General features: G+C 51.1%; 57 protein-coding genes and 1 tRNA gene (2 of these 58 cut by a window edge). 24 read left to right on the top strand and 34 right to left on the bottom strand.

Annotated elements, in window-relative coordinates:
* The 3 genes from GWC94_RS05995 to GWC94_RS06005 all read left to right on the top strand — a co-directional run.
* On the top strand, positions 1 to 2,682 hold the 3' portion of the coding sequence (locus GWC94_RS05995; RefSeq protein ID WP_161834120.1) for an efflux RND transporter permease subunit. The gene continues 486 nt to the left of window position 1, outside the view; 2,682 of the gene's 3,168 nt are visible here — the last part of the coding sequence; the start codon falls outside the window, past its left edge; its stop codon occupies positions 2,680 to 2,682.
* Between the two features lie 130 nt (positions 2,683 to 2,812).
* Positions 2,813 to 3,217 (top strand): hypothetical protein, encoded by a 405-nt coding sequence (locus tag GWC94_RS06000; protein ID WP_161834121.1) that lies wholly within the window; start codon positions 2,813 to 2,815, stop codon positions 3,215 to 3,217.
* A gap of 147 nt (positions 3,218 to 3,364) precedes the next feature.
* Entirely contained in the window at positions 3,365 to 3,766 is a 402-nt protein-coding gene (locus GWC94_RS06005) for a hypothetical protein (RefSeq protein WP_161834122.1), read from the top strand.
* 54 nt (positions 3,767 to 3,820) lie between these two features.
* On the opposite strand, the gene GWC94_RS06010 is transcribed toward GWC94_RS06005, so the two are convergent.
* The 7 genes from GWC94_RS06010 to pdhA form a co-directional block, all read right to left on the bottom strand.
* Complete coding sequence (locus GWC94_RS06010) at positions 3,821 to 5,035, bottom strand: exo-beta-N-acetylmuramidase NamZ family protein (protein WP_161834123.1); 1,215 nt, start codon at positions 5,033 to 5,035, stop codon at positions 3,821 to 3,823.
* Positions 5,036 to 5,097: 62 nt separating this feature from the next.
* Positions 5,098 to 5,790 carry an SIR2 family NAD-dependent protein deacylase gene (locus GWC94_RS06015; RefSeq protein ID WP_161834124.1) on the bottom strand — a complete coding sequence of 231 codons (693 nt, stop codon included), beginning with the start codon at positions 5,788 to 5,790 and terminating at the stop codon, positions 5,098 to 5,100.
* A 44-nt stretch (positions 5,791 to 5,834) separates the two neighbouring features.
* Positions 5,835 to 6,248, bottom strand: coding sequence for an EVE domain-containing protein (locus GWC94_RS06020; protein WP_161834125.1), 414 nt, complete (start codon positions 6,246 to 6,248; stop codon positions 5,835 to 5,837).
* A gap of 87 nt (positions 6,249 to 6,335) precedes the next feature.
* On the bottom strand, positions 6,336 to 7,055 hold the full coding sequence (locus GWC94_RS06025) for a (Fe-S)-binding protein (protein WP_161834126.1): 720 nt from the start codon (positions 7,053 to 7,055) through the stop codon (positions 6,336 to 6,338).
* Between the two features lie 9 nt (positions 7,056 to 7,064).
* Positions 7,065 to 7,544: a 6,7-dimethyl-8-ribityllumazine synthase gene (gene ribH / locus GWC94_RS06030; RefSeq protein ID WP_161834127.1), complete on the bottom strand. Its 480-nt coding sequence runs from the start codon at positions 7,542 to 7,544 to the stop codon at positions 7,065 to 7,067.
* Between the two features lie 2 nt (positions 7,545 to 7,546).
* Positions 7,547 to 8,215: a tetratricopeptide repeat protein gene (locus tag GWC94_RS06035; protein WP_161834128.1), complete on the bottom strand. Its 669-nt coding sequence runs from the start codon at positions 8,213 to 8,215 to the stop codon at positions 7,547 to 7,549.
* Between the two features lie 49 nt (positions 8,216 to 8,264).
* Positions 8,265 to 9,260: a pyruvate dehydrogenase (acetyl-transferring) E1 component subunit alpha gene (gene pdhA, locus GWC94_RS06040; protein ID WP_161834129.1), complete on the bottom strand. Its 996-nt coding sequence runs from the start codon at positions 9,258 to 9,260 to the stop codon at positions 8,265 to 8,267.
* 137 nt (positions 9,261 to 9,397) lie between these two features.
* On the opposite strand from pdhA, the gene GWC94_RS06045 reads away from it, so the two are divergent.
* Positions 9,398 to 10,630 (top strand): thioredoxin family protein, encoded by a 1,233-nt coding sequence (locus GWC94_RS06045; protein ID WP_161834130.1) that lies wholly within the window; start codon positions 9,398 to 9,400, stop codon positions 10,628 to 10,630.
* Positions 10,631 to 10,732: 102 nt separating this feature from the next.
* Here GWC94_RS06045 and pruA read toward each other — a convergent pair whose 3' ends face one another.
* A complete protein-coding gene (pruA, locus tag GWC94_RS06050) occupies positions 10,733 to 12,364 on the bottom strand; it encodes an L-glutamate gamma-semialdehyde dehydrogenase (protein WP_161834131.1) in 1,632 nt (543 codons plus the stop codon).
* Positions 12,365 to 12,464: 100 nt separating this feature from the next.
* Here pruA and GWC94_RS06055 point away from each other — a divergent pair, with 100 nt between their 5' ends.
* The 3 genes from GWC94_RS06055 to lepA all read left to right on the top strand — a co-directional run bounded on the left by GWC94_RS06055 (position 12,465) and on the right by lepA (position 16,393).
* On the top strand, positions 12,465 to 13,625 hold the full coding sequence (locus GWC94_RS06055; protein ID WP_161834132.1) for a putative sugar nucleotidyl transferase: 1,161 nt from the start codon (positions 12,465 to 12,467) through the stop codon (positions 13,623 to 13,625).
* A 14-nt stretch (positions 13,626 to 13,639) separates the two neighbouring features.
* Complete coding sequence (gene tpiA, locus GWC94_RS06060; protein WP_161834133.1) at positions 13,640 to 14,401, top strand: triose-phosphate isomerase; 762 nt, start codon at positions 13,640 to 13,642, stop codon at positions 14,399 to 14,401.
* A 207-nt stretch (positions 14,402 to 14,608) separates the two neighbouring features.
* Complete coding sequence (lepA, locus tag GWC94_RS06065) at positions 14,609 to 16,393, top strand: translation elongation factor 4 (RefSeq protein WP_161834134.1); 1,785 nt, start codon at positions 14,609 to 14,611, stop codon at positions 16,391 to 16,393.
* Between the two features lie 53 nt (positions 16,394 to 16,446).
* Here the strand turns inward: lepA and GWC94_RS06070 are convergent, their stop codons facing one another.
* The 9 genes from GWC94_RS06070 to GWC94_RS06110 form a co-directional block, all read right to left on the bottom strand.
* Positions 16,447 to 17,370, bottom strand: coding sequence for a hypothetical protein (locus tag GWC94_RS06070; RefSeq protein WP_161834135.1), 924 nt, complete (start codon positions 17,368 to 17,370; stop codon positions 16,447 to 16,449).
* Positions 17,371 to 17,421: 51 nt separating this feature from the next.
* A complete protein-coding gene (locus tag GWC94_RS06075) occupies positions 17,422 to 17,985 on the bottom strand; it encodes a D-glycero-alpha-D-manno-heptose-1,7-bisphosphate 7-phosphatase (RefSeq protein ID WP_161834136.1) in 564 nt (187 codons plus the stop codon).
* Between the two features lie 158 nt (positions 17,986 to 18,143).
* The gene (locus GWC94_RS06080) at positions 18,144 to 18,836 is read right to left on the bottom strand and encodes a nucleotidyltransferase family protein (RefSeq protein ID WP_161834137.1); all 693 of its coding nucleotides are present in this window, start codon (positions 18,834 to 18,836) and stop codon (positions 18,144 to 18,146) included.
* A complete protein-coding gene (locus GWC94_RS06085) occupies positions 18,836 to 19,411 on the bottom strand; it encodes a D-sedoheptulose-7-phosphate isomerase (protein ID WP_161834138.1) in 576 nt (191 codons plus the stop codon). The genes GWC94_RS06080 and GWC94_RS06085 overlap by 1 nt, the downstream gene beginning before the upstream one ends.
* A 27-nt stretch (positions 19,412 to 19,438) precedes the next feature.
* Complete coding sequence (locus GWC94_RS06090) at positions 19,439 to 20,464, bottom strand: GHMP family kinase ATP-binding protein (RefSeq protein WP_161834139.1); 1,026 nt, start codon at positions 20,462 to 20,464, stop codon at positions 19,439 to 19,441.
* 62 nt (positions 20,465 to 20,526) lie between these two features.
* Positions 20,527 to 21,666 carry a glycosyltransferase gene (locus GWC94_RS06095; RefSeq protein WP_161834140.1) on the bottom strand — a complete coding sequence of 380 codons (1,140 nt, stop codon included), beginning with the start codon at positions 21,664 to 21,666 and terminating at the stop codon, positions 20,527 to 20,529.
* 63 nt (positions 21,667 to 21,729) lie between these two features.
* The gene (locus GWC94_RS06100; RefSeq protein WP_161834141.1) at positions 21,730 to 22,671 is read right to left on the bottom strand and encodes a glycosyltransferase family 2 protein; all 942 of its coding nucleotides are present in this window, start codon (positions 22,669 to 22,671) and stop codon (positions 21,730 to 21,732) included.
* Positions 22,672 to 22,677: 6 nt separating this feature from the next.
* A complete protein-coding gene (locus GWC94_RS06105; RefSeq protein ID WP_161834142.1) occupies positions 22,678 to 23,190 on the bottom strand; it encodes a DUF4199 domain-containing protein in 513 nt (170 codons plus the stop codon).
* A 4-nt stretch (positions 23,191 to 23,194) separates the two neighbouring features.
* Complete coding sequence (locus GWC94_RS06110) at positions 23,195 to 24,466, bottom strand: dihydroorotase (RefSeq protein ID WP_161834143.1); 1,272 nt, start codon at positions 24,464 to 24,466, stop codon at positions 23,195 to 23,197.
* A gap of 354 nt (positions 24,467 to 24,820) precedes the next feature.
* On the opposite strand from GWC94_RS06110, the gene GWC94_RS06115 reads away from it, so the two are divergent.
* A tRNA-Pro gene (locus GWC94_RS06115) sits at positions 24,821 to 24,894 on the top strand.
* 438 nt (positions 24,895 to 25,332) lie between these two features.
* Here the strand turns inward: GWC94_RS06115 and GWC94_RS06120 are convergent.
* Together GWC94_RS06120 and GWC94_RS06125 are read right to left on the bottom strand one after the other, a co-directional pair.
* Positions 25,333 to 25,746: an arsenate reductase ArsC gene (locus GWC94_RS06120; protein WP_161834144.1), complete on the bottom strand. Its 414-nt coding sequence runs from the start codon at positions 25,744 to 25,746 to the stop codon at positions 25,333 to 25,335.
* A gap of 145 nt (positions 25,747 to 25,891) precedes the next feature.
* A complete protein-coding gene (locus GWC94_RS06125) occupies positions 25,892 to 26,086 on the bottom strand; it encodes a hypothetical protein (protein ID WP_161834145.1) in 195 nt (64 codons plus the stop codon).
* Between the two features lie 172 nt (positions 26,087 to 26,258).
* Here GWC94_RS06125 and GWC94_RS06130 point away from each other — a divergent pair, with 172 nt between their 5' ends.
* A complete protein-coding gene (locus tag GWC94_RS06130) occupies positions 26,259 to 27,827 on the top strand; it encodes a carboxylesterase/lipase family protein (protein WP_161834146.1) in 1,569 nt (522 codons plus the stop codon).
* On the opposite strand, the gene GWC94_RS06135 is transcribed toward GWC94_RS06130, so the two are convergent.
* Positions 27,828 to 27,998, bottom strand: coding sequence for a hypothetical protein (locus GWC94_RS06135; RefSeq protein ID WP_161834147.1), 171 nt, complete (start codon positions 27,996 to 27,998; stop codon positions 27,828 to 27,830). It abuts the gene before it with no gap.
* A 72-nt stretch (positions 27,999 to 28,070) separates the two neighbouring features.
* Positions 28,071 to 29,600, bottom strand: coding sequence for an FAD-dependent oxidoreductase (locus GWC94_RS06140; protein ID WP_161834148.1), 1,530 nt, complete (start codon positions 29,598 to 29,600; stop codon positions 28,071 to 28,073).
* 84 nt (positions 29,601 to 29,684) lie between these two features.
* Here GWC94_RS06140 and GWC94_RS06145 point away from each other — a divergent pair, with 84 nt between their 5' ends.
* The 3 genes from GWC94_RS06145 to GWC94_RS06155 are packed head-to-tail and all read left to right on the top strand — an operon-like array spanning position 29,685 to position 30,906.
* The gene (locus GWC94_RS06145; RefSeq protein WP_161834149.1) at positions 29,685 to 30,068 is read left to right on the top strand and encodes a cupin domain-containing protein; all 384 of its coding nucleotides are present in this window, start codon (positions 29,685 to 29,687) and stop codon (positions 30,066 to 30,068) included.
* 18 nt (positions 30,069 to 30,086) lie between these two features.
* Complete coding sequence (locus GWC94_RS06150; protein ID WP_161834150.1) at positions 30,087 to 30,302, top strand: DUF6496 domain-containing protein; 216 nt, start codon at positions 30,087 to 30,089, stop codon at positions 30,300 to 30,302.
* A 4-nt stretch (positions 30,303 to 30,306) separates the two neighbouring features.
* On the top strand, positions 30,307 to 30,906 hold the full coding sequence (locus tag GWC94_RS06155; protein WP_161834151.1) for a C40 family peptidase: 600 nt from the start codon (positions 30,307 to 30,309) through the stop codon (positions 30,904 to 30,906).
* A gap of 77 nt (positions 30,907 to 30,983) precedes the next feature.
* On the opposite strand, the gene GWC94_RS06160 is transcribed toward GWC94_RS06155, so the two are convergent.
* A complete protein-coding gene (locus GWC94_RS06160; RefSeq protein WP_161834152.1) occupies positions 30,984 to 31,400 on the bottom strand; it encodes a nucleoside-diphosphate kinase in 417 nt (138 codons plus the stop codon).
* 120 nt (positions 31,401 to 31,520) lie between these two features.
* Here GWC94_RS06160 and GWC94_RS06165 point away from each other — a divergent pair, with 120 nt between their 5' ends.
* A complete protein-coding gene (locus GWC94_RS06165; protein WP_161834153.1) occupies positions 31,521 to 32,528 on the top strand; it encodes a DHH family phosphoesterase in 1,008 nt (335 codons plus the stop codon).
* A 3-nt stretch (positions 32,529 to 32,531) separates the two neighbouring features.
* Complete coding sequence (locus GWC94_RS06170) at positions 32,532 to 33,455, top strand: FKBP-type peptidyl-prolyl cis-trans isomerase (protein WP_161834154.1); 924 nt, start codon at positions 32,532 to 32,534, stop codon at positions 33,453 to 33,455.
* 222 nt (positions 33,456 to 33,677) lie between these two features.
* Here the strand turns inward: GWC94_RS06170 and folP are convergent, their stop codons facing one another.
* Positions 33,678 to 34,505 (bottom strand): dihydropteroate synthase, encoded by an 828-nt coding sequence (folP, locus tag GWC94_RS06175; RefSeq protein ID WP_161834155.1) that lies wholly within the window; start codon positions 34,503 to 34,505, stop codon positions 33,678 to 33,680.
* 84 nt (positions 34,506 to 34,589) lie between these two features.
* Here folP and GWC94_RS06180 point away from each other — a divergent pair, with 84 nt between their 5' ends.
* The 3 genes from GWC94_RS06180 to GWC94_RS06190 all read left to right on the top strand — a co-directional run bounded on the left by GWC94_RS06180 (position 34,590) and on the right by GWC94_RS06190 (position 37,420).
* Positions 34,590 to 35,135, top strand: a complete 546-nt coding sequence (locus GWC94_RS06180) for a DUF1599 domain-containing protein (RefSeq protein WP_161834156.1) — start codon at positions 34,590 to 34,592, stop codon at positions 35,133 to 35,135.
* Positions 35,136 to 35,141: 6 nt separating this feature from the next.
* Positions 35,142 to 36,248, top strand: coding sequence for a BT_3928 family protein (locus GWC94_RS06185; protein ID WP_161834157.1), 1,107 nt, complete (start codon positions 35,142 to 35,144; stop codon positions 36,246 to 36,248).
* A 125-nt stretch (positions 36,249 to 36,373) separates the two neighbouring features.
* Entirely contained in the window at positions 36,374 to 37,420 is a 1,047-nt protein-coding gene (locus GWC94_RS06190; protein WP_161834158.1) for an ABC transporter permease, read from the top strand.
* A 69-nt stretch (positions 37,421 to 37,489) separates the two neighbouring features.
* Here GWC94_RS06190 and GWC94_RS06195 read toward each other — a convergent pair whose 3' ends face one another.
* From GWC94_RS06195 to GWC94_RS06225, 7 genes are all read right to left on the bottom strand, one after another.
* Positions 37,490 to 40,621, bottom strand: a complete 3,132-nt coding sequence (locus tag GWC94_RS06195) for an efflux RND transporter permease subunit (RefSeq protein ID WP_161834159.1) — start codon at positions 40,619 to 40,621, stop codon at positions 37,490 to 37,492.
* Between the two features lie 36 nt (positions 40,622 to 40,657).
* On the bottom strand, positions 40,658 to 41,758 hold the full coding sequence (locus GWC94_RS06200) for an efflux RND transporter periplasmic adaptor subunit (RefSeq protein ID WP_161834160.1): 1,101 nt from the start codon (positions 41,756 to 41,758) through the stop codon (positions 40,658 to 40,660).
* Positions 41,759 to 41,770: 12 nt separating this feature from the next.
* A complete protein-coding gene (locus GWC94_RS06205; protein ID WP_161834161.1) occupies positions 41,771 to 43,078 on the bottom strand; it encodes a TolC family protein in 1,308 nt (435 codons plus the stop codon).
* Between the two features lie 162 nt (positions 43,079 to 43,240).
* A complete protein-coding gene (locus tag GWC94_RS06210; protein WP_161834162.1) occupies positions 43,241 to 43,630 on the bottom strand; it encodes a hypothetical protein in 390 nt (129 codons plus the stop codon).
* 299 nt (positions 43,631 to 43,929) lie between these two features.
* Entirely contained in the window at positions 43,930 to 47,013 is a 3,084-nt protein-coding gene (gene secDF / locus GWC94_RS06215) for a protein translocase subunit SecDF (protein ID WP_161834163.1), read from the bottom strand.
* 202 nt (positions 47,014 to 47,215) lie between these two features.
* Positions 47,216 to 47,677: an FKBP-type peptidyl-prolyl cis-trans isomerase gene (locus GWC94_RS06220; protein WP_161834164.1), complete on the bottom strand. Its 462-nt coding sequence runs from the start codon at positions 47,675 to 47,677 to the stop codon at positions 47,216 to 47,218.
* A 51-nt stretch (positions 47,678 to 47,728) separates the two neighbouring features.
* Entirely contained in the window at positions 47,729 to 48,049 is a 321-nt protein-coding gene (locus GWC94_RS06225) for a hypothetical protein (protein WP_161834165.1), read from the bottom strand.
* 83 nt (positions 48,050 to 48,132) lie between these two features.
* Between GWC94_RS06225 and GWC94_RS06230 the strand changes: the two genes are divergently transcribed.
* Entirely contained in the window at positions 48,133 to 48,807 is a 675-nt protein-coding gene (locus tag GWC94_RS06230; protein WP_161834166.1) for a lysoplasmalogenase, read from the top strand.
* A gap of 56 nt (positions 48,808 to 48,863) precedes the next feature.
* Positions 48,864 to 49,574 (top strand): lysoplasmalogenase family protein, encoded by a 711-nt coding sequence (locus GWC94_RS06235; RefSeq protein ID WP_161834167.1) that lies wholly within the window; start codon positions 48,864 to 48,866, stop codon positions 49,572 to 49,574.
* A 255-nt stretch (positions 49,575 to 49,829) separates the two neighbouring features.
* Here the strand turns inward: GWC94_RS06235 and groL are convergent, their stop codons facing one another.
* The 4 genes from groL to GWC94_RS06255 form a co-directional block, all read right to left on the bottom strand.
* On the bottom strand, positions 49,830 to 51,467 hold the full coding sequence (gene groL, locus GWC94_RS06240) for a chaperonin GroEL (protein WP_161834168.1): 1,638 nt from the start codon (positions 51,465 to 51,467) through the stop codon (positions 49,830 to 49,832).
* 124 nt (positions 51,468 to 51,591) lie between these two features.
* Positions 51,592 to 51,873 (bottom strand): co-chaperone GroES, encoded by a 282-nt coding sequence (locus GWC94_RS06245; protein WP_161834169.1) that lies wholly within the window; start codon positions 51,871 to 51,873, stop codon positions 51,592 to 51,594.
* A 312-nt stretch (positions 51,874 to 52,185) separates the two neighbouring features.
* Entirely contained in the window at positions 52,186 to 53,022 is an 837-nt protein-coding gene (locus GWC94_RS06250) for a ferritin-like domain-containing protein (RefSeq protein WP_161834170.1), read from the bottom strand.
* A gap of 36 nt (positions 53,023 to 53,058) precedes the next feature.
* A complete protein-coding gene (locus tag GWC94_RS06255) occupies positions 53,059 to 53,754 on the bottom strand; it encodes a ferritin-like domain-containing protein (protein WP_161834171.1) in 696 nt (231 codons plus the stop codon).
* Between the two features lie 439 nt (positions 53,755 to 54,193).
* Between GWC94_RS06255 and nusB the strand changes: the two genes are divergently transcribed.
* The 5 genes from nusB to GWC94_RS06280 all read left to right on the top strand — a co-directional run.
* Entirely contained in the window at positions 54,194 to 55,117 is a 924-nt protein-coding gene (gene nusB, locus GWC94_RS06260; protein ID WP_161834172.1) for a transcription antitermination factor NusB, read from the top strand.
* A complete protein-coding gene (locus tag GWC94_RS06265) occupies positions 55,114 to 55,548 on the top strand; it encodes a DUF1573 domain-containing protein (RefSeq protein WP_161834173.1) in 435 nt (144 codons plus the stop codon). Before nusB ends, GWC94_RS06265 begins: the two co-directional genes overlap by 4 nt.
* A 29-nt stretch (positions 55,549 to 55,577) precedes the next feature.
* On the top strand, positions 55,578 to 55,910 hold the full coding sequence (yajC, locus tag GWC94_RS06270; protein ID WP_161834174.1) for a preprotein translocase subunit YajC: 333 nt from the start codon (positions 55,578 to 55,580) through the stop codon (positions 55,908 to 55,910).
* Positions 55,911 to 56,019: 109 nt separating this feature from the next.
* Positions 56,020 to 56,619: a dephospho-CoA kinase gene (gene coaE / locus GWC94_RS06275; protein ID WP_161834175.1), complete on the top strand. Its 600-nt coding sequence runs from the start codon at positions 56,020 to 56,022 to the stop codon at positions 56,617 to 56,619.
* Positions 56,620 to 56,655: 36 nt separating this feature from the next.
* Positions 56,656 to 56,760: the start of a cupin domain-containing protein gene (locus GWC94_RS06280; protein ID WP_161834176.1), read on the top strand. The gene runs 255 nt beyond the window's last position; only the first 105 of its 360 coding nucleotides appear in the window; its start codon is at positions 56,656 to 56,658; the stop codon falls past the right edge of the window.

The following is a 56,760-nucleotide window of genomic DNA, read 5'->3' on the forward strand; positions in this document are numbered from 1 at the left end:
GTACGCGACGCATTGCTGCGTGTGGCGGGCGTGGGCGATATCTTTACCCGCGCCGACGATTTCAGTATGCGCATCTGGCTGCAGGTAGACAAACTGGCGCAGCTTGGCATTACAGCCAATGAAGTGGTGGCCTCCCTGCAGGAGCAGAACCTGCAGATAGCCGCCGGCTCTGTGGGTGCGCCTCCGCAGAACAGTGTGCAGGCCTTTGAATACACGGTGTTTACCAACAGCCGTCTCAGCACCGAAGAGCAGTTTGGCAACGTGATCGTCCGCACCAGGCCGGCAGACGGATCGGTGGTGCACCTGCGCGATGTGGCAAGGATACAGCTGGGTAAATTCAGCTATGCCAGTAACTCCTTTGTGGATGGCAAACGCGCTTCTTACCTGCTGGTGTACCAGGCGCCGGGAAGCAATGCACTGGAAACCGCGAAAGGGGTATACCAGGCGATGGCGAACCTGAAGAAATCGTTTCCCAAGGACATTGATTACGTAGTGCCTTTCGAGACCGTTTCCGTGGTGGAAGTATCCATCGAGGAAGTGATCCATACCCTGCTGGAAGCCCTGCTGCTGGTGGTGCTCGTGGTATTCCTGTTCCTGCAGAACTGGCGGGCCACGCTGATCCCCGTGCTGGCCATACCCGTATCGATCATCGGCACTTTTGCTTTTTTTGTGCCGCTTGGGTTTACGATCAACACATTGACCATGTTCGGTTTTGTACTGGCCATCGGTATCGTGGTGGACGACGCCATCGTGGTGGTGGAAGCGGTACAGCATTATATCGATCATGAAAAATTATCGGCAAAAGATGCCACTTCAAAAGCGATGAAGGATATATCCGGACCCGTGGTGGCCATCGCGCTCATACTTGCGGCGGTATTCGTGCCGGTTGGGTTTATACCGGGTATCGTGGGCCGACTGTACCAGCAGTTTGCCATCACCATTGCAATCTCGGTGCTGATCTCCGCATTCGTGGCCTTGTCGCTTACGCCCGCGCTCTGCTCCCTCATGCTCAAACCTGCGCACCAGAAAGGCCAGCCCAGGGGACTGGATAAATTCTTCTTCGGATTCAACCACTGGTTCGCAAAACTAACGGGGCGCTACTCGCGCACGGTGACCAGGTGTGTAAAGGGAGCCAAGTACGTAATGGTACTGCTGGTATGCCTGATCGTGGGAACCGGTCTGCTGTTCAAAAGCAAACCGACAGGTTTTATTCCGACAGAAGATGAGGGCCGTTTATTTGTTACCTATGAACTTCCCGAAGCATCCTCCACAACAAGAAGCCTGGAAGTGCTGCATGCGATCATGAAAAATATGTCGGAAACGGAAGGCATCGCGCATTACGCGGCGCTGGGCAGTTTTAATATTCTTACGGGCGCCACCAAGTCTAACAGCGGTACGGTGTTTACACAGCTGAAGCCCTGGGACCAGCGTAAAGACAAATCCCTGCAGCTTGCCTCGCTGATGGCCTCCATCCAGAAAAAAATGGCTGCGATCAAAGGCGCGAATATCCTTGTGATATCGCCGCCTGCCATACCCGGTCTGGGCCAGAGCGGAGGGTTTACTTTTGAGCTGGAACAGCGGGAAAGCACAGACGATATCAAACAGTTTGAACGTGTGGTCAACAATTTTGTTGCGGAGGCGAACAAACGTCCGGAGATAGGCCGTGCGGTATCGTTCTTTACGGCAAAAACACCGGCGTACAAAGTGGATGTGGACAGGGAAAAATGTAAAAAGCTGGGCGTATCCATTTCCGATGTGTACGGCACCATGCAAACCTATCTTGGCAGCCGCTATATCAACGACTTTACCATTTACGGAAGGAACTTCCGCGTGGTGGCGCAGGCAGACACCCTCTTCCGCGGCGATATCCGAAACCTGGAACAATACTATGTACGCAACCAGACCGGTACATTGCTGCCGCTGAGTGCGGTCATTACCTATAAAACCATTGAAAGCGCTCCGCTGATCACGCATTATAACCTGTTCAGGTCTGCAGAGATCACCGGCAGCCCCAAAGACGGCTTCAGCAGCGGCCAGGCGATACAGGCGCTCAGGGAAACCGCAGAGAAAGTGTTGCCCGCCGGATACGGTTATGAATTCTCCGGTCTCAGCCGCGAAGAGATCGCGGCGGGTTCCAGCACGGTGTATATATTCTCCCTGTCGATCGTATTTGTCTTCCTGTTCCTGGCGGCTTTGTACGAAAGCTGGTCGGTGCCTTTCTCGGTGCTGATGGCTGTGCCCACCGGCGCATTCGGGGCCATACTTACGCTTAGTTTCCTGCCTTCGCTGACGAATAATGTGTATGCGCAGATCGGTCTGGTAACGCTGATCGGTCTTGCGGCCAAGAACGCAATCCTGATCGTGGAATTTGCCAAGGAAAGGGTAGACAAGGGTATGGATATCGTACCGGCAACCATCGATGCGGTGAAGCTGCGTTTGCGTCCGATCATCATGACCTCACTTGCATTTATACTCGGCGTATTGCCGCTTGCCTTTGCCAAAGGCGCGGGCGGGGTGGCGCGTTCTACCATCGGCTGGACGGTATTTGGCGGTATGCTTGGGGCAACCTTGCTGGCGATCTTCCTGGTACCCGTTTTGTTCGTGGTGATCACCAGACTGGCATACGGTAAAAAAGAACTGGCCAGGCTGCGTGCCGAAGCGGTTGATAAACTGGGGGAATAAGGTCCCCGGCACGGGGTTGGCAAAGCCCGTATCGCACCGGCGATACGGGCTTTTGTTTGTCCGGCCACAACAAAAAAAATAGTTCCGGCAACGCGGAACCACAAAAACGTGTCTACAGCAAAACGACGCTATGAAAAATCTGTTTTTTGCAATGCTGGCAATCACCCTCACCGGGGTTGCCTGCTCCAAGAAAGTGGATACGCCGGAAGACGACGTAGTTGGCAAATGGCAATGGACCATGTCTGTGGGCGGTTTTTCGGGGCACGATACCATCCGTCCGCCAGCCAATACATCGGTATTCCTTTTGCTGGATTCCGAAGGCGAATACAAGAAAATCTCGAACGGACAGTCCAGCGCCGAAGGAGAATATTCTGTCGTTGGCATCAACAGTGTTTTTGATAATGAGGAAGAGTCGGCGATCAGGTTCGATAACAGCGTTGGCAGCGAAAAGATCATCGGCTGGGATAGCGGGAAACTTATTTTAGTTGACAATCACACAGGTGCCTATGCAACCATCTATACTCGTGTACACTGATTACCAAAGCCGGGGACGCTGCAAACCCGCCAGAAAACATATCCGCAAATGGCCCCCGTTGGGTTCTTTAACAGTTTGTTAGTACGCACAGACGGAAAAAAGGGGGTGGTGGCAACAAAGTTGTATAGGATATGTAAAAATGACACTATGAAAAAACTGGTTTTTGCAATGCTGGTTATCACGTTTGTCGGTACTGCGTGCTCCAAAGATGCTGATAAACCAAACGATGTGGTGGGTAAATGGCAGTGGACCATGTCTGTGGGCGGTATGACAGGTAAAGACACCCTTCGCCCGCCGGCCAATACCACGGTATATCTTTTCCTCAACGCCAACGGCTCTTACCAGAAAACTTCGAACGGGCAGCAGAGCGCTGAAGGTTACTATTCGATTGTGAGTGTGAAAAGTATCTTCAGCGGACAAATGCAGTCATCGATCAAGTTCGATAACAGCGTGGGCGATGAAAGACTTATCGGCTGGGACAATGGCAGGCTGATCCTGACAGACAACCACACCGAACCTTATGCCGCTATCTATACGCGGGTAAACTAAGTAAAAAAAAGCCTCAGGTCCGCGTGTGCAAACCTGAGGCTTTTTTATGTCGCATTATTGATACAACAAATATTTTTTGCGCATCTCTTTGTACTGGCTGAGCCCCGGCTCCCAGCTTTTCCTGATCTCCGCTTCACTTACACCATCGATGATCTGCTGGCGGAAATTGCCTACGCCGATCAGTTTTTCAATCGTACCCATTTCCCTGCTCAGTTTGGAATCGAAAAATTTTTCTTTATGCGGATGGTTCCTGTAAAGTTCAATGATCCATTGCAGGTTGATCTGTTTCTTTTTCCGCAGTTGCGAAACATCGTAGCTCCTGAGATCGAGACCATAACAAACCTGGTCTTTGAACAAGGGGGTTTCTGCCATGCCCTTGATGCCGGTGGGGGTATAGGAAAACGCGTAAACGCCTTTCAGTTCCGGACTGCCGATCACGGTGAAGGGGAAGTAGGTGCCGCGCCCGTGGTTCAGGTAAATACCTTCAAACAAACAGGTGGAAGGGTACAGCAGTACCGCCTGCTGCGTATTCAGGTTGGGAGAGGGTTTTACCGGAAGGGTATAGGGCATATCGTGTTTGTAATTGGCAACCGGTATGACCCGGACAGGGCATGTTACTTTATTGGCCAGCCAGCCCTCGCCATTGGCCATCTGCGCAAACTCGCCGATTGTTAATCCATGCGATACCGGGATAGGGAACATACCGATCCCCGATTTGTATTTCATATCGAGCACCGGCCCGTCGATCAGGTAACCATTCGGATTGGGTCTGTCCAGTATCAGCAGTTCCTTGTTGCTCTCGTAACAGGCTTCCATGAGTCTTGCCAGCGCATTGATATTGGTATAGAACCGGCAGCCTACATCCTGCAGGTCGTAGATCATCACGTCCACATCGGCAAGGTCTTCCTTGGTGGGTTTGTTCTTGGGTCCGTACAACGAGATCACGGGAATACCGGTAACCGGATCGGTTTCATCCGCAACTTTGGCTCCGGCGCTTGCATTGCCCCGGAAACCATGCTCCGGTCCAAACACTTTTACGATGTGTACGCCAAGCTTCTGCAGGCTGTCTACCAGGTGCTTGCCACCGATCACCGTGGTGGGATTGGCAAGAATGGCCACCCTTTTACCTTTCAGCAAAGGCAGGTATTTTTCGGTCTGGTCTGCCCCTGTGCGGATCTGTTTGTTGCTGGCTTTGTTTTTTTGTGCGTTGCCCAATGTGCAGGTAAAAAGCAACAGGCAGGCAATGGTGTGGGTCAGGATCGGTTTCATGCAATAAATATACAGGAGAAAACAATGACAAAACCTCCCTAACCGGCTGCAGCAGAACCGTTCTATACCAGGGCTGATAAGTAATTGCTGAGTACCGATATGCCTTCCGCGGCGCCCATTTCTATTTTGGTAAGGTTCGCAACCGAAGGTATGGCCGGCAGGTTCTTGTCGAGGATGAACTTCGGTGCCTGCACCGGTGCATAGTGCAGCAATCCCGCAGCAGGGTACACTGCCAGCGAAGTGCCGATCACCACGAAAATATCGGCGGAGGATGTGATGGCTGCAGCGGTTTCTATCAGTGGCACCGGCTCATCAAACCATACGATATCGGGTCTTAACTGGTAACCGTCGGGCGCCAGGTCGCCGGGTTTGATATCATCGTAAACGGGGTAATTTTTCCGGGGATCGTTTAGGCTGCGCATTTTCAAGATCTCGCCGTGCAGGTGCAGCACCCGGCTGCTTCCGCCGCGTTCGTGCAGGTCGTCTATATTCTGGGTGATGATGTGTACATTGAAATCTTTTTCCAGCGCCGCCAGACCAATATGCGCTGCGTTGGGTTCTGCCTCGCGTACGTTCTTCCGGCGCATATTGTAAAAATCAAGCACCAGCGCCGGGTTCCTGGCCCAGCCGCGCGGACTGGCAACTTCGTATACATCATATCCTTCCCATAACCCGTCGCTGTCGCGAAATGTTTTCAGCCCGCTCTCGGCGCTGATACCCGCGCCCGTTAGCACCACCAGTTTTTTCTTTTCCATCGGGAGTTGGATAATTGAATGGTTGAGAGGGACAGGGGATTGGGTCAGCTTTTCTCGCCCGCCATCTCCATAATGATCTTCCATTCTTCCGGTTTAACGGTCTGAACGGAGAGGCGGCCAAGTCGGACAAGGTCCATATTGGCCAGGCGTTTGTCGGCTTTTACCTGCGCAAGGGTTACGGCCTGCCGGACCTTTTTATGCGGTTTGAAATCAACCACCACCCAGTTGGTATCGTCGGTGGTGGGGTCCTGGTAAGCTTCTTTTACCACTTTGGCAATACCCACTATCTCGGTGCCTTCGTTGCTATGGTACCAGAGGGCCAGGTCGCCCTTCTTCATTGACCGCAGGTTGTTGCGCGCGGCATAGTTGCGTACTCCATCCCAGAAAGTCTGGCCATCTTTTACAAATTGATCCCAGCTGTATTTGAATGGTTCGGATTTGATCAGCCAGTAAGCCATAGGCATTTATTAAGAATGAATGATCGGTATGTGCCGCATGCACAGGTTGTATTGTTTAGTCAGTGCCTGCCCGTCAGCGATGGTGCATTAGCGTTCTCCCGCCAGTACATCCGCCAGGTGCAGCAGTTTCAGTCCTTTGCCTTTGAATTTATTGCAGCCGTCTATATGCATCAGGCAGCTCATATCGGTGCTGATCAGGTATTCGGCGCCGGTGTCTGCTGCATTGGTGATCTTCTGCTCGCCCATGGCAATACTGATCGGTTCAAATTTAACCGCAAATGTGCCACCAAAACCGCAGCAGGTTTCCACATCGTTCATTTCCACCAGTTCCAGTCCTTTTACCTTGCTTAACAGCAACCGTGGCTCTTGTTTGATACCGCATTCACGCAGGGCCGCGCAACTGTCGTGGTACGTGGCTTTACCGTGAAAACTGGCACCCAGATCGGTTACGTTCAGTTTTTTCACCAGGAATTCCGAGAACTCAAAGATCCGTTCCGACACTTTTTTGTGCGATATGGTGTCGGCGCTGTTCTCAAACACTTTTGCATAATAATTACGCACAAATCCCACGCAGCTGGCACTGGGCGCCACGATATAATCCGATCCGGAAAAATCTTTCAGGAACTTGCTGCAGACATCTTTTGCCTCGCCCCAGAAACCGGCGTTGAATGCCGGCTGGCCGCAGCAGGTCTGGTTGGTGTTATAGGTAACCTTACATCCTGCTTTTTCAAGTACCCTTGCCATATTGAAGGCAACATTGGGATACAGCTGGTCTACAAAACAGGGAACGAATAACTGAACGGTCATGGGAGGGAACTATTTGATTTTCCTGTTCAAAGCTATCATTTTCATCGCAGTGATCGCCGCTTCTTCGCCTTTGTGTCCGTGCACACCGCCGATCCTTTCTTTTGCCTGCTGTTCGTTATCCACCGTAAGCACGCCGAAAATAACGGGTGAATCGATGCTGAGGTTGAGTTGCATCACGCCATCGGTAACGCCCTTGCAAACATAATCGAAATGCGGCGTGTCGCCTTTGATCACGGCGCCCAGCGTAATGTACGCATCGGGTGTCTGCGCACTGTAGGCATAATGGTGTTTCACCGCAAACGGCAATTCAAAAGCGCCGGGAACCACCAGGGTTTTGGATGCGATGCCATTGGCGGCCAGTATTTTTTTGGCGCCTGCCTCCAGTTTGTTTACGATAGCGGCGTTCCATTCCGTTTTGACTATTACAACAAAGGCATCCTTTAGGGAAGGGATGCCTTTGTCGAGCGTGTTATTGCCTTTGGTGGCCATGCTTAGTTCTTTTCTATGCTCAAACGATAAATGTATTTGTCGGCCTGAAGACCTTTGTCTGTCTGCGGGTATTTGTCTTTCAGTTCTTTGTACAGTTCCAGCGCCTGCTGTGTATTGCCCGAGGTTTCGGCCAGCAGTCCGGCGCGGAAAAGGTATTCGGCCGAATTAGCTTCATCATCTTCAAAAGCAGCGGCTGCTTTTTTGTAACTGGCTATCGCATCTTCTTTTTTATTGAGTTCCGAATAGGCGTCTCCCAGGCAGCCATAGGCCATCAGCTGGATCTGTTTTGCATCTGTGGAGAAATCTTTCAGGTACTTCACTGCATTGTTGAAATCGCCCAGTTTCAGGTAGCTTACGCCTGCATAGTAATGCGCCAGCTCTGCCGCCCTGGTACCGCCGTAATTACTGATCACATACAGTACGCCCCTGTTCTGTCCGTCGCCGTTCAGCACCAGGCGCGAAGAATCCATGGCAAAATATTGCTCGGCCTTGAATATCGCTTCGGCCGCTTTTTCTTCTTTGGGTTTTACGATATACTGCTTATACGCATACCAGCCGCCACCGCCAACGATGACAACAGCCAGTACGATCAGCAAAGGTTTCTGGAACCTGGCCCAGAATCCCTGGATCCTTTCCACCGCCTCATTGGTTTCTACATGCTTCTCGCTCATATTTGTATTTTATAAAATGTTTGGTGATTGGTTGCCTGCAAACACAGGATTAATCTACATCGAAAGGATAGTTCTGATCGAGGTATACGTCTTTCAGCAACTCACTTTCATCCGGCCATGGACTTTCCTCTGCAAAGGTCACGCTGGCGTCTACCACGCCGCCGATCTTGTCGTCGATCGCTTTCAGCTCGTCTTCTGTGGCGAATTTATTTTCGAGGATGGTACTCTTCACACGGGAGATGGGGTCCTGTTCTTTGTATTCATCCACTTCTTCTTTGGAGCGGTATTTCTGCGGGTCGGAAATGGAATGGCCTTTATACCGGTAGGTCTTGAATTCGAGCAGGGTTGGGCCTTCGCCTTCGCGTGCACGTTTTACCGCGCGGGCTACCGCTTCGTGGATGTTCTCTGGGATCATGCCATCCACCATATCCGCAGGCATATCGTATGCATCGGCCAGTTTGTAAATATCCACCACGTTGCTGGTCCGCTTTACGGAAGTGCCCATGGCGTAGTTGTTGTTCTCGCAGATAAAGATCACCGGCAGCTTCCAGAGCATGGCCAGGTTAAAGGTCTCGTGCAGGATACCCTGGCGCGCGGCGCCGTCGCCAAAGAAACAAAGCACCACGTTCTGCGTGCCCTTGTATTTCTCCGCAAATGCCAGGCCCGCACCTGTGCCGATCTGTGCACCTACGATACCATGTCCGCCAAAGAACCGGTGCTCAGCACTGAAAAAGTGCATGCTGCCGCCCTTGCCCTTTGAGCAGCCTGTGGCTTTTCCGTACAGTTCCGCCATACAGGAGTTGGCCGACATGCCCTTTGCCAGTCCCAGACCGTGGTCGCGGTAGGCCGTGATAAACGGGTCGTCGGGGTTGGTGGCGGTCATACATCCGGCGGCAATGGCTTCCTGGCCGATATAGGCATGGAAAAAGCCGCGGATCTTACCCGCCATCTTATACATTTCTTCTGCTTTCAGTTCAAACTGGCGGATAAGCTGCATCAGCTCGTACCAGTAGAGATAAGTTTCTTTGGAAAATTTAGTGGGCACTCATCAGAATTTTAGAGGGGCAAATATAGGAACAGATGAACAGACGAACAAGGGACAGATAATATTGCCGGCCAGGCAGGTGCTGCCGGTGGATTACGCCCGGAAATCAGTACCTTGAAGAGATTAAAATCATATGTATGAAAAAAATTATATTACTACTGGTATTTGCGCCGCTTTTTCTTGCTGCGCAGGAAGGCATGAAGTTCGAGCATGGCCTGAGCTGGAAGGAGATCCAGGCAAAAGCGAAAGCCGAGAACAAGTATATCTTCATGGACTGCTTTACCACCTGGTGCGGCCCCTGCACCTATATGACGGAGAATATCTTCCCAACCAAGGAGGCCGGTGCGTTTTTTAACGCTAATTTCATTAATGTAAAAGTGCAGTTCGACACCACCAAGAACGATAATGAAGAGGTGAAAAAATGGTTTCCCGATATGGAGGCCATCAATGCCAGGTACAAGATACGGGCATATCCTACCTACCTGATGTTCAACCCCAATGGCGAAGCAGTACACCGTGCCGTTGGCTCTTCACCGGTTGAGGTGTTCGTTGAAAAGGGCAAAGACGCGATGGATCCCGCCAAGCAGTATTATCCCAAACTGAAAAAATACGAGGAAGGAGACAGGAGTGCCGAATTTCTGAAAAGCTTTGCCCTGATAGCCCAGGGAGCGTACGACCTGCAGACCGCCAACACTGCGGCGACCGAGTATATCGCCACGCTTACGGATGTGTATACAAAGGACAATCTTGAGTTTATCAGCAAATTCACTTCCTCTTCCAAAGACCAGGGCTTTGCATTAATGCTGAACAATGCCGGTAAGGTAAATGCGGTATTAGGTCCGGATAAGGCGGAGCAAAAGGTAATGGCTATTCTGCTGATGGAAAAGGTATACCCTGCACTGTCAAAAGGACTGAGAGCGAAGAAAGAACCCAACTGGGATTCTGTGCAGACGGTTCTTGCCGCTTATCCGGGATACCGGGAAGAGGCGCTGGCCAAAGGGAAAATCGTATATTACCAGAATGCCAAGGACTGGTCGGGTTTCCAGGCTACGATCGTTGCCTACATGGAGAAATACGGCGCCAAGGCATCGCCTGCGGAACTGAACAATTATGCATGGACCGTTTTTGAGAACTGCAAAGACATGAGTTGTGTGGCCCAGGCAATGGAATGGAGCAAACGTTCTTTCCGTGATAAGCCGGAGCCGATGTATATGGATACCTACGCCAATATTCTCCATAAAATGGGCCGTACCCAGGAAGCGATTGCCGTTCAGGAAAAAGCGGTCGTGCTGGCAGACGATAAATCCCGGAAAACTTACCAGGACACCCTGGAGAAAATGAAAAAGGGAGAGAAGACCTGGGTGGATTAGCGAGACTGAAAACAGAAGCCAAAACCAAACTAAAAGAAGCGAATGATTTCGCTCCTTTTAGTTTGAAAAGTATGGTTGATCTGATTCGGCTGCCCGTTTCAGTTAGGCTTCGCGCAGAAAGGGATAGCGGTAATCTGTTGGCGGATGGTAGGTTTCTTTTACCGTACGTGCACTCAGCCAGCGGTACAGGTTCAGCATACTGCCTGCCTTATCATTGGTTCCCGATGCCCTTGCACCGCCAAAAGGCTGTTGCCCTACCACGGCGCCGGTGGGTTTATCATTGATATAAAAATTGCCGGCAGCATTCCTTAATACATTCGTTGCCAGTTCGATAGCATTTCTGTCGAGCGACAGTACCGAACCGGTCAATGCATAGGGCGAGGTTTCGTTGACCAGTTCCAGGGTTTGCTCAAATTTATCGGCATCGTACACATAGAGCGTAAGCACGGGGCCAAAGATCTCCTCGCACATGGTTGTGTACTTCGGATCTTTTGTTTCGATTACCGTTGGCTCAATGAAATAACCCTGTTTTTTGCTGTAGTTACCACCCACCAGGATACTGGCTTTCCTGTCTTTTTTAGCGCCATCGATATACCTGGCGATGCTGTTGAATGATTTTTCATCGATCACGGCATTTACAAAATTGCCAAAGTCTTCCACAGTGCCCATTTTCATCGTCCTGATCTCGGCCACCAGTTTTGCTTTTACCGCGGCAGCGATATTGCTCGGAATATATGCCCTCGAGGCCGCGGAACATTTCTGTCCCTGGAATTCAAAAGCGCCGCGTGCCAGCGCCGTAACCACGGTATCCACATCAGCGCTTTTGTGTGCGATCACAAAATCCTTACCGCCGGTTTCGCCAACGATGCGCGGATAGGAACGGTAGCGCGATACGTTCTCGCCGATTGTCTTCCACATGTTGTTGAACACGCCGGTTGAACCGGTAAAATGCACACCCGCAAAATCGCGGTGCGAGAAACAAACTTTTCCGAGGGTAGGACCGTCTACATAGATCAGGTTGATCACCCCGGCGGGCAGACCCGCTTCTTCCAGTATTTTCATGAACACCTGGGCAGAATACACCTGTGTGTTGGCCGGCTTCCAAACCACCACATTACCGCACATGGCCGCCGATGTGGGCAGGTTGCCGCCGATGGCTGTGAAATTGAACGGCGTGATCGCCAGCACAAAACCTTCCAGCGGCCGCCATTCCATGCGGTTATGGATACCCGTGGAAGAGATGGGCTGCTGTTTGTATATCTCACTCAGGAAATGAACATTGAAGCGGAGAAAATCGATCAGTTCGCAGGCGCTGTCTATCTCGGCCTGGTAGGCGTTCTTGCTTTGTCCCAGCATGGTGGCCGCATTCATCTGGAAACGGTATTTGGTAGCCAGCAGATCGGCCGCTTTCAGGAAAATATGCGCCCTTCCTTCCCAACTCATCGCCGCCCAGGCTTCTTTTGCCTTCAGCGCGGCATCGATGGCCTGTTTCACATGTTTTTCTTCGCCTGCATGAAAATGCCCGAGCGTATGGCTGATCTCGTGCGGCGGATGTATCGCCACCCGTTTGCCTGTCTTAACCGTTTTTCCGCCGATATACATAGGGATATCGAGCGGCTTTTTTTTGGCGGCGGCCAGCGCATTTTTCAGGGAAGTTTTTTCCGGCGTACCCGGTGCATAAGAAAGTACCGGCTCGTTGGCAGGAAGCGGGTAGGAGAAATAACCAAGACTCATAATGATTGAATTGAGGCTGCAAAGTTAATTGGCAATTGCCAATTGCCGATGCCAATTTTCGTTTGCCGCCGACCCGGCAATTCCTCGTAGGTTTGTATCTATGGCAATCGTACTTTTTGACAATGCAAAACGCAAACGCCTGTACCCGTTCACATTGACCCGTGCGGTGGCGGGTATCCGTTTCGGGATATACACGATTGCAGAGAGATGGGAGCGGCTGAGCGGCGGGCAGGTATTCATTCATACGGAAGAATACCTGCAGACACAATATGCTGCACCTGCTGCCGGCGAACATACCTGGATCGATGCCTCGGTGATCGTTACCGAAACGCTGCTGGAAACGATTCGCTCGCTGGAAGCCGGGCAGGGTATCGCAGACGATAACGGCATCATCGCAGGAAAGGGCAGCATCGATGCCGGGTTGTTTGATCCGGCGGATGGCCAGACATTTTTCACAGAGATCAGTCATGTGATCGGGATCAAACGCCTCGAATATCCCTGGCAGCTGATGCAGTGGAACGATGATATGATCCGGTTTGACCATGCACTGGTCTCGGCCGGCCGGGTATCGCAAACCATTCCTGATACCGTGAACACGATAGCACCCGGAGATATTTTTATAGAACCGGGCGCCCGGTTGAATTTCTGCACCATCAATGCATCAACAGGCCCGGTGTATATTGGCAAAAACGCGGAGATCATGGAAGGCGCTTCCATCCGCGGCCCTTTTTCGCTTGGCGAAAACAGCGTGGTGAAAATGAACAGCCGGATCTACGGCGCCACAACGCTTGGCCCCAATTGCCTGGGTGGGGGTGAAATCAAGAACAGCGTGGTCATGGGCAACAGCAATAAAGCACACGATGGCTATCTCGGCGATGCGGTGGTGGGCGAATGGTGCAATTTTGGCGCGGGAAGCACCAACAGTAATATCAAGAATACCGCCGGCCAGGTAAAGGTGTGGTCCATATCGGAGCAGGCATTTATCGGCGCCGGACAAAAATGCGGCGCCATCGTGGGCGACTACTCGCGCATAGCCATCAACGCGGCCATCAATACCGGCAGCATGATCGGGATCTGCTCCAATGTATTCGGAGAGGGATTGCTGCCTGTATGCATCCATCATTTCAGCTGGGGGGTGAAAGGCAATACCTATACGCTGGAGAAAGCCCTGCAGGATATCGATAACTGGAAAAAATTAAAGGAACAGCAGCTGGGAGACGAAGAAGAAAACATGCTTCGCTATATATTTGCGAACCTTTAAACAAGCAAGCAACCATGAGACAACAAATAGCCGCCGCCAACTGGAAAATGAACCTGACCCTCGAACAGGGCGAAAAACTGCTCGATGAGATACTGGGAAAGATGGGTAACCTGGCGGCCAACCGGCAGGCTGTATTTGCCGTGCCCTTTCCTTACCTGGCCATGGCCAGACAGAAAACGGGAGTACGGGCGCAGGTATCTGTTGCAGCCCAGAACTGTTCCAATAAAAAAAGCGGCGCTTATACGGGCGAAGTCTCCGTGGATATGCTTAACTCACTCCAGGTAAGCTACGTGGTACTCGGGCATTCCGAGCGAAGGGAATATTTCCAGGAATCCAACCAGCTGCTGGCGGAGAAACTGGATATATGCCTGGCCGGCAACCTCAAACCCATTTTCTGCTGCGGCGAATCACTGCTGATCCGCGAAGCCAATACACAGAATGAATTCGTGGGACGCCAGCTGGAAGAATCCCTGTTTCACCTTACGGCAGAACAGTTACAACAGGTTGTCATCGCCTACGAACCCATCTGGGCCATCGGCACCGGTAAAACCGCGAGCAGCGAACAGGCACAGGAAATGCATGCCTTTATCCGCGCCCGACTGGCGCAGCAATACGGCGCCGGACTGGCAAATGAAATCAGCATTCTCTACGGCGGAAGCGTGAAAGCCTCCAATGCGGCGGAACTATTCGGCCAGCCCGATGTAGACGGCGGCCTTGTTGGCGGCGCTTCACTGATCGCCGACGAATTCACCGCGATCATCAAAGCACTGAGGTAAGGAAGGAGGGATGGCCGATTTTGTGATTGCCGATTGCCGAATGAAGAAGACAGGCTGCTTCATTCGGCAATCGGCAATCCAGAAATCTCCCAATCGCCAGGGGAAGCATTGAACTGCGGTAAATAATTCATCGTTCTCTATCTTTTCAATCGGCAATCGGCCATCGCAAAATCATAAAATCCGCCATCACCGCCTTATCTTTGCGGCATGAAGCATATCCGGAATTTTTGTATCATTGCGCATATCGACCATGGAAAGAGCACATTGGCTGACAGGCTGTTAGAGCATACGAAGACCATCGGTTCGCGCGATATGATGGACCAGGTGCTGGACGATATGGACCTGGAGCGGGAGAAGGGGATCACCATCAAGAGTCATGCAATACAGATCAACCATACCTATAAAGGCGAACAGTACGTACTGAACCTGATCGACACTCCCGGGCATGTGGACTTCAGTTATGAAGTAAGCCGGGCGCTGGCGGCCTGTGAGGGTGCCCTGCTGCTGGTGGATGCCTCTCAGGGAATTCAGGCGCAGACAATCAGTAACCTATACCTCGCAATTGATAATGATCTTGAGATCATACCCGTGATCAACAAGATCGATATGGATGGAGCCAAGATACCCGAGGTAACCGACCAGATCATCGACCTGATCGGCTGCAAACAGGAGGATATCCTGCTGGCCAGCGGAAGATCGGGCATTGGTATCGACGAAATACTGGTCGCCATCGTGGAAAGGATACCGGCGCCTGAAGGCAACCCGGAAGCGCCGCTGCAGGCCCTGATATTCGACAGCGTCTTCAACAGTTTCAGGGGCATTATCGTTTATTACCGCATCATCAACGGCGTGCTGAAAAAAGGAGACAAGATCCGTTTTGCCGCATCGGGACAGGATTATTTTGCAGATGAAGTGGGTGTATTGAAACTGAGCATGACGCCCAAAGACGAAGTGAGGGCCGGCGATGTGGGTTATATCATTACCGGTATCAAAAATGCCAAGGAGGTAAAAGTGGGCGACACCATCACCCTAGCCGCCAACCCCGGTGAAGCGATACACGGTTTTGAGGAAGTGAAACCGATGGTGTTTGCGGGGATATTTCCGGTGAATACGGATGAATTTGAGGAACTGCGCGACTGTATGGACAAATTGCAGCTGAATGATGCCTCGCTGACATTTGAACTGGAGACCTCCCAGGCCCTTGGTTTTGGTTTCCGTTGCGGCTTCCTTGGTTTGCTGCACATGGAGATCATACAGGAAAGACTGGAACGCGAGTTCAACCAGACCGTGATCACCACCGTGCCCAATGTAAGTTTCAATGCATATACCACGAGAGGCGAAAAGATCATTGTGAACAACCCGACGGAAATGCCCGATCCGGTGAAGATCGACAGGATCGAGGAACCTTATATCAAAGCACAGATCATCACATTGCCTGAGTATATCGGCAACATCATGACGCTTTGCCTGGGCAAGCGCGGTATACTCATCAACCAGAGCTACCTCACCCAGACACGCGTGGAACTGATCTTCGAGATGCCGCTGACAGAGATCGTATTTGATTTTTATGATAAACTGAAGAGTTCCACACGCGGTTATGCATCGTTCGACTATTCACCGATAGGCTCGCGCGATGCGGATATCGTGAAAATGGATATCCTGCTCAACAACGAAAAAGTGGATGCACTCAGTGCCCTGATACACCGCAGCCGTGCACAGGATTTCGGAAGAAAACTTTGTGAAAAACTGAAAGAGCTGCTGCCCAGACAACAGTTCCAGATAGCCATACAGGCCGCCATCGGCGCCAAGATCATCGCCCGCGAAAACATCAGCGCCATGCGTAAGGATGTAACTGCAAAATGTTACGGTGGTGATATCAGCCGTAAACGCAAACTCCTCGAAAAGCAGAAAGAGGGCAAGAAACGTATGCGCCAGATAGGAAACGTAGAAGTTCCGCAGGAAGCGTTTCTGGCGGTGTTGAAGCTCGACTGATTCTGGATTGGGGAATTTTGAAATTTGCTCCGTTCAATTCCAAATTATTCTGCTCAGCTTCCTTTTGTTTTCTTCTTTATCTGCAGTAATTCCGGGTTTTCCTTGGGAGTGGGTATCTGCTGGGGATTGATTCCCGGACGCGGATCCATTTCCCTGATAACAGGCACATGCACCCATTTGCCACTGGTCCACCGAAAACCTTCAAAACTCCCGAAAGGAACCAGCGTGTTCTTGTTTTTCGGATCCGCCGATTCGCTGGTCAGGTGCGCGAACACGATCATGTCCATTTCCGGATCATAGTTCAAAGTGGCATTGGCTTCTTTTTTGAATTCGAGGCAGAAACGGTAGGCGGGCTGCGGAGGTTTGGTATCATCAACGGCATAGGTAAAATACCTGCCGCCGAACTGCGGTTTCCCATTCGTGTCAAATGTCAGCACCTCGATCCATTTCTTCGTACTGCGTGCGTCGTTTTCATCGTAGCCCAGCAGGGTATAGTATTTCCGGTTGTTGAAAGTCTTTTCAATGATCCTGTAATACACCGCGCCGATCCAGTGTTCATTGTCCCTTACCGAATCCACCGGACTCTCTGTAAAAGCAGAATAATCGAACAGAGGACTCAGCTTTAAAGTCCCGTCTTTTGTATTGTACTGGATAGCGCCTTTTTGCCGGTAATAGGTAAAATCTTTCATCACCTGCCAGGTAATAATGCGGAAGCTGCTGTCGGGCGCATACAGTATCGATACATTCTGCAGCGAATCAAATGCGTAATAAAAGGAGCGGGGTGTTTTCAGCGCCTGTACCAGTGCGCGTGTAAAAAAACTGTCGGCGCGGAAACGGCCGATCTCGTCGTCGGCGTTGAGGATATCGGCCGCATAACCGCGCATATGCGCTTCCATCAGCTGCATACTGCCGGCGGGTGTCTGTGTATTGCCCCGTAGCAGAGAGATCGCTAATAACAGTGTTAACAGGTATTTCATGCTGCACAAATATCTTTCATGCAACCGAAACTGCATAGCCCCGGCGTTTTTTTAAGATTTTGTTATCCTGCAGGCCGCTGCAAATTCATATAAACTGTTAAAGCGGAGATCGATCAGCGGATCGGGATAGGGTGTATTGGGATGTGTGGTTGCCACAAACACCGTATGCATGCCTGCGTTCCGGCCAAATGCCATATCGCTGGTACGGTTTCCCACGATAATGCTTTTTGAAAAATCGATGTCCGGAAAATCCAGTTTGGCCTGGTGTGCCATGCCGGGATTGGGTTTCCGGTTGGGCGAATCATCTGAGAGATCCGAACAGAAATAAATGCGGTCGATCCTTCCGTTTGCGGCAACGATCTCTGCCGTCATATTCGTATGGATACCCGTAAGGTCTTCCAGACTCATCAGCCCGCGGCCAACGCCTTTCTGGTTGGTTACGATCAGGATCCGGCTAAAAATGCCGGTAAGCATGGTTACCGCCTCCAGCGTGGTGTCGTAAAAACGGAACTCCTCCCAGCTGCGGATATAATCGTTGTCCTTGTCGTGGTTCAATACGCCGTCGCGGTCTAAAAAAAGTGTCCAGGATGAGTTGATAGTTGCGAGATCGAGCATAGCGGAAGTCAAAATTCAAAAATCAAAAGTAAAAAATCAAAAGGAATGGTTGTAAAGTTTAATTGCTCAATTGTTCAACTCTTAGCCAAATAGCAATTAGCCGTACAGCCATTTAACAATTAAACAATTCGGTTTACCCTTTAACCTTTTTAACCAGCTCATAACTCCAGCTGCGCCCTCTCATAATCTTCCGGAATGCCGATATCAATAAAATAGGCATCCTGGGGAAGACCGTACATATTTCTTTGCCCGTGCAGGGCCTGGAGATAGTCGGTCTCGAAAGAGAACTTTTCGGGTAATGATTCTGCAAGAAAAGAACTGCGGTTCAATACATACACGCCGCCATTGATAAAACCGCTTTCGATAAAACGCTTTTCTTCGAATGACGCGATACGGTTATCCGGATTCAGTAATACGGAACCATATCGGTCAAAATGCCTCATGGGTTTCAGTGCAAGCGTGCAGTCGGCATTCCTGTCCAAATGAAAATCTATCTGTTCCTGTATGGAAATTTTGAAGATGCTGTCGCCATTTAATGCCATTACCTGTTCTTCTTTTGCAAAACCGCATGCATACCGTATGGCTCCACCTGTGCCCAGCGGTTCTGTTTCGATCACCAGCCGGTAGCTGTTCTCCGGAAGATAGCCCGCTAAAAAATCTGTAAATGCCTCTGACCGGTAACCCAGTGAAAAAATGAACTGACTGATACCCTGCTGTCGCAAATGATCGATCACAAAGGCAATAAAAGGTCGGCCCTGTACGGGTGCCATGCATTTTGGCAGATCAGGAACCGCTGAACGCAGCCGCGTACCCAGTCCGCCGGCGAGTATGATGGCTTCGGTTACCCGCATCAGCCAAACAGGTTGGCTTCCACGAATTCGCAAAGAATATGGCCGATCAGGATATGGCTCTCCTGTATTCTTGGGGTATCGGAAGAAGGTACGTTGAAGAGATAGTCGCTGTTGTCTTTCATTTTACCGCCGGTGGCGCCGGTGAGCCCGACAGTGATCACCCCCATTTTTTTTGCGGTGTCAAAAGCCTGCAGGATATTTTTAGAATTACCGGAAGTGCTTAGCCCGATCAGTACATCGCCCTCCTGGCAGGTGCCTTCCACGATCCTGGCATAGATCACATCATAACTGTAATCGTTGGCCACGGCGGTGAGATAGGAGGTGTTGCAATGCAGCGCTTCCGAGGGCAGCGCTTTCCTGTCTTTATAAAACCTGCCTGAAAATTCCGCTGCCAGGTGCTGCGCGTCTGCCGCACTGCCGCCGTTGCCGCAGAACAACACTTTCTTCCCGTTGCGAAAAGCTGTCGTCACGATGCCTATCACGGTCTCGATCTTCTCCAGCATGGCGGTATCGGCCAGCAACTGCTGTTTTACCTGTATGGATGCACTGATGTTCTCTTTTATTTTTGGATTCATATGCTGTGTTTGGAAAGCAAAGATAAATTATTGAACGGTCCATGTGGTTAATCCGTGCTGCGTGAACTGGAAGGGACTTACCCAGCCGCCAAAAGAACAAAGCGTGCTGATCACTTGGTAGCGGGTATTGCCGGGACAATAAAACGTCATAAAACCACCGCCGCCGGCACCGCTGATCTTACCGCCTGTAGCGCCTGACGCCATGGCCGCATCGTAGATTGCGTCGATCTGCGCGTTGGAAATATTGTGCGCCATGTTCTTTTTCTGACGGAATCCGAAGTCGAGTATTTCGCCGATCCTGTCGAGTTTTCCCACCAGCAGCGCCTCTTTCATCATTCTTGCCTGTTCCTTCAGCTGGTGCATGGCTTCAATGCTGCGGGTATTGTTTTCTCGTACGTTTTTCTGCTGTTCTGTAATGATAGCGGCCGATTCGCGGGTGGTGGCGGTAAAATAGAGTACCATGTTATTCTCCAGCTCGTTCAGGTATTCCTGGCGTATCCGCAGCGGGTTAACGATCACTTTATCGTCTGCATAAAACTCCATAAAATTGAAGCCGCCGAAAGTTGCCGCGTACTGGTCCTGCCTGCCGCCGGCCAGTTTCAGGTCGTTGCGCTCTATGTCGTATGCATAGTGCGCCGTATCGTAATCACCCAGCGGCAATTTCAGCATTTCTGCAAATGCGCCGATGATGGCCACGCAGAGCGTGGATGAAGTACCGAGCCCGCTCCCCGCCGGGGCATCTACAAAGGTCGAAAGCCTGAATCCGCGGGTTGTCAGCGCGTGGTCTTTGCTGATGCGGTTATATACGCCTTTCAGCAGATCCAGTTTGCCGTCTATCGGCACCTGTTCTGCGATATCGTATTCCTGTATCTCCTGTTTGTCGATGGAACAAAAGCTGAGCTTCCCGTTATCTGTGAGCTCGATAGAAGCATGTGCATGCAGTGATAAGGTGGCGTTCAGTATCGCCCCGCCGAATTCATCGCTGTAAGGACTCACATCTGTTCCGCCTCCTGCAAGGCCTATCCGTAAAGGTGCTTTGCTTCTATAGATCATAATAGGTGTTGTGTTGGCGCCGAAAAGAAAATACGGTTGACGGTTTTCTTCGCAGAAACGGGCTACTGCCTGTTGGGTTCGCCCGCCAGTTCGCGGATGGTATCCGAAAGCACCGACCAGCTGTATTTCTTTTTTTCTTCGCGAAGATGCGGCAAAAACCGTTGTTCGCCTAATTCGTAAAGCCGAAGGATTCCGTCTGCAATGGCGGCCGGTTCGGGTTCGGTAACGATGCCCACTTTTTTGTCGGGCACCAGGTCGGGCAGTCCACCCACATTGGTTACCAGCATGGGTTTTTCAAAATGATAGGCGAGGGGGGTAACGCCGCTCTGGGTGGCATTCCGGTAGGGTTGTATCACAAAATCTGCAGCGCTGAGGTAATACCTGACTTCGCTGTCTGCAATAAAATCTGTCCGCAGAATCAGTTGCGGCGCAATGCCCAGCCGGCTGATCAGCTCATCATACTCTTTTCTGTCTTCATAAAACTCTCCCGCCACCAGCAGCTTAATACCTGCCTGCCTGATGGCGGGATCCTGCATGGCTGTGAGCAGCAGGTCAAGACCTTTGTATTTTCGGATAAAACCAAAGAACAGGACGATGCGCTCTTCTGCCGGAAGTCCCAATTGCTGCCTGGCCACCTGTTTGTCCACCGCTTCCCCGAAATTATCGTACAGAGGATGCACCACCTGTTTTACGGGTTTGTCTGTGAATAAGGCAAGGTCTTTCCTTACTTTTTCACTCATGGTCACAAATGCGTGTACAGGCTGTACAAAATAGCGTGTGAAGACGGTGTCTCCCGGTCGTTTTTCATGCGGTATCACGTTATCTGCAATGCAGATCAGCCGGCTGAACCGGTTCTTTCTGATGCGTCGCAGGATCGTTCCCAGGCAAGGACCCATCAGGGGCAGCCAGTACCTGATCACCACCAGGTCCGGACGAAGTTCTCGCAGTTCATTCCCGGTTTTGAACCAGTTAAACGGGTTTATCGAATTGATGCAGACCTTTATGTGGATACCCGCCGGCGCCGGTTCGGTGGAATACTGTGTTGTTCCCGGGAACAGGAACCCGGGGTACTGGAGCGAAAATGTGTAGATAACCGTTTCATACCCTTCTGCTGCAAACTGTTTTGCCAGCCGCTCGTCAAAAGAAGCCAGTCCGCCGCGCAGCGGCCAGGCGGGGCCTATGATCACTACTTTTTTTGCCATGGCGGGAAGCCGGAATGCAAACCCCGGTTCTCTTTTTGAATTTTCAATGTTGGATATTGCCTGTTAAAGTCCGGATTTCTTTTCGATATGGTAGAAATTTCTTTCCGGAGAACTCCTGGTTACCAGTTCGGCAACAAAACCGGTGAGGAATAGCTGCATACCGATGATCATCGTGGTGAGTGCGATATAGAAACTGGGGCGGTTGGTAAGACTGAATTCTATGCTGATGAATTTGGCGATCACCAGGTACAGCCAGGACCCAAGACCGATCAGGAAAAACAAAGTACCCAGTAAGCCGAAGAACTGCATGGGACGTTTGCCGAATTTTCCCAGGAACATAATCGTTGCCAGGTCAAGGAAACCGTTGATGAAGCGCGACCAGCCGAATTTGGTTACACCGTATTTGCGGGGACGGTGTTCCACCACTTTTTCGCCGATCTTCCTGAACCCGCTCCATTTGGCGAGAATAGGGATATAACGGTGCATTTCGCCATACACTTCAATACTCTTCACCAGTTTTTTGCGGTAGGATTTCAATCCGCAGTTAAAATCATGCAGCCGAATGCCCGAACTTCTTCTGGCAACAGCATTGAACAGTTTGGACGGAATGTTTTTCGTGAGTGCATTATCGTAGCGCTTCTGTTTCCAGCCGCTTACCATATCGTACCCTTCTTCCACGATCATGCGGCGCAGTTCGGGCACCTCATCGGGAGAGTCCTGCATATCCGCATCCATGGTAATCACCACATCACCCTGAGCGGCTTTGAATCCCTCGTTCAGCGCTGCGGATTTGCCATAGTTGCGCTGGAATTTAATACCCTTAAAATGCGGGTTCTCCCGGCCTTTGCGTTCAATAAATTCCCAGCTGTCATCGGTGCTGCCATCGTCTACCATGATCACTTCGTAAGAATACCCGTGTTGTGTAACCACGGATTCGATCCAGCTACACAGCTCGGGTAAAGACTCTTCTTCGTTGATCAGCGGTACTACGATCGAAAGATCCATATCAGTTTACTGCTCTTGTAAGGGGTTAGGGTTTTTCTTTGCTACTGCCGCGCCGATCAGTGAGGCGATACATCCCATCAGTGCGGAACCGATCAGGATGGCTGCAATGGCGAAAGGAATAAAGAACCTGCGTGTCATATCAAGCGCCTGCGTGATCTGTTCTTCCGTCATCTTGCCGCCCTGCTCCATATTCTTGCGTGCCTCGTCGAGACTGATATCGATCATTTCGGGATAGATGAATTTAAAGGCGATGATGGTATATACCGCCATGATGGCCGCGCAGCCTGCCGCCACTTTAAAGCCGTGTGCAAATACGTTACCAAAAGTAACATTGGCGTTCTTCTGCTTGGCATACTGGATATCTGACCAGATGATACCGCCAAAAAAGATCAGGTAGCCAATCCAGGCCAGGGCCTTGTTCTGCATCTGACCGGTGAAAAACATGATCAGACCAAAAATGATCGAGATCAAAGCGATGATCACCGCTTTCATCCATACAGGCGTAATTTTCTGTTCCATGAGCTTATATAGTTTGGTTTACAATCAAATGCCCTTTGTGTACGATGCCCGCCACTGTGCCATTCAATTCTTTTCCAAAGAAAGCGGAATTTGACGATTTACTCCGCGATTGCTGTTGCTGTAACAAGGTAGTTCCTTTCCGGCTGAAAAAACTCAGTTCTGCGGGTGCCCCTTCGGCAATGACTGCATCCGGCAGGCCGAAAATAGCGCGTGCGTTGAGCGAGAACAGCTTTACCATCGCTTCCGCAGACAGCTCCGGCAGCACATGGTTCACGGCGGCAAAGACCGTTTCCAGTCCGCCCATTCCGTTTTTGGCATATTCAAATTCGCAGTGCTTGTGATCCCAGTCGTACGGAAAATGATGCGAGGCAATGCAATCCACCGTACCATCCACCACGGCTTTGCGCAGGGCCAGCATATCGGCCCGGCTTCTCAGGGGCGGGCTTACCTTGAGGTTGGTATCATACTCCGCCAGGTCTTCATCGCAGAAGAAAAGGTGGTAGGGGGTGACACTGCAGGTGACCTGCAGTCCTTCTTTTTTCGCCGCCCGTACCAGTTCCGCACTGGCTGCAAGTGAAACACCCGTGATATGCAGCCTGGATTGTGTATACCGTAAAAGGTCGATATCTCTCCTGAGGCTGATCTCTTCCCCGATACCGGGTATGCCCGGAAGCCCCAGACGGGTAGAAACGATTCCTTCGTTGATCAGTCCGCCGGCGCCGATGCTTTTGTCTACCGGAACCTGTATCAATACCCCCTCGAACGCTTTTGTGTACTGTAAGGCTTTCAGCAGCAGTCCGGGTGATTGTACCGGCGAGATCCCGTCCGAAAAGGCAATGGCGCCGCTGTTGCGCATATCGAACATTTCCGCCAGTTCCTTGCCTTCGGCAGCCTTGGTCACCGCACCCAGCGGGTGCACCGTAACCGGCAATGAAGCCGACTGGTTAACGATGTATTCAACCTGTGTTTTGTTTTCTACAACCGGGCTGGTGTTCGGTATGACGAATACGCGGGTAAAACCACCCGCCGCCGCCGCAGCTGCGCCCGAGGCAATGGTTTCCCTGAATTCATAACCCGGATCGGCAAAATCGGCAAATACATCAACCCAGCCGGGCGATACCATAAGCCCCTTGGCGGCAATGGTATGATCGGCCGTTTCCTCTATCCGAGGAGCGATCCTGGTAATGGTGTTGTCAATGATTAAAATATCCTGAACCTGTCCGTTAGATGCTGATGCTGGATCGGCGATGGTCGCCTGCCGTACAAGAATCTTCATTGAGGGCCGCTAAAATTTTCTGCAATATAGCCTGATTTTTTCTTTTCCCTCCTATATTTGCAGCCCCGATCGGAGAAAGCGCAAGGAAACAAGCGGTCTGCATCCGGTTGAGATTCAAAAGTTTCCACCAGGAAACCCAGGATTGTTCGGGACATGGTGCATCCCGCCGAGGCGGGAGGGTCGCAGGTTCATTGACAAAAAGGAATAAAAAGATATTTGCAGGATAGCAATACCCTGTAATGTTCGGGACGTAGCGCAGCCCGGTAGCGCATCCCGCCGAGGCGGGAGGGTCGCAGGTTCATTGACAAAAAGGAATAAAAAGATATTTGCAGGATAGCAATACCCTGTAATGTTCGGGACGTAGCGCAGCCCGGTAGCGCACTTGCATGGGGTGCAAGGGGTCGCTAGTTCGAATCTAGTCGTCCCGACGTAAAAGGTCAGTCTGAATAAGGCTGGCCTTTTTTTGTTTTCATCAATGACCTTGAATATTCTGTGCCGCTGGCAGCGCATCCCGCCGGGGCGGGAGGGTCGCTAGTTCGAATCTAGTCGTCCCGACGTAAAAGGTCAGTCTGAATTAAGGCTGGCCTTTTTTTGTTTTCGTCAATGACCTTGAATATTCTGTGCCGCTGGCAGCGCATCCCGCCGGGGCGGGAGGGTCGCTAGTTCGAATCTAGTCGTCCCGACGTAAAAGGTCAGTCTGAATTAAGGCTGGCCTTTTTTTGTTTTCGTCAATGACCTTGAATATTCTGTGCCGCTGGCAGCGCATCCCGCCGGGGCGGGAGGGTCGCTAGTTCGAATCTAGTCGTCCCGACGTAAAAGGTCAGTCTGAATAAGGCTGGCCTTTTTTGTTCAAGTCAAGCGTATCCCTAAGACAGTTTCTTCACAAAATCTCTTGAAAACGCCTTGATCTCTTCGCGCACGCTGCGAAACGATTCCATGATCTCCTGTTCTGTTCCTGTTGCTTTGGCAGGATCATCAAAATTGCGGTGAAACAGTTGTGCATTTGACGGGAAATAAGGACAGCGTTCCTTTGCATTGTCACATACAGTGATCACGAGATCGAAATCAATATCCCGGTATTCGTCGATATGGTTGGAAGTGTGTTGCGAGATATCTATCCCGTCTTCCTTCATGGTTGCGATCGCTCTCGGGTTTAGACCATGTGTTTCCACGCCGGCGCTGTACACATGCGCCCGGTCTCCGGCAAAATGGCGCAGGTAACCTTCGGCGATCTGGCTGCGGCAACTGTTGCCGGTGCAGAGAACGAGAATTTTTTTCATTGGGGGAGTGGATAAAGGTATTTGCCACGGATTACACAGATTGACACAGATTTTTTTGATTTTTGGAAAGTGGCAAACATGCCAAAAGCACTTTCTGCGTTAATCTTTTGTAATCCGTGGCAACCATCTCTGCGAATATACACTATTAAACAGCCTCCTGATCTCCACCCCGGAATATATAAACGGTGATAGCACCCGCGGCCGCCAGGTCAAGCACACCGAGCCATACAGCGGGCTGCCTCATTTCACCTGCGGCCGCGCAACCGCTGAAAACAAAACAAAAAATGACCAGCCCCAGCCAGAAGGGAAAACGCAGGGCCGCACTGAGTTTTTTCCACATACAATCCTTTTCCAAATAGATGGAAAAGCCGTGCCAGCACTGTAATGAGTAGAAAATTCAACAGTTCAAAATGATAACGGTTATGTCTTGCAGATCCCGGATAAAAAAACTATTATTGTTATTCATTGTGTTAAAACGACGCAATGAAAACTAACGAAACCAAACAACCCGTATGAAAAAACACCTATTCGCATCGTTTGCGCTGTCGCTTTCGTTGTACGCCGCTATCGCGCAGCACCCACAGGTGCGTATCGCCAACGGCCTACTCGAGGGCGGTATGGAAAAATCCGGTATCAGGTCTTTCAAAGGCATTCCTTTTGCACAGCCTCCGGTAGGCGATCTTCGCTGGAAAGAGCCACAGCCTGTGGCAAACTGGCAGGGCGTTCGCAAAGCCGATCATTTTGGCAACAATCCCATGCAGAAACCCATTTTCGGAGATATGCGGTTCCGCTCGGCGGGAATGAGTGAGGATTGCCTTTATCTCAATGTATGGACGCCCGCAACATCAGCAAAGGAAAAACTGCCGGTACTGGTGTATTTCTACGGCGGCGGACTGATGGCCGGCGATGGTTCTGAAGGACGATACGATGGGGAAAGCATGGCAAAAAAAGGCATCGTTGCACTTACGGTGAACTATCGTCTTGGGGTATTCGGTTTTTTTGCACATCCGGAACTGACGAAAGAATCTCCACACCATTCCTCCAGTAATTACGGTTACCTCGACCAGCATGCTGCCCTGCAATGGGTGCAGAAAAATATTGCCGCATTTGGCGGCGACCCGAAAAAGGTAACGATCGCCGGCGAATCTGCGGGATCGATCTCGGTGTCGGTGCAGATGGCTTCGCCGCTTTCGCGCGGCCTCATAGCCGGTGCGATAGGAGAGAGCGGCGCCGCGATCAATCCTACACTGGCGCCGATCCCGCTGGCGGATGGAGAGAAGAACGGTCTCGCCTTTGCCGCAGCCAAAACGACGGCAAAATCACTTGCTGAGTTGCGCGCGATCCCTGCCGACAAATTACTTGAAGCCGCTGCTGCGTTTACGCCCGGCTCACCCGCCATGAGCGCCACCATCGATGGTTATCTGTTACCCAAATCATTACCCGAAATATTCATGGCAGGCGAGCAGGCCAGGGTGCCGCTGATGGCGGGATGGAATTCCGCAGAAGTGCCCTACCAGTTTGTTATGCGCGCCGATGAACCAACACCTGAAAATTACCGGAAGGCGGTAAAGCAACTCTATGGCGCTCGTGCAGAAGAGGTGATGCAGCTGTACCCCGGCAACACGAAAGAAGAAGCGATCCGTTCCGCCACCGCTTTGTCCAGCGATCGTTTTATCGTGTACAGCACCTGGAAATGGGCCGATATGCATAGCCAGACAGGCGGCAAACCCGTTTATCGTTACCTGTTCTCCAAACTGAAACCTTCGGCTGCACCGCAAACGCCAGGTGTGTTCCGCGGCGCGGCGCATGCATCGGAGATAGAATACGCCATGGGTAACCTGGCCAGCGATCCCGCGGTAAAATGGACTGAAGAAGACCGGAAAGTATCGGAGATCATGGAAGCCTATTTTGCAAATTTTATCAAAACAGGCAATCCAAATGCGGCAGGTCTGCCTGAATGGCCTGCCATTACCAAAGGCAGTAAAGTGAATTTCATCAATATCGATACCGAGACAAAAGCGGAGGCCGAACAGGATAGAAAACGCTACCTGTTCCTTGACCAGGTATACATGAAAAAATGATTATAGGTGCTGGCGGTCGTTCATATCGTCCGTTTTTGTTTCTTCCATCGAATCAGGTGCGTCGGGGTTCATTTTTTTCCTGTCTTTCTGATTCCGGATCGTCACAAACAGAACGATCGCCAGCGCAATAATCACTACGATCACGACAATGGGTATGTTAACGTTTTCCATGTTGGTAAAATACGTTTATCTGAACACAACACGCCGCTCTGCGGGTTATGTTTCCATTAAGCAGGTTCTGTGTTACCCCGCATTGTCCAACCGCACCTGCTGCAGGTTACGGTCGGCAGGCGCGTTGAGTACCTTTCCCTCAACTGAAAAACGCGCGCCGTGGCAGGGACAGTCCCAGGACCGTTCCACCTCGTTCCAGCTTACCTCGCAATGCAGGTGGGTACATACCGGATCCACTGCATGAACGGCGCCGTGTTCGTCCTTGTACAGGGCAATCGTTTCATCGGTTACACGCAGCACACGGGCTTCCCCATGCGCCAGTTCCGATAAAACCGTCAGCTTTTCCGGCGGAATTAAACGGCTGAGCAATTGTTTGGCGACATCGATATTCTGGTGAAGGAAATTCCTGAACCCCGCTATCGGTTTGATGCGGTTGGGATCGAAGAAAGGATAGGGATGCTCCCTGCCAAACAGCAGCTCGGATAAACAATGCGCTGATACATGACTGTATACCATCCCGTTTCCGCCAAAACCCGTTGCCACCAGTAGGTTGGACCCATGGCCCGGAAGATGGCCGATATAGGGTAACCCGTCTGCCGATTCATAATACTGCGAAGACCATTTGTACGCCACTTCCCTGACATCGAAATATCGGCGCACATATGCCTCAAGCCGATCGAAACAGCCGTCGGTATGGGCTTCATGCCCGGTCTTATGGTCCTCGCCCCCCGCGATCAGGAATACCTGGCCGCCTGCTTCCTGGGTTCGGTAATACCGGTACGGGTCATGGCTATCGTAAACAAGCGCAGCCGGGTATTGTGCCGGGTCTTTCAATACCAACGCCATCGCATACGACCGGTAAGGCGTGCAGCGAAGATGCAGGAGGTTTACACCGGTGGGAATATGCGTGGCGATCACAACCGCGTCGGCGGTAAACCCGTTCAGCCTCGATGTCTCGACACTGACCGGGGTTTCTTCTTTAACAGCTGTTACGCGGCAATGCTGAACGATCACGCCGCCTATGGCCTCAAATGCTTTTGCCAGGGTATAGCAATACCGTACAGGATGAAACCGGGCCTGGCCGCCGATACGTACGATCCGGTCAAACGGAATTGGCAGCGGGTTGCCGGTTTCGGGAGCAATCGCCAGTCCTGCATTGCGGGCCGCCTGCACCACTGCTTCGAAGCCCGGCGTTTGCTCGGGCAGTTCGGAGAACAGGAATGCATCGCTGTCTGTAAAACCGCAGTCGATATGCAGTTTGGTAACCGCATGCCGCACATCGTCGATGGCCTGCCGGGTGGCTTTGGCCACAAGCTGCGCGGTTGCTTCGCTGAAATGGCTGCTGATGGTGGTATACGGGGTATCCAGCAGCGTATTCAGGTGCGCCGTGGTGCCGGAAGTGGTACCGAAACACAGTGTTTCCGCTTCAAGAAGCAGGCATCGTTTACCGGCCTGCTGCAATTTCCAGGCGGTGGCGATACCCGTGATACCGCCGCCGATAATGGCCACATCGTAATGCGTCTGTTCGGGCAGGTTCATGGTAGTGTAGGGCGGAATACCGTCCTGCCAGATGCTGATGCGTGTGCCGTCTCTTTCTATCATACCGCCTGCTTTACCAGCTTTGTAAAAAAAATATACCACCGCCGATGGCACGTTTTTTTACACACAGCGGTAAACCCCTGTGTTATGAAAGCCAATGAAGCAACCCTTAATCGTCCCGACGGTGACAGGGTGATCGACGCACCTTATGTTCTTGCGGATATTGCGGACAGGATCGAACAGCTGAAAGACGAAAAAGCCTGGGAGACCAACGACAGAAACGGCATTACCCTTGTAAAAAACGATAAGCTCACCATCGTGCTTACCTGTCTGCAGGACGGCGCTGAAATCAAAGACAACAGCGTAAACGGCATACTGACGATAGAAGTGCTGAAGGGTGCCATCCACGTCAGCACCGATGTGGACAGTTTTGAGATGAAGAAAAAATCGCTGATCAGTTTCCGGCAGAACATCGTTCACTCCCTCAGGGCCGATGGCAAGGCCGTGCTGCTGCTGACAACCGTACTGTAACAGAAAACACCTGATACCATGGCCAAGTATTCAAAAAAAGCGGGCGATAAAGTGGAGAAAGCCGTGCACGAAATGCATGAAGGAACGCTGGAAAGCGGCCGCAGTCATAAAAAAGTAACCAGCCGCAAACAGGCTATTGCCATCGGGCTGTCTGAAGCGAGAGAAGAAGGCGCAAAAGTGCCGCGCAAAAAAACCGCGTCCAAACGCACAGTCGCGAAGAAAAAGCGTTCCTGAAAACATGAAAACGCTACTGGCGCTGTGCCTGGCGGTATGGCTGTTCTCCTGTTCGGCAACGGACCAGCGGGTATACAGTGTTACCGATTCGGTGGCTGGTCCGCAGCTGCGCGATTCCGCAGAGAAACCCACAGGCATACCCAGACTGCAGGTGTCTGTAACCGATACCGCATCCGCGACCGGTATGCCGGTGATCAATACCGCGCTTACCACGGCCGATGAACTGGTGGATTATGCCCAATCCCTGCTGGGGGTGCCCTATGTATACGCTTCTGCCGACCCCGCGAAAGGATTTGACTGTTCCGGATTTGTGACCTATGTTTTCGGACATTTCCACATAACGGTACCGCGGTCATCGGTGGATTTTACCTATGTGGGGAAGACAATCCCCGTCGATGACGCAAGAAAAGGGGATATCATCCTGTTTACCGGAACCGACAGCAGCGAAAAAGAAGTGGGGCATATGGGACTGGTTGTATCGAACCAGCCGGGCGATCTGCGTTTTATTCATGCCACATCCGGCAGGGAGATGGCTGTGGCGATCTCTTCACTGACACCCAGGTACCGCAAGCGTTTTGTTCGGATAGGACGCATATTCCCCTGAACAACCGTACCCCCGGTGCAGGCTTATAACAGAAAACCACTCCGGGGAGTGGCTTTTCTATCGTAAGGTTAACGTACTCAGAATCGCTCCAGCCTTGAAAAGAAGAAATCTGATTCGATCGCGGCATTCTCGTCGCTGTCGCTTCCATGAACGGCGTTTTCGCCGACAGAGGCAGCATACAGTTTACGGATAGTGCCTTCCTCGGCCTGTGCGGGGTTGGTGGCACCGATCAGTTTCCTGAAATCGGCAACCGCGTTGTCTTTTTCCAGTACGGCCGCAACGATGGGGCCGCTGCTCATAAAATCAACAAGCTCACCAAAGAAAGGACGCTCCCTGTGGATATCGTAAAAAAGACCCGCCTGTTCGGTGCTCAGTTTTGTCCATTTCATGGCTTTTACCGTAAATCCGGCTTTGATGATCATGTCGAGGATCGCGCCGGTATACCCTTTGGCAGTTGCATCCGGTTTGATCATGGTAAATGTTCTGTTGCTCATATCTTTTGTCGAATTTCGGCCGCAAAGCTATCCAATTTACCCGGAAAGCAATGGCTGTTTTGTTAAACCGGTAAATTGATTTGATAGAATAGGCGGGAAACCGCAATTTTGCCGACTTGTATGCAGCCGATCGAACATTTTTACCCGCAACTGGATACCCCCGCTAAAACGGTGATAACCATGCATCAGAAACCCGATGGCGATGCCATGGGGTCTGCACTGGGATTGTATCATTTTCTCGTTGCACTGGGCAGCGAGGTAACGGTTATTTCGCCCACCAACTGGGCCGATTTCCTGAACTGGATGCCCGGCGTGAAAAAAGTGGTCGATTTTGAAAACCAGCGCGAAAAAGCCAAAGGCATTATCGATGCCGCGGAGCGTATTTTCTGTCTCGATTTCAACGTGCTGCATCGCACCAAACACATGGAACAGCCGCTGGCGCAGGCAAAAGCCGTAAAGCTGCTGATCGATCACCACGAGCAGCCCCAGCGCGAGGCATTCAACTACGGTATCAGCGATACGGGCAAGAGCTCCACCTGCGAAATGGTATACGATTTCATCATCAAATCCGGTCATGGCGGCCTGCTGAACGAGACGATCGCGGAATGTTTGTATACCGGGCTGATGACCGATACCGGTTCTTTCCGTTTTCCTTCTACCACCGCATCGGTGCACAGGATGGTGGCGCACCTGAAGGACAGCGGCCTGAAACATACCCCGGTACATGAGCATATCTACGATAATTTCCTCGAGAACAGGCTCCGCTTTATCGGGTTTGCGCTGCTGCACCGTATGGAAGTATTGTATGACTATAACACGGCATTGATGTATATTACAAGGGAAGACCTGGTAAAATACGATATCAAAACAGGCGATACCGAGGGCCTGGTGAACTACCTGCTGACCATCAGCGGCATCAGGTTCGGAGCGATTGTGGTAGACCGTTCGGAAGAGCGTAAATGGAGTTTCCGCAGCAAGGGGTATTTTGATGTGAATGCATTTGCCCGAAGGCATTTCGAGGGCGGCGGTCATATGAATGCCGCCGGAGGCAGAAGCAGTGAAAGCCTGCAGGAGACAGTGAAAAAATTCAAAGAGGTTTTAACAGAGTACCAAATTCAACTACAATAAACGATGAAAAGAATCGCTGCATTATTAGCATTTGTCGTATTGCTTGCAAGCTGTAACCAATACAAGACCAGTCCGACTGGTCTGAAATATAAAATCAAGAGCGGCAATGGCCCTGCTTTGAAAAACGGTCAGCTGATCAAATTCAACGTGGAATACAAAGTTCCGCCGAAGGATTCCGTGATCACCACTTCGTTCGACCGTATCCCTGCGTATATGGTGGTGGACTCTTCCCGCCTGGAGAAACACAGCTTCCTCGAGATCATCCTGCAATGCAAGGTAGGGGATGAGGTGGATTTCATGATGAGCGTGGATACACTCAAGAAACTGGGCGGTATTCCGAAAGAAGATCCCAATTTTAAAGTGGGCGATATGATCAAAGGCCGTGTACAGATACTGAAAGCATTCGCCACCCAGGAAGAAGCACAGGCCGATTATGCAAAAGAGATCGACCTGGAAAAAGCCCGCGAGGTAAAAGCCGTTCAGGAATATGCCAGCAAAAAAGGATACAAAACACAGGCAACTCCTTCCGGTGCGCTGGTAATGGTGGAGAACCCCGGCACCGGCGCCAAAGCCGATTCGGGTACGGTTGCCAAGGTAATGTACAAAGGCTACCTGCTCAAAAACGGTCAGGAGTTTGATTCGAATATGAAACCGGGCGGCCAGCCCCTCGAAGTGGGTGTTGGCGGTGGCCAGGTCAGCGGCATCAGCGTTATCAAAGGACTGGACGAAGCCCTGCGTTATGTAGGCAAAGGTGGCAAAGGCAGGGTGTTCATCCCCGCCATGCTCGGCTACGGCCCTAAGGGAAGTCCGCCCATGATACCGGAATATGCCAACCTCGGTTTCGATTTCGAAGTGATCGATGTGGCAGCCCAGCCCGCAGCTCCGGCACCCGCACCGGTGGTTCCTGCGCCTGCACCCAAGAAATAAATCAGCTGTCTTACTATCTAACGCTGATAAAACAACTCACCGGTTGTTTTATCAGCGTTTTTTTTGAGGAATGAATAGTGGATTAGCGGATTCCGGATTAGTGGATTATGGATTCGTACATTTGTTTTGGATTCGGCTGTGTGCCTGATATTGGATCTTATGGCATCTCCTCAACCCATAATCCGGAATCCGCTGATCCTGTAATCCGCTGCCCGGCCGATTTTACCCTTTCAGATGCGCGATTAACTTCACCGCTTCGAGGGCTTCTTTTACATCGTGTACACGGAGAATGGAGGCGCCTTTGAGCAGGGCTGCGGTGTTGAGCACCGTTGTTCCGTTAAGCGAGGCTTCGGGGGTAATGCCCAGCGTTTTGTAAATGGTGGATTTACGGGAAAGTCCCGCCAGTATGGGTTTCCCTAAGATGGAGAAGACCTCCAGACGCCTGAGCAGGCTGAAATTATGCGCGGCCTGCTTGCTGAACCCGAAACCGGGATCGATGATGATATCGTTGATACCGGCCTGCCGGCAGGCCTCGGTTTTATGGATAAAATGATCCAGCACTTCGGTTACCACATCTGTATAGTCCGGCACCTTATGCATGGTGGTTGCATTGCCTTTTACATGCATGCAAACAAAGGGCATCCGCAGCGAAGCCACCGTTTCCAGCATACCCGGATCAAAATCACCGCCGCTGATATCGTTGACGATCGATACACCGCGCTCCGCCGTTGCCGCAGCCACTTTGCTGTGGTAGGTATCGATCGACAGCAGCGTATCGGGAAAACGGTCCAGGATGCCTTCGATCATCGGCAATACCCGCTCCAGTTCCTGCTCTGCACTGCATGCCGCTGCACCGGGGCGGGTGCTTTGTCCGCCGATATCCAGTATCGCCGCGCCTTCTGACAACATTTTCGCTGCCTGCGCCACGGCTTCTTCAACAGCCATTTTTCGGCTGTCGCGATAGAAAGAATCGGGGGTGGCATTGATGATACCCATCACGATGGGTTGGTCGATCACCAGCAGTTTGCCGCGGCAGTTTAGCGTGAACATGTATCCTTGATTTCAGATTGACAATTCCATTATCTTGCAGGAACTTCAAAGATATTAGTAAAGCACCAAAGCGTTGTATCCGTAATGACCCAGACTAACCAGCAATACGACAGGGCTGTAGCACAGAGCAGGGATATCTTTCTCAAGAAAACAGCCGATTACGGAACCGCCTGGCGTGTGTTAAGAACGATCTCGGTGGTGGACCAGATCTTTATCAAAGCGCTCCGCATCCGTACGATACAGGATCTGCAGACACAGAAAATAGGAGACGATATCGCTTCTGAATTCAAAGGCATCCTCAATTATGCCGTGATCGGGCTGATACAGCTCGAAATCGGTCATGCGGCGGTGGAAGACCTGCCCGTGGCTGAGGTGGAGAACCTGTATGCGAAAGCGATACAGTTTGCTAAAACCACCATGCAGGACAAAAACCACGACTACGGCGAAGCCTGGCGCGAAATGAGCCAGCAGAGTTTTGCCGACCTGATCCTCATGAAACTGATGCGCATCAAACAGATCCTCTCGAACGATGGAAAAACACTGATCAGCGAGGGTATTGATGCCAATTATGTAGACATCATCAACTATGCCGTATTCGCATTGATATTGATCGAAGAAGGAAAACACTGACCCACCATGAAAACCACACTGCTTATCATTCGCTGGATCGTTGGCCTGTTATTTATTTTTTCAGGCCTGGTAAAAGTAAACGACCCGCTGGGTCTGAGTTACAAAATGCAGGAATTCTTTGAAGTATGGCACTGGACGGCGCTGCACGACTATACCCTGCCCATGGCTTTTGTCATGAACGTATTCGAAGTGGTGGCGGGCGTGGCGGTGATCATCGGCTGGCGCATGCGTTTGTTCAGCTGGCTGCTGCTGCTGCTGATCGTGTTCTTCACCTTCCTTACCGGTTATGCCCTGTTCTCGGGTAAGATCAAGACCTGCGGATGCTTTGGCGATTGCCTGCCGTTAACGCCGGCGCAGTCGTTTGGAAAAGATATCTTCCTGCTGGTACTGATCCTGGTGTTGTTTGTCATGCGAAAGAAAATACAGACCTCCGTAAAACCCGTTGCTGCGGCGGTCCTGCTGTTCCTGGCCACCGCCGGATCGGTAAGTGCACAGCTGTATGTGATGAAACACCTGCCATTTGTAGACTGTCTTCCCTATAAACCGGGGAACAACCTACTCGATGAAATGAAAACACCTGTCAATGCGGTACCCGACAGCATATCGATCGTATTTACCTATGAGAAGAACGGCAGGAAACTCGAATTCGACCAGACGGCTTTCCCCGCAGACTTTGATTCAACTTATAAGTTCATCGACAGAAAAGACAGGATCGTTAAAAAAGGAAACGGGCTCCAGGCCAGGATTGTTGATTTTTCGCTGCTGACGGTTGACGGGCAGGATACCACCATGGAAATACTCGGGCAGCCGCAGCCTTATATCCTTGTTTTTGCCAGGGATATGGAGAACGTGAACGAATGGATAGATGGTTTCCACGCGGTGGTGCGTTCGGCGGCCGATAAACAGATACCCGTGATGATCGTAACCGCCGATGCAGATAAAGCGATGCAGTCGTTTAAAGACGTCACCATCCTGAAATGCGATGCCACCGTGATCAAGACCGCGGCACGGGTGGTGCCAACCTATTTCATGATGCAGAAAGCAAACATCATCGATAAATTCAGCTATGCAGACAAAGGCAAGATATTTGCCCGGATCAATAGTGTGAAGTAGCGCGAATCGTCAGCGTGAGACCTGAGTCGTGAGACATGAAACGGAAGAAAAAACCGGCACAGTTAACCTCACGATTGACGACTCACACTCAGGTCTGACGAATCACACACTCGAAATTCGCCCACATGGTATCATTCCTCACGCGCAAATTACTGTACGGCCTGCTGGTGCTGGCGGGTGTGGTGGTGGTGGTATTTTTCCTGTTTCAGGGGTTTGGCGATCCGGCGAGGCTGGTACTGGGGCAGTCGGGAGACAGTGCAACCATCAGCAATATCCGCCGGGAACTGGCGCTCGATCAACCCAGGTGGAAACAGTTTGTGTTGTACCTGAACGATGTGTCACCGGTATCGGTTCATACAAAAGAAGAAATCGGCCGCAAACAACTGAAAGGATGGTTTATCGGCGGTGATACCAGGGTGGGCATAAAACTGCCGTACCTGCGCCGTTCCTACCAGACAAAACGGAACGTGGGCGATGTGCTGATGGAAGCGCTTCCCGGCACCATGATCCTGGCATTGGCCGCCATGCTGCTGGCAACCGTGCTCGGTATTTTACTGGGCGTACTGGCCGCCGTTAAAAAAGGCACCTGGATGGATACCGGCTCCCTGTTTGCCAGCGTGCTGGGTATTTCCGCGCCCTCGTTCTTCATGGGCATTGTGCTGGCTTACCTGTTTGGTTTTGTATGGAGTCATTACACCGGTCTGCAGATGACGGGCGGTCTTTTTACCACAGATCCTTTTAACGGCAGGGAGCTGCAGGTAAAGAACCTGGTGCTGCCTGCTATCACCCTCGGCATACGTCCGCTGGCCATCATTACACAGCTTACCCGCAGCGCCATGCTGGATACACTGGGGCAGGATTATATCCGCACCGCCTATGCCAAAGGGCTGTCCCGGAAAACGGTTGTCTTCCGCCATGCATTGCGCAATGCGTTGAACCCGGTGGTTACCGCCATCACCGGATGGTTTGCGGAATTACTGGCGGGTGCTTTTTTTGTGGAATATATTTTCGGGTGGAAAGGCATCGGCAAGATCACCGTTGATGCGCTCGAGAAACTGGATTTTCCGGTTGTTATGGGCAGTGTGCTCGTCACCGCTGCGTTTTTTATCATCGTCAATATTCTGGCCGACCTGTTATATGGTGTGATCGACCCGAGGGTGAGGGTAGGGTAGGTACATAAAAAATGGTTACAATGTTTACCCCGCCGGGTAAACATTGTAACCAAGCAATCATTCTTCCGGTCATGCGGCGCCAACCCGTTTCAGCAATTTCATATTTCCTCTTTTGTGCATGAATTTGTACACAAGACTGTAGATCACCGGCAATACCAGCAAAGTGAGTATGGTTGAGGTGATCAGTCCGCCGATCACCACGATGGCAAGCGGTTTCTGGGTTTCGCTGCCGATGCCGGTACTGATCGCGGCTGGTAACAAACCGATGGCCGCCATAAGCGCCGTCATCACCACGGGGCGCACGCGCGATATCACACCCGAACGTATGGCTTCATCCAGTTTCATTTTGTCTTCAAGGTTCTTACGGAACACGCTGATCAGTATCACCCCGTTCTGGATACATACGCCGAACAGCGCAATAAAGCCTATCCCCGCGCTGATGCTGAAATTGATGCCCGTTACATGCAGCGCCAGTATGCCGCCGATCAGCGCAAAAGGCACATTGAGTATGGTAAGCAGCGAATCCTTCACATTTCCGAATGCCATAAACAGGATGAGGAAGATCACCAGCAAACAGATCGGCACTACACGGGCCAGCGTATTGGATGCGCGTATCTGGTTTTCGAACTCGCCGTTCCAGGTGATTTTGTACCCCTCGGGAAGCTGTACATGGGCGCCCACTTTCTGCTGCGCTTCCCGGATCGTGCTGCCGAGATCCCGTCCGCGCACCGAGAACTTCACGGCAATGTACCGCATGTTGTTATCGCGATAGATAAATGCCGGCCCGGTAAGCAATTTGATATCAGCCATATTTTTCAGGGGCACTTTTGCTCCGTCAATACCGGGTACCATCAGGTTCTGTATCCTGTCTTCGTCTGCACGAAAAACTTCCTGGTATCGGATACGCACATCGAATTTTTTTTCACCCTCATACAACTGCGTGGCGGCTTTGCCGCCGATGGCCATTTCGATCACGCTTTGCGCATCTGCCGTATTTACCCCGTAAAAAGCCATTTTGCGCTGGTCGAGTTCGATACGGAACTCCGGCTGTCCCAGGTTTTTGAGAATACCGAGGTCTTCAACGCCTTTCACCGTTTTTAGCTGTCCCATCACCTCCTTAGCCGCCCTGTCAAGCACCGTGAAGTCAGACCCGAATATTTTCACCGCCAGCGCCGCGGGCACCCCGGCTACGGCCTCGGCCACATTATCCCGTATGGGCTGCGAATAATTGTAGACAATTCCCGGGAACTTACTTAATTCCTTATCCATATCGGCGATCAGATCGTCTACATTGCCTTTTCGTTTCCATTCTTTTGCAGGCTTCAGATCCACCTGTATCTGTACGTTGAAAAAACCTTTCGGATCTGTTCCGTCGTTTGTTCTTCCCACCTGCGTCAGCGTTTGTTTTACCTCGGGGAATTTCTGCAGTACCTCAACCATCGTTGCCGATAACTTGTTTGCCTCATCGAGCGATACACTCATGGGCAGTTCCGCTGTAACCCATAAGGCACCTTCGTTCAGCTGCGGAAGAAACTCCGTACCCAGGAATTTTGCCGAGAAAAAACTAAGCGACATTACCGCAACGGCAACCAGCAGGCTTTTTTTCTGGTGCCGGTACACCATCCCGAACATTTTCTCCACGCCCTTTTCAAAGAAAGTCACTACAGGATTGTGCTTCTCTCTTACATTTTTCCGGAGCAGGATACTTGAGAGGGCGGGTACCAGCGTAAGCGTAAACAGCAAAGCGCCCAGCAGGGCAAAACCCAGCGTATAGGCAAGCGGTGAAAACATTTTTCCCTCCACTTTCTGGAAGGCGAAGATGGGAATGAGGCAGGTGATGATGATCAGTTTGGAAAAAAAAACAGCCTTGCCCATTTCGGTGCCTTTTGTTTTGAACAATCCCAGTTTGGCCAGTTTGTTGAACCTCTCCATTCCCACCTCCCTTGCTTTGTGATCGAGTGCAACAAATAATCCTTCCACCATCACCACCGCACCGTCGATGATGATGCCGAAATCAACCGCACCCATACTCAGCAGGTTGGCCGTCATGCCTTTTATCCGCATACAGATAAAGGCAAAGAGGAGAGAAAGCGGGATAACGATACTTACGGTTACCGTTGTACGCCAGTCGGCCATGAACAGCAGCACGATGCAGGTAACGAGGATGATGCCTTCGAGCAGGTTGTGGATCACTGTTTCCGTACAGAAATCGATCAGGTTGGTGCGATCGTAAAACGTGTTGAGCTTAACATCTTTGGGCAATACGGAATGGTTCAGTTCATCCACCTTATCGCGTATGCGCTGCAATACTTCCGCGGGGTTTTCTCCCTTGCGCATGACGATGATGCCTTCTATCTGGTTGGCTTCCTTATCTCGCGCAACCTGTCCGAGTTTGGGTTTACTGCTCTCCACCACGGTGGCCACGTTGCGCACGAGTATGGGAACATTGCTGATCCGGGTGACAATGATATTATTGATCTCATCGATATCATTCAGCAGACCGATGCCCCTTACCACATAGCTCTGCCCGTTTCGGTTGATCACGTCGCCGCCCACATTTACATTGCTTTTCGCCACCGCGTTGTATACATCCAGCGACGATAAATTGTATTTCGCCAACAGGTTGGGATCCACGCTGATCTCGAATGTTTTTTCTTCGCCGCCAAAACTGTTTACATCGGCAACACCGGGCACGGATTTAAATTGCCTGTCAAGCACCCAGTTCTGTAAAGTGGTCAGGTCGCGGATGCTTTTGTATTTACCGGTAAGGGTATAGCGGAATATTTCACCGGTGGGGCCGTAGGGCGGTTGTATATCCGGTTTGATGCCCTCCGGCAGTTCCGCGCCATTGATCCGGCTCATCACCTGCTGGCGGGCAAAGGCATCGTCCACATCGTCGTCGAATATGAGGCGTATATAGGAAAGCCCGAAGGAAGAAGTGGTGCGGAGATTGGATTTTTTCTGTACGGAATTCAGCACCGTTTCCAGCGGGATGGTGATGAATTTCTCCACTTCCTCCGCGCTGCGGCCCGGCCATTGGGTGATGATGATGATCTGGGTGTTCGTTACATCCGGGAATGTTTCGATCGGCGTTTCCCGGTAGCTCCAGATGCCCAGCACCGCAATCACCGCGGTAAGGAAAAAGACCAGGTAACGGTGGCGCAGGGAAAAATGTATGATGTTCTTGATGATCTTGTTCATGGTACGCTGTTTGAATGGTCCCCTGAAGGAAATGGGTTACTGCTCCAGCAATGCGCGGTAGAAAAGAAGCTGGTTTCTGCTGATGACCAGGTCGCCTTTTGCCAGGCCCGACGCGATATAGGCGGTGGTGTTCACCGTTTTCAGCACCTGTACCTCGCGTATCTCGAGACGGGATCTGTTATGGTACAGCACCACAAACTTCTTGCTGTTGTCAAAGATCACCGCTTCCGAAGGCACACTCACAGCGGTATCCGCTTCCTGGTTAAGAATGGTAACGGTGGTGAACATTTCCGGTTTCAGTAAAAAACCTTCATTGGGTATCCTGATCCGCACTTTCATCGCCTTGGTCATGGGGTCCAGCACCTCGCTGATCTTGTCGATCTTTGCCCTGAATACTTTGCCGGGGTAAGCGAGTGTGGTTACTTCGGCATCATACCCTTCTTTCACTTTTGGTATATCCGCCTCGAATACATTGGCCAGCACCCATACATCGGAAAGATTGGATACGGTAAACAGGCTGCTGCTGTTATCGTTCCGGATATAGTTACCGGCGTTTACATTTTTTTCAACGATATAGCCCGCCGCCGGTGCGGTGATATAATACAAGCCGTTGGCATGGGTGCGTCCGCCGCCGTTGATGCGTATCTGGTCGTTCAGTTTTGCATTTGCGGCCAGTGCTTTCTGGTAATTCTCTTTCGCAATGGTATATTCCCGCTCGCTGCTGATGCCTTTTTCATACAAAGCCTGCTGGTTATCCATTTCGCGTTTGGCGATGGATACATCGGCATCCGCCTGCCTGAGATCGCTGTAGTTACCGGCAATATCCGCGCTTTTGATCACAGCCAGCACCTGGCCGGCGCTTACTTTGTCGCCCAGCGATACCTTTACCTCTGTTACCTGCCCGCTGCTGAAGGGAAACAGTTTGATCACTTTGTTCTCGTCAAAACCCACTTCGCCGGATAACCGTAACTGGCTGCTGATATGCGAAACCGAAACGGTATCCAGTTTGATGCGCGTTGCCATGGAATCGCTCACAGTGACCGTTTTCGTCGTCACGGCAGGAGCTTGCTCATGCTGTTTGCACGCAGTAAAAACGACAATGCCTATGAATGCGATGGGGTAGCTTATTCTTTTCATGTTAGATGGTTGTTATTTGATGATGTCGGTGCCTGCGTAGTAATTGATCGCTTCCTTGGCCAGTTGTTCATTCAGCCGCTGCCGCAGCAACCGTTGCTGCGACGCTGTGTACTCGTTGAAAAAATCAAGGAATTCCAACAGACCGATCTGCCTGCGGCGATAGCTGTCTACCACATTGGCATACATGCTGCGGTATTTTTCGTAAAAAGTTTTGTTGGTTGTATTGTCCTGCTGCAGCGCCAGCAGCCATTTGTTATACGACTCGAAAAGCTGGTTGCGCAGTTCGGTTTCGGCATGAGATACGAGGGTCTCCTGCTGCTTCACGCTGTACTGTGCGGAGCGTATATTGCCCTGGTTCCTGTTAAATACCGGAATGGGGATGGAGATGCCCAGCCCGAAATAATTGGGCATCGTATTCGAATTGCGGTCAAAATTGGGCCCCAGCATAATATCCGGCACGCGCAGCGCTTTCTGGTAAGAGAGGTTCTGCTGCTGGTACAAACCCATCGCCTGTTGCAGCAGGTACGACGGATTGTTTTGTTTTGCCGTCTCCAGCAATTCCGGCACGCTGGCCGGTGGCATGGCTGACGGTTGCGGTGCTGTTTCGTCGGGAATAAGGTAGACATTGCTCTTTACCTGCAGCAGCGTACGCATCTCGGCCTGGTTTTCGGCGATGCTTCTGTCGAGTTCCGCTATGTCCTGGCCCAGTGAAACCGAGAGCGACTGTATACGCAGGTAGTCTTTCTGTGCAATATTACCGGCCGCAAGCTGGGTCTGCATACCATCCATCAGTACCTTCAGCTGCTGCATTTGCAACAGGTAGGTATTGCGGTTGGCAACCTGCTGCTGCAGGGTATAAAAATCTGACCGCAACTGGTAGCGCAGGTTGCGCAGCAGGTCCTGCAACTGCAGTTCGCCCATCCTGGCATTGGTGCCGGCCATATCGATGAGTTTGCCGCGTTTACCAGCGGTTCTGATCAGCTGCTGCAGCTGGATATAATATTGACCGCTGAAGCTTCCGTCGGGATTTTTTCCATAGGGCAGGAACCTGCCGTTGGCGGCAACTACCTGGTCGGTATTCAGCGTGGGGTTATCCCATTTGCGCGCCTGTTCTATCAGCGCTTTCTGGGCATCCACATTGTAATGTGCGGCCAGCAGCAGCAGGTTGCTGTCGAGGAATCTTTTCTCCATGTCAGGCAGGCGCATCCGCAGGGTATCGGAGGGATTGTTCTGTGCAAATACCGGCAGCGCCATACAGCTGAACAGTACCAGCCCCGCTACGCCCGGAGCCTTGCACCGGCGGGTTATCAGTGAAAACATACTAATTGATTATAGTTGAATAAATAGCCGGCAGAAACACCCTGGCGGCCCGGAACCTGCAGCCGGCACGGAGTCCGGGGTACGCATGCGGTTGTTTAAGACCGCGCACATCTTTGGCTGACGGCTGCAGCAATACTTCGGCCGTTGACCGGCCGCGGACGATTAGGCTTTTGGCGGGGGAGGATTGATCTCGCGGAGATAGAGATAATCGTATGATGGGTTCAAGGCAACCGGCTTATTGTTCCGCACAGCAGGAAGCCCGGGAAGAAAATAAGGTCTGAAATCGATCGCTTCAAAAGAAAGGTGCTTGTGAAACTGCAGGTCGTGCCCGTCCTGCTGGTCCTGTTCGGGAATGGCGTTCTTGTGTTTCAGTATCACTTCTACCACAAATTCCACAACCGTTTCTGAAATATTTATCTCCGGCGCATCTGCGCGTACGGGAATAGGCGTAAAACCCTGCCCGTAAATGCTCAGGTTCAGCAACTGCAAAGCCAGCAGCAGTGTGATAAATTTGACGATATATCGACGGAATACCACCATTTCTGAGTGCAAGTTTATTGCGAAAAGTTTTTGGGTTGTGTTAAAGAAAATGAAAACAGGGGAAGAAAAATTGTTGCATGGTTGCATTGGGTAAATAACTGGCTGATTCAATAGGTTTCTGAATACCTGCGATATTATTTAATTGCCACAGATTACACAGATTGAAAACATTGTCTGTGCTAATCTGTGTAATCTGTGGCAACCCTCCGTATGACAATAAAACAATTCAACAGTTTACCCCAACAACCCTATTCAACACGAAAAAGCCCGCAATCGCTTGCGGGCTTTCTATACAAGTTTCAGACCTGAAATCACTTCTTCTCTTTCTTACCCAGCGCCCTGTTCTTGGCAAAATCCACCAGGATGGGAGCTGCCACGAAAATGGAAGAGTAGGTACCTGTAACCACACCAACCAGCATCGCAAAGGCGAAACCGCGTGTTACTTCGCCACCAAAGATGAAGAGGATCAGGATGGTGAGGAATACGGTGAGCGATGTCATGATCGTACGGCTCAGGGTTTCGTTGATCGCACGGTTAATTACCGATGCGTTATCGGCGCCTGTCATTAAACGACTGTCCTCACGGATACGGTCATATACGATCACGGTATCATTCATCGAGAAACCGATTACCGTCAGTATCGCTGCAATAAAATGCTGGTCTATCTCCAGCGGGAACGGTACAATGGAACGGCAATAGCTGAATACGATAAGGGTTACCAGTACATCATGCAGTAACGATACGATCGTGCCAACCGAATACCGCCAGTCGCGGAAGCGGATAAAGATATACAGACAGATCGCCAGAATACCGAAGGCCACCGCTTTCTGGGCGCCTTTTTTCAGATCGTCGGAGATCGTTGGCAACACGGTTTGTGAACTCTGTTTGTAATTCTTTTCAAAATCGATAAAGCTCACATTCGCAGGCAGGTGCGGTTTCAGTCCGTTGTACAGCTTCTGTTCAACCAGCGAATCGATATTGCTGCCTGTTTCGTGGATCTTATAGGAAGTGGTGATGTTTACCTGGTTCTTGGTATCCACGGTTTTGGTGATTACCGCCTCGCCGAATTCATTTTTCAGCTCGTCGCGGATCTCGTCAGGACTTACCGTCTTATCGAATTTGATCGTATAGCTGCGTCCGCCGGAGAATTCAACACCCTCGTCGAACCCGTGCCAGTACGTGCTGATACCGCCGATCAGGATGATGGCAGAGATCACATAAGCCACTTTACGGTATTCGATGAATTTGAAAGATGCATGCTTGAAAATGCGCTTTGAAATACCGGTGAAATATTCAAAGTGACGGTTCTTGTTGGTGTACCAGTCGGTGATCAGTCTGGATACCATGATACCGCAGAACAGCGACAGCAGGATACCGATGATCTGGGTGGTGGCGAAACCAAGCACCGGTCCTAGACCGAAGTAGGCAAGGATGATCGCGGTCAGTAAGGTGGTAACGTGCGCATCCAGTACCGGAGACAAGGAACGCTTGTAACCATCCTGAACAGCAAGCGGGTAGCTCTTGCCCTTGGTAAGTTCTTCCTTGATACGCTCAAAGATGATAACGTTTGTATCCACCGCCAGGCCAATGGTCAGTACCAGGCCGGCAATACCGGGAGCGGTAAGCGTAAAGCCCAGCGCGCTCAGGATACCGATGGTGAACAGCAGGTTAAGGATAAGCGCGACATTCGCCACCCAGCCGCCTGTGTTAAAGTACAGCAGCATCAGTGCAAAGATCACGATGAACGATACCAGGAACGACATCGCCCCGCCTTTGATCGATTCTTTACCTAGTGTTGGTCCCACAGACTGCTGCTGAACGATCTTGGCAGGAGCGGGGAGTTTACCGCTCTCGAGGATCTGTGCCAGATCCTGCGCTTCCTTTACCGTATAGTTACCGGAGATCTGTGAGTTACCGGTGGTGATCGCTTCGTTTACATTAGGTGCGGAATACACAAAATTATCCAGTACCACAGCAATCGGTTTACCTACGTTCCGGCCGGTCATTTTGGCCCAGATAGTGGTGCCGATCTTATCCATGTTCATTTTGATGGCAATACGTCCGCGCTCGTCGTAGTCCTGCGTAGCGCTGATGCCTTCACCACCCAGTTCGGCCTGGCCGTTATCGAGTGTTTTGATGGCATACAGCGTAAGGATGTCTTTTGCCTTGGGATCGTTCAGTTCGGCTTTGCCGTACATGAACACCAGGTTAGACGGAAAACGGTTCTTTACCGCGTCCAGCGCCAGGTAATCATTGAGCGTACCGGTATCTTTTGAAGCGATATACCCGATCATGGCAGGATAAACCACTTTGCCATCGGAGCCCTGGTAAGGCTGCGCTATCTGCAGTATCCTGCCGATAGGGTTCTCATTCGCTTTGATCTTAGAAGAGTCTTTTACAGCCCCTGTTTTTGTACCGGATGCTATATTGGAAAGCGTAGCGGTTTTGCTGGTATCGGCCTTGCTGGTATCGGCGGTTGCTTTGGCAACAGCGGTAGTGTCTGCAGCTGTTACAGTTGTATCCGCTGTTTTAGCGCCGTTAAGGTGTGCCTCGATGGTTTTGTTGGCTTCGGTGATACCGTTCACCAGGTCGCGGTTCTCGAGCGTGTATACTTCGAAGAACTGCAGGTTGGCGCTTGATTGCAGGTAAGCCCTTACTCTTTCCTTATCGGTAACGCCTGCCATCTCGATGTTGATCACACCTTTGGAAGGATCGGGGTTGATATTGTTTGACGATACGCCAAAACGGTCGATCCTGGTACGCAGGATACGGTAGGTTGTCTGGAAGGCGATATCGGACTGGTCTTTCAGGTAATTGGTAACCGCATCATCGCTGGCATCGATCTTGATCTTGTTATTGCTTCGCGCAGCAAAGAAAGGAGCGAGTTTGGTGCCGGGACTTGTTCTTGCAAATTCCTCTTTAAAAAGATCGATCAGGTTGGCGCTGGTATTGGCTTTCTTCAAAACAGCATTCTCGAGCGCCTTATTGAACACAGCGTCTTTGGTGTAATTGGCAAGGGATTTGATCAGTCCGTCAAGACCAACTTCCATTGTCACGCTCATACCGCCCTGGAGATCCAGACCGAGCATCAGTTCTTTTTCTTTGGCTGAGCTGTAAGTGGTCAGGCCAAATGCCAGTTTCTCGTCTTTGGTGCTGTCGAGCAATCGGCGCAGCCTGTCTTTTTTAATGTCAGACAGGGAGTCGGCGTAAGCAGCCTGTTGTTCTTTATTGCCGGGATATTTTGCCTCGGGAGCCGGGAATGATTTCATCCACGCATCCGCTTTTTTCTCCATGGCGCTTTCGTGGCTCTTTACGAACCAGGTAAAAGACAGTTGATACAGGCAAATCAGTATCAGGGCAATCGCAAAAAATCGCACTAAACCTTTCAGTTGCATAATGTGGTAGTGGTTTTCAAATTTTTTTTAGAGCGGCAAAGATAGGGGAATGGGAATGATAATATGACAGGGGGGAGGGGGATTTGAAAATTTGAAAACGGGCTGATTTGAAAATGGGTGCCGGGATTACCCCTGGGATCTCTGCCGAATAGGCAGAAATCCATTTTTCAACTATTCAAATTACCGGATTCTCAAATTAAACTTATTTCACATCTGTCAGCGTCACATCGAAGAACAGCGGTTCATTCGGCGCGATACCGCCATTGCCGGTACAGCTGTATGCCAGAGCGGAGGGGATCACCAGTTTGATTCTGCCGCCTTTTTTAATAAGCGGGATACCGATCTTCCAGCCATCGATCACGCCCGACAGGGTGAAGCTGATGGGATTGGCCCTTGAATCGAAAATGGTATTATTGAAATGCTTTCCGGTGTACACCACAGATACCGTTGAGGAACTGCTGGGTGAACTGCCGCTTCCCGGATCAACGATCTCGTAAAACAGCCCCGAGGTATGTACCTGGTAATTGATGCCGTTGGCCTGGCAGTAGGCTTCGAGCTGCTGTTTTTCGGAGGTAACGGGAACGGGCTGGCAGCCACTTTCCTTTTTTCCACAACCGCTGCTGACCAGCAAAAAAAACAATACCCCAGCAAAAACCGATTTCATGTGCTTCATTTGTTTTATAGACCCGTTAGGCAGACCGATAGCTGCATTCCTTTATTCATTTTGCGTTTTCTTTTTGCGGGCCAGCAGTTCGCGGTAACGCTGTTCCTGCATTTCCCACCTGAATTTCCGGTAAAAAAAGGCAAGGAAAAACGAGATCGCCAGGATGGCAAATACCAGCAGAAAAGAACTCAGCCGGCTGTTTGCTTCCATATTGGCCCTTTCGTACCAGCCGGCAGACAGCAGCAGCAGGGTGCCGATACCGATGGCAAAACCACCGGATAAGCCCACAAAAAAAGGCCGGAGACTGTTTTTTTCAGCCTCCCGGTTCTTCTCCCAGTAACCGATAAACGATTCCTCCTCACTGCTCAGCATGCCGCGAAGATACGGTGGAAATAAAACACCGGCTGCTGCAAATTGAGGTTGCAACAATGTATATTCGGTGTAAGAACAGTCAGATGAAATCTATCAGAAAACAAGGTAGCCGGATGTACTTGCTGGTATTGGCTGCCCATGGCTTTGCCATCTGTTTTGGATGGGAAACCCTGCGCATCTTATCCAAACTGCTGCTGATGCCGGTGCTGGGACTCTGGTTATGTGCCCTGGCAGGCCGGAGAGCGGGATGGCTGGTCTATGCCGGACTGTTGTTTGCCTGGCTGGGCGACTGGGCGCTGTTGTACGAAGACAACCTGTTCTTTATGCTTGGCATGGCCGGCTTTATTGGTACGCATACCTGTTACAGCATTTATTTTTCCAGGCTGCAGGAGCGATCCAACAGTCGTTTGCGCGAGGCCTTTGCCGCCGCGGTGATACTGATCCTGCTATGCGTAACGATGTTTGTTGTGCTGAATCCCTACCTGGGCAGCCTGCGGTTGCCGATACTTTTTTATATGACAGTTATCAGCGTAATGGCCATACTGGCCGCCAATACCGCTGCCAACCCGGCGCTCCGGCGCATTGCCCTATGCTGTTTTATACCCGGAGCGGCCCTGTTTGTGGTTTCCGATGCCCTGCTTGCATATAACAAATTTGTATTGCATACCGGCTGGATGAGTATACCGGTTATGCTGAGCTATGGTTTTGCGCAGTTCTTCCTGGTACGGGGTTTTGGCCGCGCAGCACGTCGTTTTTAAGCGCATCTTAAGCCCGGAAATCCTTTTCCAGCCCGTGTTTTGAGTAATTTGACCGTATGCGATTGCTCGGTCTGATGCAAAAGCGGGTTCTCTACATGTACGGTATCGTGTTGCTGGCGCATTGTTTGTTTCAATACCTGAAACTGCCCTATGTGGCGGTCACTAAACCATTGCTGGTACCCTTGCTGCTGGCCTTTCTGTTATCCAGGGATGAAGACATCGGCCTGGTGGCAGGTAAATTCATTTTTTATGTGGGTATGTTCCTGGCCCTGTTCGGCGATGTGCTGCTGATATCCATCAACGATACTTTTTTCATGAGCGGCATGATCGCTTTCATGCTTATGAACCTCGCCTATGCCGTTACGTTTTACCTGCTCGAAAAACCTCCCTTGTTCGGCAACCTGCCGGTGCTGATCTCGGCGCTGGTGCTTGCCCTGGTTGCCTGGAAAGTATACGGCTTTCTCTCAGAAGAACTGGCACAGTACCGCCTTACGGTGCTGGTATATGTTTGCACGGTATTGTTAATGTGCTTCTCCGCCATTGCTGCGGCAACCGGCAGCGTCCATGGCCGGGTGGCTCTCCGCTATTTTGTGAGCGGCGCCGTTGTCTTTCTGTTTGAAAACATCCTGGTAGGCCTCAACCGCTTTCACTGGAACAGTAACAAGGATGTATATGTGGTCATCATGCTCAGCTATGGCCTTGCCCAATACCTGTTTGTAAGAGGCGTCGAAAAAACCTATCTCTCCTTACCGGGGAAACGAATATAAATTAGCGGATTAGCGGATTATGGATTGACGGATGGAGGATTAAAAGATATCTATATAACGGGAAATTTGTTTTATGGCTGCATGGCTGTGGTATTCCTGCTATTGATCAACCCGATACACGCAATAAAACCATATGACAATTCAGCCATTTAGCCATACAACACACCCATCCAATCCGCCAACCCACAAATCAAATAAAAAAAATCCCCGCACATTACATGCAGGGATTTTTTATTTAAATAGGATGGGGATCGATTAATAACCACCCATACCGCCCATATCGGGTGCGCCGCCATGTGCGTGGGGTGCTTCGGGTTTGGGTTTGTCGGCGATCACGCACTCGGTAGTGAGGAGCATAGCGGCGATAGACGCTGCATTCTCCAGGGCCACACGGCTTACCTTGGTAGGATCGATGACACCGGCTTTGAACATGTTCTCGTATACTTCTGTGCGGGCATTGAAACCGAAATCGGCTTTGCCTTCTTTCACTTTCTGTACCACGATAGAACCTTCGATACCGCTGTTGCTCACGATCTGACGCAGCGGCTCTTCGATCGCTCTTTTTACGATCTGGATACCGGTGAGTTCGTCTTCGTTAGCGCCTTTCAGTTTTTCGAGGCTTTCCACCGCGCGGATATAGGCAACACCACCGCCTGGTACGATACCTTCTTCCACAGCGGCCCTTGTTGCATGCAGCGCATCGTCAACACGGTCTTTCTTTTCTTTCATTTCAACCTCTGTGGCAGCACCCACATACAGTACCGCAACACCGCCGCTCAGTTTTGCAAGACGCTCCTGCAGTTTTTCGCGGTCGTAGTCGGAAGTGGTATTCTCGATCTGTGCTTTGATCTGGTTAACACGCGCAGTGATATCGGCTTTCTTGCCTTTACCGCCTACGATGATGGTGTTGTCTTTATCGATGGTGATGGAAGCAGCCTGTCCGAGATAGCTCAGGTCGGCATTCTCCAGTTTGAAACCCTGCTCTTCGCTTACCACAGTGCCTGCAGTGAGGATCGCGATATCGTTCAGCATTTCTTTCCTGCGGTCGCCAAAGCCGGGTGCTTTTACGGCAGCCACTTTCAGTGTGCCACGCAGTTTGTTCACCACCAGGGTGGCGAGTGCTTCGCCTTCGAGGTCTTCGGCGATGATCACCAGCGGACGTCCGCTCTGCGCCACTTTCTCCAATATGTGCAGGATATCTTTCATGGTGCTGATCTTCTTGTCGTAGATCAGGATATAGGGGCTCTGCAGATCCGCTTCCATTTTTTCGCTGTTGGTAACGAAATAGGGAGAGATATAGCCGCGGTCGAACTGCATACCTTCCACCACGTCTACCGTGGTATCGGTGCCTTTGGCTTCTTCTACGGTGATCACACCTTCTTTACCTACCTTACCCATAGCGGTTGCGATCAGTTTACCGATCTCGCTGTCGTTATTGGCAGAAATGGTAGCTACCTGCTCGATTTTCTTGGAATCGTTACCCACGGTCTGCGACTGGTTCTGCAGGTTGGCAACAACCGCATCAACCGCCTTGTCGATACCGCGTTTCAGGTCCATCGGGTTGGCGCCCGCGGCCACGTTCTTCAAACCTTCGCTGATGATCGACTGGGCCAGAACGGTAGCGGTAGTGGTACCATCACCGGCGATATCCGCCGTTTTGGAAGCCACTTCTTTCACCATCTGCGCGCCCATGTTCTCGATCGCATCTTCCAGTTCGATCTCTTTGGCAACGGTTACACCGTCTTTGGTTACCTGGGGTGCACCGAATTTTTTCTCGATCACCACATTGCGTCCCTTAGGACCCAGGGTTACTTTTACCGCGTTGGCAAGTGTGTCAACGCCTTTCTTCATTTTATTTCTTGCTTCGATATCGAAATATATCTGTTTAGCCATGGTTGGTCAATTTGAAAATTTGATGATTTGAAAATTTGAAAATGAATTTGTGCGTTGATTTTTAAATAAGAAAACGGGGACTCCGGTTTTCAAATTTTCAAATCAGCACATTTTCAAATTACAATTATACTATCGCAAGGATATCGCTTTCACGCATGATCAGCAGGTCTTCACCCTCGATCTGAATCTCGGTTCCGGCGTACTTTCCGTAAAGAACGGTGTCACCAACTTTTACGGTAACCGGCTCGTCTTTTTTACCGGTGCCAGCGGCAACGATCACACCGCGTTGTGGTTTTTCTTTTGCGGTATCTGGAATGATGATTCCGCCAGCAGTTTTTTCTTCGGCAGCGGCAGGTCTAACAATTACCCTGTCATGCAGCGGAGTAACGTTGATTTTTTTTGCCATACGTTATACGTTTTTGTGATTGAGTGAATTAATTACAGCCCCATCCTCGATTATTGTGCCATTTTCCTGCCATAAGCCAAATTTTCAGCGTCTGGCAGTGAACCTGTCCCTCAACGGTTTGAAACTGTAGAAACGGCGCAAAGATGCAGGAAGTTTTTGAATGCAGGTGTCATTTTTTCACCCGTGCCGCCCGGTTTTACCAGCAGGTTCCGCCAAAACGACCAGCGGCCGTGACAGATCACGGCCGCTGGTGCGGATAAACAGGCAGACCGCCGATGCCGGAACCTACTCCGGTGCCGGCCGGGTTGGCTGTCAGGCAAAAAATGGCGTTACCAGCGCCACCACCTGGTCTTTTGTCAGCGGTTCGTCGAACGATTCGGAAGCAACCGCTGCGCTGAGGGTTCCGCTCACACCCGGCAGACCGGTAATGTTCACACCGCCCTGGATGGTATTTTCTTCGCCTGCATAGTTGCCGTTGGTGCGGGCATCAATACCGCTTGTGTTACCGGTGATCCAGGGTTTTACTGCCACACCCTGCGCCGCCCTCATCTGGCGTATATGAGAAGCATGGCGGGCTTCCACCGAATGAATATTCAGCGCGGCGGTGAGCAGGGGTCTGTTGGCATTGCCCATCAGGTTACCGGCCTGCCCCTTGTAGGCGCGCACGCCGGTGTCTTCCAGGGCCTGCGCCACCGCAAGAAAAGTGGCATAATTGGTAAAGACATCGGGAAATGCCCCTTTTGCTGTAAAATCGAAATTGGCGGCGGTATACGTATAGGGTGTGCCACCCGCCGCTACGATCGCATTGCGCAGGAAACCCACATGTGCATTCTCATGGTCGCGGATGGCCGTAAGGGCAGTCAATGCCGGCCCGGCGGGGATCAGCCCGGCCGTGGCCACGCCTTTGACATAGAAATTGGCTTCCAGGTACTCGAGCTGCAGGGCAAAATTGAGCACGCCGATCGCCCCGGTGGTGGTTTGCCCGTATGCTTTGCGGAAGAACGAGCCCAGGGCAAGGGGCAGGGCCGCCAGGCTGATACGGGTGCCCACGCTGCTGAAATGTTTAAAAGCCTGTCGGCGTCCGCTGGTCCGGTCGTAGAACGCCGGATCCGTTTCTTCTATCTCCGAAAAAATCTGTTGTAAGTTCATGGTGTTTGATTTTAACTGGTTAAGAACAGGGTATGCCTAAGAGGGCAGGCGGCTGGCATCGATCCGTGTATTGATATAGGCACTGGCAATCATCAGCACTTCGGATGGTTTGCGCGCCATATCCATACCATTTGAATCGAGGGCCGTATTATCTGCAAAACTGCCGTTGCTGATCAGGTCGCGTATCAGGGCGGCATGACGTGCCTCTACCGATACGATCTTACCCGCCAGCACCAGGTAATCCGGCGTGGTGAGCAACGGACCGGCGCCATTGTACGCCGTTACACCCAGGTCTTCAAAAGCTTTGGCGGTGGCCAGCACACTGGTGCGGCTGCTGAAATCAATAGCGCTGAAGTTCACCTCCAGTGCCGCAATCGCGTTGGCACCCAATGCGGCTTTGAAAAACTCGCGGTGGGCTATCTCGTGATCGCGGATATCTGCCAGCAACGCCGTTTCAGCGGCTGTGATGCCCGAATAGGGAGAGGCGCTTACCCTTGTATAGAATGCCGCTTCAAGCTGCTCGAGCGCATATGCATAATTAAGTACGCCTACATCGCCGCTGCCCAGGTCCACACCGCCCTTGGAACTGCTTTTTTTACATGACCCGATAACAACCGCGGAAGCCAGGGAGAAAGAACCCGCTGCAGAAAGAAACTGCCTGCGGGAGGAGGTCTTTGGCCGGACAATAGTATCCGGCACAGGTGTTTCCACCAGTTCAGATGAATGATTCATAAATAAACTGTTTTTGGGATGAAAGAACGGGATATCTATTAGACTGTTGTGAGCTGTCTGTTTCGTAGGATGGATTTAAGTGAACAATCCAGGTGTGTATCGGCGGTTGATTGGGACGTAAAACGAACTCCGTCCCGGCGTATGAATAACGGCATAAAATATGATGCCATGGTATATACGGTAACCGCAGTATTCCGGTTTTGTTAAAAAAAGCAGGTTGCCGAAACCAAATGCATTGCCATTGCGTAGGTAATGCTGACCCTAATTAAGCAGGGTGTATCAAGGTTGAGACCCGTTCGTTCCCGAACGGGTTTTGTATATGGCAGCGCAACAGGTAAACCCTTAATGCCTGTCTGGGAGAGGGGTACTCACTGGCAGCTAAATTTTGTCCCACCCGCAATAAACAATACCTTCGCGGCTCGAACAAGCTCTTATACAGATGATCAGCAGAAGAAATATCCGTGTGAAAGTGATGCAGTTGCTTTACATGATAGAGGCGGCGGACAATACCGCGGCATTTGCACGGCCCGTAGATACCTTACAGAAACAGATCGATAAAAGCCGCGAGCTGTTTGTTTACCTGATTTATTTTTTGACCGAAGTGGCCCGCTATGCGGAAACCAGCGCCCGTAAACGCGCTTCCCGTAACCTGCCTTCGGCAGAAGACCTGAACGTAAATACCAAGATCGCGGGCAACGAACTGCTCTGGCAGATACTGGAGAGCGGTTCATTTCAGCAGTCGGTGGAAAAAGACCTTCCGGGTAAAAGGATCGACCGCGACCTGGTAAAAAAACTCTACGAGGCGCTCACCGAAACCGATGTTTATAAGGAATATATTTCCCAGCAAAGCCGGCAGAAAGCAAAGGAGAAAGAGATCATGCGGGTGATCTTTCAGCAACTGATGCTTCCCGACGAATCGTTTACCAGCCATATCGAAGAGCAGTTTCCCAACTGGGACGATGATTCCGAAATGATGGATCAACTGGTAATGAATTACTTGCAGAAGCCGGTGAACATTACTGTACAGGAGATCATCAGTGCCGAGAAATGGCTGTTTGCACGAACCCTGCTTACCACCGCGATCGAAAAAAAGGAATACTGTGCCGAGCTGATCAAACCCAAACTGAAGAACTGGGATTCGGAAAGGATCGCCGTTCTTGATATGGTGCTGATGCGCATGGGGGTTTGCGAGCTGTTGTATTTTGAAACCATCCCCACAAAAGTTACCATCAACGAATACATCGACCTGGCCAAAGAGTACAGCACCCCACAGAGCGGACAGTTTGTAAACGGTATCCTCGACAATATCCACAAGGAGCTGCTGGAAGCGGGCAAGATCCAGAAAATCAATTTCAAAAAATGAGAACGCTGTTGTTTTTCCTTGTTGCGGCAACCCTTATCGCCGCCTGCAGCCAGCAGGCAGGTAATGATGCCGCGGTTAAAATAATGGAGGACACCGCCCGTTATACCACCATACAGTGGCAGGACAGTGTGGTGCATTTTGACACGCTTGACCAGGGCAACCAGACAACCGTTGTTTTCAAATTCAGAAACACCGGCACCCAGCCGCTGATTTTAGCCGATGTAAAGGCGGGTTGTGGCTGCACCGTGGCGGAATATACAAAAGAGGCGGTGCCACCGGGAGGAGAAGGGGTGGTCAAAGGGCTTTTCGACAGCAATCGTGCGCAGGCCGGGGAAGTGAGAAAGAATATCCTGGTAACCAGCAATACCCGCAACGGAACGCGGCATACGCTTATCTTTACGGGCTTTATCAGGGAAAAAAAGCATAGTTAACAATCAATCTTACAATAAAAACTACAAGAATGTCTACACTGAATTATGTTTTGTTACAGACACCCGGCGGCGGTGGAATGGTACAGTTGTTACTGATGGGTGGTATCATTATTGTTTTCTGGCTGTTCATGATTCGCCCGCAGGCGAAAAAAGCCAAGGAACAAAAGAAATTTGTGGAGAATATGCAGAAAGGCGATAAGGTGGTAACCATCGCCGGTATCCACGGCACGGTCAACAAGGTAAACGAAGACGGCACCCTGCAGCTGGAAGTGAGTCCGGGCAGTTACCTCAAGATCGAAAAATCTTCTATCAGCATGGAGTGGACTGCCAACCTGAACAAAGCGGCCGCAGCTGCCAAATAAGAAACCGGTCAGACACTGGTAAAAACCGCGCAACCAAATTGCGCGGTTTTTTAATGAAAGCATCCGTACTTTGTTGCTCCTTTGTACTTCGTAATCCCCGGTTGGTCTTATGCTTCGTATCGGTATCACAGGCGGCATCGGCAGCGGAAAAAGCATGGTCTCGCATATTTTCCGGGTACTGGGCATTCCCGTGTTTGATGCAGACAGCACGGCAAAGCAGATCATGGAAACAGATGAACAGCTGCGCAGCGCGATCATACAGGCCTTCGGCCGAGAATCGTATACCGGAGATCGGCTCAACCGCAAACATATCGCCTCCCTTGTTTTTAACGACGCTTACCAGCTTACCCTGCTGAACTCACTGGTGCATCCCGCCGCCATTGCGGCAGCTGATGCCTGGGCGCTGGAGCAGCATGCGCCCTATGTTACCAAGGAAGCCGCGCTGTTCTTTGAATCAGGCTCGGCCACGGGCATGGATTATATCATCGGCGTGTATGCACCCCGCCATCTCCGGATCAAACGGGTGATGGACAGGGACGGTATTACCAGAGAAGAAGTGCTGTTGCGTATGAACAGGCAGATCGATGAAGAGATCAAAATGCGTCTCTGCGATTTTGTGGTGCTGAACGACGACCAGCACCTGCTCATACCCCAGGTGCTCACGCTGCACGAACGTTTTCTGGCAGAAAGCAGGGAACAGGGTGACTGAAAAACAACGGTAATCGTAACCGTGCAAAACAATGCTATGCAGAAAGTCAATCTCCGGCAAAAATTCGGTCTTTTCTCCGAGCAATGGAGCCCTAAAATTGTGGGTGAACTGAACGGACAGCAGGTAAAACTGGTGAAGTTC

Source organism: Sediminibacterium soli, assembly GCF_009939225.1.
Taxonomy (GTDB): Bacteria; Bacteroidota; Bacteroidia; order Chitinophagales; family Chitinophagaceae; genus Sediminibacterium; species Sediminibacterium soli.

Bases quoted from the DNA above. Each gene is read 5' to 3' on its own strand.
- GWC94_RS06000 (WP_161834121.1), top strand. From the start codon at position 2,813: ATGAAAAATCTGTTTTTTGCAATGCTGGCAATCACCCTCACCGGGGTT.
- GWC94_RS06005 (WP_161834122.1), top strand. From the start codon at position 3,365: ATGAAAAAACTGGTTTTTGCAATGCTGGTTATCACGTTTGTCGGTACT.
- GWC94_RS06010 (WP_161834123.1), bottom strand. From the start codon at position 5,035: ATGAAACCGATCCTGACCCACACCATTGCCTGCCTGTTGCTTTTTACC.
- GWC94_RS06015 (WP_161834124.1), bottom strand. From the start codon at position 5,790: ATGGAAAAGAAAAAACTGGTGGTGCTAACGGGCGCGGGTATCAGCGCC.
- GWC94_RS06020 (WP_161834125.1), bottom strand. From the start codon at position 6,248: ATGGCTTACTGGCTGATCAAATCCGAACCATTCAAATACAGCTGGGAT.
- GWC94_RS06025 (WP_161834126.1), bottom strand. From the start codon at position 7,055: ATGACCGTTCAGTTATTCGTTCCCTGTTTTGTAGACCAGCTGTATCCC.
- ribH (WP_161834127.1), bottom strand. From the start codon at position 7,544: ATGGCCACCAAAGGCAATAACACGCTCGACAAAGGCATCCCTTCCCTA.
- GWC94_RS06035 (WP_161834128.1), bottom strand. From the start codon at position 8,215: ATGAGCGAGAAGCATGTAGAAACCAATGAGGCGGTGGAAAGGATCCAG.
- GWC94_RS06045 (WP_161834130.1), top strand. From the start codon at position 9,398: ATGAAAAAAATTATATTACTACTGGTATTTGCGCCGCTTTTTCTTGCT.
- pruA (WP_161834131.1), bottom strand. From the start codon at position 12,364: ATGAGTCTTGGTTATTTCTCCTACCCGCTTCCTGCCAACGAGCCGGTA.
- GWC94_RS06055 (WP_161834132.1), top strand. From the start codon at position 12,465: ATGGCAATCGTACTTTTTGACAATGCAAAACGCAAACGCCTGTACCCG.
- tpiA (WP_161834133.1), top strand. From the start codon at position 13,640: ATGAGACAACAAATAGCCGCCGCCAACTGGAAAATGAACCTGACCCTC.
- lepA (WP_161834134.1), top strand. From the start codon at position 14,609: ATGAAGCATATCCGGAATTTTTGTATCATTGCGCATATCGACCATGGA.
- GWC94_RS06070 (WP_161834135.1), bottom strand. From the start codon at position 17,370: ATGAAATACCTGTTAACACTGTTATTAGCGATCTCTCTGCTACGGGGC.
- GWC94_RS06075 (WP_161834136.1), bottom strand. From the start codon at position 17,985: ATGCTCGATCTCGCAACTATCAACTCATCCTGGACACTTTTTTTAGAC.
- GWC94_RS06080 (WP_161834137.1), bottom strand. From the start codon at position 18,836: ATGCGGGTAACCGAAGCCATCATACTCGCCGGCGGACTGGGTACGCGG.
- GWC94_RS06085 (WP_161834138.1), bottom strand. From the start codon at position 19,411: ATGAATCCAAAAATAAAAGAGAACATCAGTGCATCCATACAGGTAAAA.
- GWC94_RS06090 (WP_161834139.1), bottom strand. From the start codon at position 20,464: ATGATCTATAGAAGCAAAGCACCTTTACGGATAGGCCTTGCAGGAGGC.
- GWC94_RS06095 (WP_161834140.1), bottom strand. From the start codon at position 21,666: ATGGCAAAAAAAGTAGTGATCATAGGCCCCGCCTGGCCGCTGCGCGGC.
- GWC94_RS06100 (WP_161834141.1), bottom strand. From the start codon at position 22,671: ATGGATCTTTCGATCGTAGTACCGCTGATCAACGAAGAAGAGTCTTTA.
- GWC94_RS06105 (WP_161834142.1), bottom strand. From the start codon at position 23,190: ATGGAACAGAAAATTACGCCTGTATGGATGAAAGCGGTGATCATCGCT.
- GWC94_RS06110 (WP_161834143.1), bottom strand. From the start codon at position 24,466: ATGAAGATTCTTGTACGGCAGGCGACCATCGCCGATCCAGCATCAGCA.
- GWC94_RS06120 (WP_161834144.1), bottom strand. From the start codon at position 25,746: ATGAAAAAAATTCTCGTTCTCTGCACCGGCAACAGTTGCCGCAGCCAG.
- GWC94_RS06125 (WP_161834145.1), bottom strand. From the start codon at position 26,086: ATGTGGAAAAAACTCAGTGCGGCCCTGCGTTTTCCCTTCTGGCTGGGG.
- GWC94_RS06130 (WP_161834146.1), top strand. From the start codon at position 26,259: ATGAAAAAACACCTATTCGCATCGTTTGCGCTGTCGCTTTCGTTGTAC.
- GWC94_RS06135 (WP_161834147.1), bottom strand. From the start codon at position 27,998: ATGGAAAACGTTAACATACCCATTGTCGTGATCGTAGTGATTATTGCG.
- GWC94_RS06140 (WP_161834148.1), bottom strand. From the start codon at position 29,600: ATGATAGAAAGAGACGGCACACGCATCAGCATCTGGCAGGACGGTATT.
- GWC94_RS06145 (WP_161834149.1), top strand. From the start codon at position 29,685: ATGAAAGCCAATGAAGCAACCCTTAATCGTCCCGACGGTGACAGGGTG.
- GWC94_RS06150 (WP_161834150.1), top strand. From the start codon at position 30,087: ATGGCCAAGTATTCAAAAAAAGCGGGCGATAAAGTGGAGAAAGCCGTG.
- GWC94_RS06155 (WP_161834151.1), top strand. From the start codon at position 30,307: ATGAAAACGCTACTGGCGCTGTGCCTGGCGGTATGGCTGTTCTCCTGT.
- GWC94_RS06160 (WP_161834152.1), bottom strand. From the start codon at position 31,400: ATGAGCAACAGAACATTTACCATGATCAAACCGGATGCAACTGCCAAA.
- GWC94_RS06165 (WP_161834153.1), top strand. From the start codon at position 31,521: ATGCAGCCGATCGAACATTTTTACCCGCAACTGGATACCCCCGCTAAA.
- GWC94_RS06170 (WP_161834154.1), top strand. From the start codon at position 32,532: ATGAAAAGAATCGCTGCATTATTAGCATTTGTCGTATTGCTTGCAAGC.
- folP (WP_161834155.1), bottom strand. From the start codon at position 34,505: ATGTTCACGCTAAACTGCCGCGGCAAACTGCTGGTGATCGACCAACCC.
- GWC94_RS06180 (WP_161834156.1), top strand. From the start codon at position 34,590: ATGACCCAGACTAACCAGCAATACGACAGGGCTGTAGCACAGAGCAGG.
- GWC94_RS06185 (WP_161834157.1), top strand. From the start codon at position 35,142: ATGAAAACCACACTGCTTATCATTCGCTGGATCGTTGGCCTGTTATTT.
- GWC94_RS06190 (WP_161834158.1), top strand. From the start codon at position 36,374: ATGGTATCATTCCTCACGCGCAAATTACTGTACGGCCTGCTGGTGCTG.
- GWC94_RS06195 (WP_161834159.1), bottom strand. From the start codon at position 40,621: ATGAACAAGATCATCAAGAACATCATACATTTTTCCCTGCGCCACCGT.
- GWC94_RS06200 (WP_161834160.1), bottom strand. From the start codon at position 41,758: ATGAAAAGAATAAGCTACCCCATCGCATTCATAGGCATTGTCGTTTTT.
- GWC94_RS06205 (WP_161834161.1), bottom strand. From the start codon at position 43,078: ATGTTTTCACTGATAACCCGCCGGTGCAAGGCTCCGGGCGTAGCGGGG.
- secDF (WP_161834163.1), bottom strand. From the start codon at position 47,013: ATGCAACTGAAAGGTTTAGTGCGATTTTTTGCGATTGCCCTGATACTG.
- GWC94_RS06220 (WP_161834164.1), bottom strand. From the start codon at position 47,677: ATGAAATCGGTTTTTGCTGGGGTATTGTTTTTTTTGCTGGTCAGCAGC.
- GWC94_RS06225 (WP_161834165.1), bottom strand. From the start codon at position 48,049: ATGCTGAGCAGTGAGGAGGAATCGTTTATCGGTTACTGGGAGAAGAAC.
- GWC94_RS06230 (WP_161834166.1), top strand. From the start codon at position 48,133: ATGAAATCTATCAGAAAACAAGGTAGCCGGATGTACTTGCTGGTATTG.
- GWC94_RS06235 (WP_161834167.1), top strand. From the start codon at position 48,864: ATGCGATTGCTCGGTCTGATGCAAAAGCGGGTTCTCTACATGTACGGT.
- groL (WP_161834168.1), bottom strand. From the start codon at position 51,467: ATGGCTAAACAGATATATTTCGATATCGAAGCAAGAAATAAAATGAAG.
- GWC94_RS06245 (WP_161834169.1), bottom strand. From the start codon at position 51,873: ATGGCAAAAAAAATCAACGTTACTCCGCTGCATGACAGGGTAATTGTT.
- GWC94_RS06250 (WP_161834170.1), bottom strand. From the start codon at position 53,022: ATGAACTTACAACAGATTTTTTCGGAGATAGAAGAAACGGATCCGGCG.
- GWC94_RS06255 (WP_161834171.1), bottom strand. From the start codon at position 53,754: ATGAATCATTCATCTGAACTGGTGGAAACACCTGTGCCGGATACTATT.
- nusB (WP_161834172.1), top strand. From the start codon at position 54,194: ATGATCAGCAGAAGAAATATCCGTGTGAAAGTGATGCAGTTGCTTTAC.
- GWC94_RS06265 (WP_161834173.1), top strand. From the start codon at position 55,114: ATGAGAACGCTGTTGTTTTTCCTTGTTGCGGCAACCCTTATCGCCGCC.
- yajC (WP_161834174.1), top strand. From the start codon at position 55,578: ATGTCTACACTGAATTATGTTTTGTTACAGACACCCGGCGGCGGTGGA.
- coaE (WP_161834175.1), top strand. From the start codon at position 56,020: ATGCTTCGTATCGGTATCACAGGCGGCATCGGCAGCGGAAAAAGCATG.